Genomic DNA, 57,671 nt, shown 5'->3' on the forward strand with positions numbered 1-57,671 from the left:
GCTATCATCGCACCAAGCTCGCGTTTTGCTTCTTGCTGTGTCATGCCGTGCATATCGAGGAACACGTCCGGTACATACACGCCACGACGTAGACGTTTGACTTCATAAGTGGAGACGTCGTCACGTGCATAACGAGTTGGGCCTTCATCGTTTAATAGAGGGACAAACTCGTCTGAAAAGTAAAATTCAGAGTCACTCGCTTCACGGTTGGAGCGCTTGATTTCTTTTTGCTTAGTATTTTTTTTTGGTTGCTGGATTATGGTATCCTGTCGCAACTTTTTTACGCCCTGTACTGCTTCCTGAAACAAGGCGAAATCGTCATCGTTCTCGGTGTCTTTTTTGCTCATTAGGTAAACAATTTCATTAATAAACTTTATTGGCAGTATTGTAGCGCTTTTCGGAGGCAATTTTGGATAAGATTTTTGTAGAAGAAGCGGTATCGGAGCTGCATACCCTTCAAGATATGATTCGTTGGACGGTAAGCCGCTTTAATGCAGCGAACCTGTTTTACGGTCATGGTACTGATAATGCGTGGGATGAAGCAGTTCAGCTTATCCTGCCAACCTTATACTTGCCGATTGATGTGCCTCCGCACGTATTGAACTCTCGCCTAACGACAAGCGAGCGTCTGCGTATTGTTGAGCGCGTAGTAAAACGCATCAACGAGCGTACGCCAACAGCATACCTAACCAACAAAGCATGGTTCTGCGGTCTTGAGTTCTTCGTTGATGAGCGTGTACTTGTGCCACGCTCTCCTATCGGCGAATTGATTCAAGCGGAATTCCAACCTTGGTTGGTGGAAGAGCCTACGCGCATCATGGACCTATGTACGGGTTCTGGTTGTATCGCGATTGCTTGTGCGCACGCTTTCCCTGAAGCAGAAGTGGATGCTATCGACATCTCTACAGATGCTCTACAAGTGGCTGAGCAAAACGTACAAGATCACGGCATGGAGCAGCAAGTGTTCCCAATTCGCTCTGATTTGTTCCGTGATCTTCCAAAAGAGAAATACAATCTAATCGTGTCCAACCCACCATATGTGGATGAAGAAGACATGAACAGCCTGCCAGATGAGTTCACGCATGAGCCTGAGCTTGGTTTAGCTGCGGGTACGGATGGTCTAAAACTTGTGCGTCGTATTCTAGCTAACGCGCCAGATTATCTAACAGATAACGGCATTCTTATTTGTGAAGTCGGAAACTCAATGATTCATATGATGGAACAGTACCCAGAGATTCCATTTACTTGGATTGAGTTCGAGAACGGCGGTCATGGCGTATTTATGCTAACGCGTGACCAGCTGGTTGAGTGTGCAGAAGAGTTTAAACTGTACAAAGACTAATAGAGTCTTGCACTAAACATCAAAACACCGAGCTTTATGCTCGGTGTTTTTTTTATGCATACCTCGCCGATATTAACTCTTTACATCAAAACGTAATAAAGCCACTATGAATCCACGAAGAATTGGAAAGCAGCTATGCTCTGTTTTGAGAGAGCGTGGCGATAAAAACTTGAGGAAGTAATGGCAGGAAACAGTATCGGACAACATTTCCGAGTGACGACATTCGGGGAAAGTCACGGTATCGCACTGGGATGTATCGTAGACGGATGTCCTCCGGGGTTGGAAATTACAGAAGCAGATCTACAAATCGATCTCGACCGCCGTCGTCCAGGCACATCACGTTACACCACACAACGTCGTGAACCGGATGAAGTTAAAATTCTTTCTGGCGTTTTTGAAGGCAAAACCACGGGCACATCGATCGGTTTGCTAATTGAAAACACCGATCAGCGCTCAAAAGACTACTCTGACATCAAAGATAAGTTCAGACCGGGTCATGCTGATTACACTTACCACCAAAAATATGGCATCCGCGACTATCGCGGTGGCGGCCGTTCTTCAGCTCGTGAAACCGCAATGCGTGTGGCTGCTGGTGCAATCGCGAAGAAATACTTAAAAGATGAGTTTGGTGTTGAGATTCGTGCTTACTTGTCACAAATGGGTGATGTATCTATCGACAAGGTAGATTGGAACGAAATCGAGAACAATGCATTCTTCTGCCCTGATGCTGACAAAGTAGAAGCGTTTGACCAACTTATCCGTGACCTGAAAAAAGAAGGCGACTCTATTGGCGCAAAAATCCAGGTTGTGGCAACTAACGTGCCTGTTGGTCTTGGGGAACCCGTATTTGACCGTTTGGATGCAGACATCGCGCACGCACTAATGAGCATCAACGCGGTGAAAGGCGTGGAAATCGGAGACGGTTTCGACGTGGTAAACCAAAAAGGCAGTCAGCACCGTGATACGCTTGCTCCTGAAGGTTTTGGTAGTAATCATGCGGGTGGCATTCTTGGCGGTATCTCGACTGGTCAAGACATTGTCGCTAACATTGCGCTTAAGCCAACATCAAGTATCACTGTGCCGGGTGAGACCATCACAAAAGAAGGTGAACCAACTCAGTTGATCACCAAAGGTCGTCATGACCCATGTGTGGGTATTCGTGCTGTGCCTATCGCAGAAGCGATGCTGGCAATTGTGGTGATGGATCATTTACTACGCCACCGTGGTCAAAACCATGGCGTAACAACTGAAACACCGAAGATTTAAGAGCTTTGTGTCATTCCAGCGAGCTATAGCGAGACTAGGAATCTAATTTCAGCGCGATGAAAAGAGAAAGAAACATCTCTGACAACAGAGTGCTCGGATAATAGATCCTGAATCATGCTCCTTCGTCGCTGTTCAGGATGACTGAATATAAAATTATGCCACTCACTGAATCGCGGGTGGCACAATTTTATCAGGCAACCTTTTTTGTTTAAGTAGTTTTTGCTTAATTAATCGAGCCTTCGGTTTCCAAATGAAAAGAAGGCAGACGCCACTTAAAGCGTACCGCAGCCATACGCAGCATGTAACCAGTAACCAGTGTAATGATCGTGGCAGTGACATCGGGAACATTAAATTCTAATAGCGCTAAGTACATTCCTGATGCGATAAGAGCGACAGAAGCGTAAAGCTCTTCATGCAGTACCAATGGTGTTTGGCGACAGATTAAGTCACGAAGTAGCCCACCGAATACACCAGTTACTAACGCTGAAACCATACAAATACCAGGGTGCAAGCCCATGCCCATCGCAATTTTTGTTCCGATGATACTAAACACGATTAAACCTAGTGCATCGAGGCGAATGAACAGACCTTTCAGCTTAATCACCCATTTCGCTAAACCTGTTGTTAGCACACCTGCAACACACGTAATTGCAAGGAACTCTGGGTTTTTTACCCAACCAAGAGGGTAGTGGCCTAATAGAATGTCACGTACGGTGCCACCACCAATGGCCGTTGCGCTGGCCACCAACATAACACCAAACCAGTCCATCTTTCTTCTACCAGCACTTAACGCACCTGTCATGGCTTCAGCCGTGATACCAATGATATACAACACACTTAGCAACATAGGGAAACACTCAACGTAAAAAGTCACTACGTTCTACGAGAATCAGCGTAGGCGAAGTAACAACACTTACAAACGGTTCTATCTCTCTTAAAAAGTGATTAAAACCAGCAACATGCTTGTAATCAAACGGCTTAAAAATAGCGGTTTGAACGGCATCAAAATAAGGCGAGAGTGTAGTGGTAAATAAGTACGCTGACGAATGAGAAATTGTATGGAGAAAGCGACCTTCAGATAAATTCAACTAATAACCAAAAATGTGGGGGTGCCTTTACCTCATAACTAAAAACAGCGACAATATGCAGCGCATGTCAAACTGAAGTACAAACTCGACGATGACCCACGAATACCAAGACTTAATCACCATTTTTAATGACACCTTTTTAGAACAATTTAATACGAAATTAGAGTTAGGTGGTGATGAGCCTATTTATCTTCCTGCTGATGATGAACACCCTCATCATCGGATTATTTTTGCTCGGGGTTTTTACGCCTCTGCTTTACACGAGATCTCGCATTGGTGTGTGGCTGGTCCAGAGCGTCGTTTGCTGGAAGATTTTGGTTATTGGTATGAACCTGATGGGCGAACGGCAGAAGTTCAAGCGGAGTTTGAGAAAGTTGAAGTGCGACCTCAAGCTTATGAATGGATTCTGGCACAAAGCGCTGGCTTCCCTTTTACGGTGAGTTGTGACAATCTACACGGCGATTTTGAACCAGATAGGCTCGGCTTTATGAAAAAAGTGCATAAAGAAGTGCTAGGTATTTTGGACGTTGGCTTGCCTTTGCGAGTGAAAATGCTTTCTGATGCCCTGCGCGCATTTTATCAAACTAAGCCACTGGAAGCGTCGGACTTTTGCGTTAAATAACCACTAATAACCTCAGAGATACACCATGATTATTGAATTTGAAGAAAAACTACTGGAACTGATTGATGCTCGAATTGAAACAGCATCTGACGATGAATTGTTTGCTGGTGGTTATTTACGTGGTCACATCTCTTTATCCGCGGCGTCTTGTGAAGAAGAAGGGATTAGCGATATTGCTGAGCTGAAGTCACGCATTGAGAGCAGCTTAGAAGATTCGCGTACCGAGTTAAGCCCGGCCGATCGCGTGATTGTCAGTGATTTGTGGCAAGAGCTCCAGGCTCAGGCTTAATCCCTAAGCAGCGTTCTCCCTTTATTTAATCCTAGTCATTTACTACTTCGAAAAATTCGAACCTCTCAATAAAATTTTTGTGGTTGTAGCGAAACAGTTCAACTTTTATTCTGATCAGCATAAAACGTGAACAAAGGATTACAACCATGAAAATTGTCGCATTTGGTGCATCTACCAGCTCTACCTCAATCAACAAACTACTTGCTACATACGCAGCAAACCAAGTCGAAGGCGCTCAAGTGAATGTTCTAGACTTAAACGATTATCAAGCGCCAATGTTTAGCGAGGACAAAGAGAAAGAAATTGGTCAAGCTGAAGGGGCTGTCGCGTTTTTACGTGACTTGGCGGAGGCTGACGCTCTCGTTGTTTCCTTCGCAGAGCATAACGGTTCGTACCCAGCGGCCTATAAAAACTTGTTCGATTGGGCGACGCGCATTGAGCGTAATGTATTTCAAAACAAACCTGTCGTTTATTTAGCAACTTCCCCAGGTCCCGGTGGTGCACAAAGTGTTCTTGCGGCGGCGACAGGTTCTGCTCAATTTTTTGGCGCGGATGTAAAGGCATCGTTATCTGTGCCGAGCTTCTACGAAAATTTTGACGTGGAATCGGGTAAGGTTGTAAACCCAGAAGTGGCAGAGCAAGTGAAACAGGCAGTTGCACTGCTGAAGTAATCTCAGTACGAGCAACTTAGTGAGTTAGCGATTCCCGACACGTATCTGTGTCGGGAGTTAAAACGAGAGAATACTCTTACAGCTCGGTAATGGCTTTGCCTTTTCTTAGTTTACGAACCCACATTCGACTTGGGTGAAGTTCGGTCAATACATCAACCGGTAATGGCAGCGGGTCCCCACAGATCTGGGAGGCCAACACTTCAGCTAATAATGGTGCAGAGCTCAGTCCACGAGATCCTAAACCTAAGAAGCAGAATAGGTTAGGGTACTGATGAATGGTTTCTACCTCTTCTGCTTTTTGATTTTGTAAGTTGGCGTATTGCGTTTTGATCGTCTCAAAGTCACCCACATTCCCGACAAATGGTAAGTGATCTCGGCTAACACAACGAATACCTTGGCGAGATTGATTATCAGTGATATCTACCTCTTTTGCCCATGTTTGATTCGGTACACATTTCACTAGCTTTTCCGCATTATCTTTTTGGGCGTTTTCATCAAATTCGTAGTCAAGGTGACTGCGGTCGTAGCTTGCACCGATACACAAGTGTTGATTACTTGGGTTAACAGGTGTCATGTAACCGTCGTAACACAACACCGTTTTCAGCTGACTCAGCGTTTCGGTTGCTGGCGCATGACTGACTTGTCCTTTCACTTGTCCCATTGGTAGGGAAGCGGTTTGACTCAATGTCTGGAACTCATGGCCGTTCGCAATTACAACCGTTGAGTGCTCAAATGTTTGACCACTCGCCGTTAGTAGCCAGAGCTGACGCTTTTCATCCCAATCTAATGCCTCAACATGGTGTTCAAACTTCGTTGAGAGTAACGACGTCTTCTCCAATTGTTTAATTAACCCGCGAGTTAACTCGGCAGGGCATAGCCACCCTCCCATTGGGTAGTGCACAGACGCCATATCAATAGGTAACCCGATAGTGTTCGCAGTTTCCTCGGCGGACAGCTTTTGAATGAGCTCTGGAGTGAAGTTACCCGCAAGCATTTTCTCCAGTTTGTCTGTGGATTTGTCATCCCACATCAACTGAGTTACGCCACACCAGTCATGATCAAAATCGATCTCTTGTGCTGCTTGTTCAACAAACTGACGTGCGAACAAAAATGCAGGAGCAAACACACGCGAAACGCCAGTATGGGGACCGTTCAACAATGGATACACGGCCCCTTGACGATTACCCGACGCTCCTTTGGCTGGTTGTTTGTCTTTACAGTAAAGGGTGACGTTTTGGCCACGACGAACTAACGTTTTCGCTAACGCCGCGCTGGCTATACCACCACCAATGATGGCAATCGAATCAAGATTGCTAGATGCTGTGCGATTGAACCAAGGGAGATGGTTCGACTGCTTTTCACGTTGCTCCATAGAGCCGGCGATCATTTCTCGCTTAGTGCCGAAACCTTTCACCTTTTTCATTGTAAAGCCAGCTTCGTTCAAACCACGACGTACAAAGCCTGCTGCGGTAAACGTGGCAACTGTACAATCTTGCTTGGCTAGCTTTGCCATGTTGTTGAACAGGCCTTGGTTCCACATCTCTGGGTTTTTGCTTGGCGCGAATCCATCTAAGAACCAAGCATCAATCAAACCTTTTTCGTTGTATGGGACTTGCGGCATGCAGTCTTTAATGTCACCAAACCAAAGGTCGAGTGTGATTGCGCCGTCTTCTAAAACAATGCGATGACACTCCGGCACAGCGGCAGGGTAGTGCTTTTGTAACTTTTCCGCGTATTCAGCTAGCTCAGGCCAAGCTTCATGCGCCTTCTTTAAATCGGCTTTGCTTAATGGGTATTTTTCAAAGCTAATAAAATGCAGCTCTTTCAATGTTGCGTCCGGATGCTGACGACGAAACTCACTAAACCACTGGCATACTGCTAAGAAGTTTAATCCCGTGCCAAATCCTGTTTCACCAATGACAAAACGTCTTTGGTCAAATTCCTGCCATCTTTCTGGGAGATGATTTTGTTTTAAGAAAACGTAGCGTGTCTCTTCAAGACCGTTTACGTTAGAGAAGTAAACATCATCAAATTGGTCTGAAACCGGAGTACCAGCTTCGTTCCAACCAAGTTCTGCGTTTTTTATTGAAGTCATAATGGTGCAAATTTGTGATTTGGCGCGGTAAGAATGGGGCGATTGTACGAATTTATGGGAAAGCTGACCACTTTTGTTGACTATCTTAGTTATCATCTAGCGGATTTTTGAATTATAGGAATGTCATAATGAAACGAGTCGTAATCACCGGTATGGGTATTGTTTCAAGTATCGGTAACAACGTCGAAGAAGTTCTAGCGTCTCTTAAAGCGGGCAAATCTGGCATCACTGCATCTGAGCAGTTCAAAGAACACGGTCTTCGTTCGCAAGTATGGGGTGACCTAAAAATCAACCCGGCGGAACACATCGACCGTAAGCAGATGCGCTTTATGGGTGATGCGGCTGCTTATGCATACCTATCAATGGAGCAGGCAATCGCAGACGCTGGTCTTACAGAAGAGCAGGTTTCAAACGATCGTACCGGTATCGTTGCAGGTTCTGGCGGTGCTTCTGCATACAATCAAACGGTAGCGACAGACACGATGCGCGCCAAAGGCGTAAAGCGAGTTGGTCCTTACATGGTTCCTCGTACTATGTCTTCTACTGTTTCTGCTTGTCTTGCTACGCCATTTAAGATTCGTGGCGTGAACTACTCAATGAGCTCTGCATGTGCAACATCTGCACACTGTATCGGCCATGCTATGGAGCTTATTCAACTAGGCAAACAAGATATTGTTTTTGCTGGTGGCGGCGAAGAGCTAGATTGGTCTCAAACTATGATGTTTGATGCGATGGGCGCACTGTCAACCAAATACAATGACACGCCAGACAAAGCATCTCGTACATACGATGCAGACCGTGACGGTTTTGTTATCTCGGGCGGCGGCGGCATGCTGGTTATTGAAGAACTAGAGCACGCACTGGCACGTGGTGCGAAAATCTACGGTGAAATCGTAGGTTACGGTGCGACATCAGATGGCTACGACATGGTAGCGCCATCAGGTGAAGGCGCAATTCGTTGTATGAAGATGGCGATGCAAGACGTTGATGGTGTGGATTACATCAACACGCACGGCACATCGACACCAGTTGGTGACGTGAAAGAGCTTGGTGCTATCCAACAATTGTTTGGTGAGAACAGCCCTGCAATCTCTGCAACAAAAGCAATGACTGGCCACGCACTCGGCGCAGCGGGCGTGCACGAAGCGATTTACTCAACACTTATGCTAGACAAAAACTTCATTGCTCCAAGCATCAATATTTCAAACTTGGACGAAGCAGCACAAGGTCTGGACATCGTGACAGAAGCACGTGATGCAGAGCTAACGACCGTAATGTCAAACAGCTTTGGCTTTGGCGGCACAAACGCAACTTTGGTTATTAAAAAGTACCAAGGTTAACTGAATTTGTTGGCGCCTTGCGAGAGTACTGTAAACGCCAACAATCCAGTTTCCAGAGCTTGATCAGTCACACTGATCGAACAGACGCAGACTCTATCCCATGGAGAGCGGGATAGGATCCTTTTGTTCTGGAACTTTGCCCGGCTATTTAGCCGGGCTTTTTCTTTTCTCTGTTTCTGCTTTTCTCTAGGCTTCCCGTCAATCGATTCTATAGGAGTTACCTCCTTGAGGTTTATTGGTGTTATATCTTGAGATTTTTCGGGAAAAGGGCACAATCGCTTTAGTTTCGCATCTTGCGAATAAACGAACTCTTACAAATGGATGTTAGAACGCTGGCGCTATGAAAATTATTGTTGATGAAAATATGCCGTATGCTGAAGAGCTATTCAGCCAACTCGGTAACGTAATTCTAAAACCAGGTCGTACACTGACCGCCGATGATTTAGTGGATGTTGATGCCCTAATGATTCGCTCAGTCACCAAAGTGAATGCTGACCTGATCAGCAAAGCAAACAAGCTGAAGTTTGTTGGTACGGCCACGGCAGGCATGGATCATGTTGACCAAGCACTCTTAAAAGAGAAAGGCATTTTCTTCACTGCTGCGCCAGGGTGTAACAAAGTGGGTGTAGCGGAATACGCGTTCAGCGTGATGATGGTGCTCGCTCAGCAACAAGGTTTCTCGGTATTTGACAAGACGGTAGGTATTATTGGTGCAGGCCAAGTAGGTAGCTACCTAGAGAAATGTTTGAAAGGCATGGGTATTAAAGTTCTCATCAATGACCCATTCAAACAAGAGGCTGGTGATCCTCGTAGCTTTACTCCGTTGACAGAACTGATTGAAAGCTCAGACATCATTACACTACATACGCCAATCACCAAAGATGGCCCATACCCAACGCATCATTTGATTGATGAGAAGGTATTAAATGGTCTCCGCAGCGATCAAATTTTGATTAACGCGGCTCGAGGTCCCATCGTTGACAACGCTGCTTTGAAGCAACGTCTTTTGAAAAATGATGGCTTTACAGCGGCACTCGACGTATTTGAATTTGAACCAGAGGTTGATATGGAGCTTCTGCCTCTGCTAGCATTCGCAACCCCTCACGTTGCAGGCTACGGCTTGGAAGGGAAAGCTCGCGGTACAACGATGATTTTCAACAGCTACTGTGAGTTCTTAAATAACGAATTACGTGCGCATGCCAGCGATTTACTGCCAACCGCGCCTGTTCCTACTATGGTATTGGACAGAGCTTGGGACGAAGCAACACTGCATAACATCACGCAGTTAATCTATGATGTGCGTAGAGATGACGCTCTTTTCCGCCGTGAAATCAGTAAGCCAGGCGCTTTTGACCTGATGCGTAAAAACTACTGGGATCGCCGTGAATACAGCGCTGTCACGCTAGTGGGTAACAAAACATGTAACCTTGCTCCATTAGCAGAACTAGGTTTTCAGATTGAGGTAAGTCAATGAGCCAGCAATATAATGTTGCCATTTTAGGTGCGACCGGTGCGGTCGGTGAAACAATTTTGGATGTGCTTCAAGAGCGCAAATTCCCAGTAGGCGAAATCTTCCTACTCGCGAGTGAGCGCAGCGAAGGCAAGACTTACCGCTTCAATGGTAAAACGGTACGCGTTCAAAACGTAGAAGAGTTCGATTGGTCTCAAGCGCATATCGCACTGTTTTCTGCTGGTGGTGAGCTATCAGCCAAGTGGGCTCCAATTGCCGCTGATGAAGGCGTGATTGTTATCGACAATACATCACACTTCCGTTACGAGTACGACATTCCTCTTGTTGTGCCAGAAGTAAACCCAGAAGCGATTGCAGAGTTTCGTAACCGTAACATTATCGCGAACCCGAACTGTTCAACCATCCAAATGCTGGTGGCACTAAAACCAATTCACGATGCGGTGGGCATTGAGCGTATTAACGTATCAACTTACCAATCGGTGTCTGGTGCAGGCAAAGCGGGTATCGATGAGCTAGCAGGTCAAACGGCGAAGCTGCTAAACGGTCTGCCTGCAGACAAGAAGCAATTCTCTCAACAGATCGCGTTTAACTGCATTCCACAAATCGATCAGATGATGGAAAACGGCTACACCAAAGAAGAAATGAAAATGGTGTGGGAAACACAGAAGATCTTTAACGATCCATCAATCACAGTCAATCCAACGTGTGTACGTGTTCCTGTATTCTACGGTCACGCAGAAGCACTTCACATTGAGACTCGTTCACCTATCGATGCACAAGAAGTCGTTAACTTGCTTGAACAAACTGACGGTATCGAAGTGTTCCACGGTGAAGACTTCCCTACACAAGTTCGCGATGCGGGCGGTAAAGACCATGTAATGGTTGGCCGTATCCGTAACGATATCAGCCATCATAGCGGCGTAAACCTGTGGGTTGTTGCTGATAACGTGCGTAAAGGCGCGGCAACTAACGCGGTGCAAATCGCAGAAGTTCTGATCCGCGATTACTACTAAGTCGCTTACAGTTCATTTCAAAGCCTCGCACAGTGCGAGGCTTTTTTGTACGAACGAAACAAAATAGTGTGAGATTAGTACGAATATGGCGAGAGCCACACATTTTTTATTCTCAACGCTATAGTTTTGCATGCGATATCCGATATATTTAACCGATCACCATTTCAAATTGTATCTAGCACAAAACTGAGCCTTCTATGCGTCAAAATTATAAGCGTTTGTTAGCAGCCCTTGTGTTGATGAGCGCGACTCAGACATCATCAGTGGTTCAAGCCGAAGGAATTCGTCTTGTTGGACCGTCTGGTGAAGTGCAATCATCTCCGAGCTATGCTGAAGATATTGAGCGAGCATTACCTGCTCCTCCTGCGAATACTCAACCGTCACGTTTCTTTGGTCCGACTGGTGAAAATCAAACACTATGGTCGATCGCTTCAGAATTACGACCTTCACGCGGTGTTACCGTTCAACAAACGCTTCTTGCCATTTACCGAATTAACCCTCAAGCGTTTGAGAACCAAAACATTCATGAATTGATCCCAGGGAGTCGGCTACGAGTACCTTCTCTAGAGCAAGTGCAAAGCGCGACCACAGCGCAAGCTGTTGCGATTATGAAGGCGCATGAAGCTAAGTTAAAACAGCCGAAGCCGACAAATAGAGCGACGCCAGCACAACGAGTCACCGAGCAACCAAAGCCACAAATTAAAGTAGAACCCAAGCCTGCGGCTAAGCCAGAGACAGTGGCAGCAACGGAGCCAAAACCAACTCCGAAAACAATACCCGTCATCCCTGCGCCACCAGTAACTACCTCTCCGCAGGGTGAAAAGCAGGTCAGTGCGCTAAAGGACAAACTTCAAGGCTCACAAAGTGAATTAGACTCATTAGAAGAGAAGAACCATCGTCTTCGATTGATGCTGTCAGAAGTGCAAAGCGAAGTCGAAACTTTGAAAAGCGAGCTGAATGACGAAGAACGCATTCGCTCAGAAGTCGAGAAGCTGCTTGCTGAAGAACGCCAGCGCCTTGCTGAACAACAACGCATGCAACCAAGCACCATGGACAAAATTTTGTCGAATGGTTGGCTTGTTGGTCTTGCGGCATTAATTCCTGGTGCTTTGATTGCGTTGCTAGTTGTTATGCTTCTTGGTCGACGCTCTAAAGCGAAAGAGGAAGATGCGGCTGCACAGGAACAGCAAAACGTTGATCCTCTTGCGGCGCCAATCGGTTTAGCGGCGGCGGATGAGCTGGATGAAGAGCTCACGCTTGATGATGAATTGTTTGCAGATGAAGATATCAACGCACAGTCTTTAGAAAAAGAGAAGTCAGATTTAGAAGAAGACGTCTTTGCTAACCTCGACGATGAAGAACTTGATTTCAATCTGGAAGGGGACGATGACCCATTTGCAGATATTGGCGATGACGGCGACCTAGATGTTGGTCTGGATGAGTTTGAATCATCGAACAATGGTATCCAAGTCAACGGCGAAGAAAAAGCGCTTGGTTTAGAAGAAATGGAGCGAGCCTTAGATGAGGTTGCTCCAGAACTAGAAGTGCTCGATGACGATGAGTCTGGCTTCGATCTTTCGGATGATACGAATGAGAAATCAGACTTGCTTTCAGACGACGCATTTGCCGAGTTACTTGCAGCCGATGAGCCGTCAGAAGAGTTACCAAGTGACACTGTCGACCAGGATATGCTTGATGACTTGTTTGCTGAACTTGGCAACGATGACTTCGATTTAGATACTGATGAGCCTGAGTTAAAACAGCCCGTTTCGGATGATGACTTTAGTGTAGGAGAGGCATCTGACGACGATATCGATAAGCTATTGGCCCAGTATGAACAACCGGCTAGTGAATCGGAAGTTCGAGAAGCTGACGCCAATGAAGGTCCTGTTCTAGATGAAAACAGTACAGAGCTACTCGATGAACTCATTGATTTTGATGAAGATGACGCAGACGAGTTTGATCCACTAAACGAGCTAGAAGCAATCTCTGGTTTTGAAGGTGATGACTCGATCGAAGAGTTAGACGCAGATAGCACAGACTTACTGGATGAACTCATTGATGATGTTACCTCTGAACTTGATGAAGAGACTGAAGCTGATTTAGATCCGTTTGATGATCTGATTCGAGAGGACGAGAGCCCAGAGCAGAATAAATCGGAAGAGGAAGAGTTACTGAAATCACTTGGTTTTGGTGAATCAGACGCCGACGAAAAGCCATCTCCCGTAGTTGAGTCAGAACAAACTCATGAAGATCAGGACATTGAGTCTGGGTTGGACATCGACGCTTTATTAAGTGAAAACCAGCCAGACACGCAACAAGCTGTAGAAGATCAACCATTAACCGAGCCAGAAGCTACTTCAGAGCCATTTAGCAGCGATGAATTTCTTGGTGATTTAGAGGACCTCTCACCAGAGAATGATCCTTTAATGAGCGAGCTAGACGACCTATTTGAGTCAGACAGTGAAGAGCTTCTGCCAACAGAACAAGAAAAAGCGGATTTTTCTGCTGAACTTGACGCTCTATTTGATAGTGAAGACGATTTACCGCAGCAAGTTGAAAAAACACAAACGGAGATAGAGGAAGCTTCATCACTACAACAAGAGGCTACCGATACTGATTCAACACAAGAACCATCCGTGGAGTCCGATGCTGAGGTACAGCCTCACGTTGAGCGAGAGGAAGACATTCCAGCCTTCACGCCGACACCAAATACAATAGAAAATGAATTCGGTGTTCCACAAGAAGAAGATTGGCTACTGGATGAGCCTGAATTGGAGCCGGAAACTGAGTCGACCAACGATTCAGAAGATGAATTCAATTTTGATGAGCTAGATTTGCCAGAATTCAGTGAAGAAGATGCTCTAGCATCTATGGCTGGCGAACCTGCGTTAGAAACGTCCGAGTCCGTTGAACCAGAACAAATTGAAGCCGACTTGCCAGCTGAGTCCGAAGAAGAGTTCAATTTTGACGAGCTGGATCTTCCAGAATTCAGTGAAGAAGATGCCCTGGCGTCCATGGCTGGCGAACCTGCGTTAGAAACGTCCGAGTCCGTTAAACCAGAGCAAGTCGAAGCTGACTTACCAACCGAGTCCGAAAAAGAGTTCAATTTTGATGAGCTGGATCTTCCTGAGTTTAGTGAAGAAGACGCATTGGCGTCTATGACGGATGAGCCGGAGTTAGAAACGTCCGAGTCTGTTGAGCCAGAACAGGTTGAAGCGGACTTGCCAGCTGAATCAGAAGATGAATTCAATTTTGATGAGCTCGATTTGCCAGAGTTCAGTGAAGAAGATGCACTGGCGTCTATGGCTGGCGAACCTACGTTAGAAACGTCCGAGTCCGTTAAGCCAGAACAAGTTGAAGCCGACTTGTCAGCTGAGTCCGAAGAAGAGTTCAATTTTGACGAGCTGGATCTTCCTGAGTTTAGTGAAGACGACGCATTGGCGTCTATGGCTGGCGAACCTGCGTTAGAAACGCCAGAGTCCGTTAAACCAGAGCAAGCTGAAGCAGATTTGCCAACTGAGTCCGAAGAAGAGTTCAATTTTGATGAGCTCGATTTGCCAGACTTCAGTGAAGAAGATGCACTGGCGTCTATGGCTGGCGAACCTGCGTTAGAAACGTCCGAGTCCGTTGAACTAGAACAAGTTGAAGCCGACTTGTCAGCTGAGTCCGAAGAAGAGTTCAATTTTGATGAGCTCGATTTGCCAGAGTTCAGCGAAGAAGATGCCTTGGCGTCGATGGAAGAAGAGCCAGAATTACCGAGCTCTGAGACTGCAGATATAGAACCAATCTCCGGTGAGGATGAAGAGTTAAGTTTTGACGACCAAGATCTTCCAGAGTTCAATGAGGAAGATGTTCTCGCGTCAATGAACGAGGGTGCGCCAGAGAGCCCTAAGGTTGAAGCAGAGACATCGAGACCAGCTATTCAAGCCGATAACGATCATGATGCTTTGTTTGAAGTATTTGCGCAGCAAAACGGCTTTGATACTGACCCAGAAGTGCAGCCAACAGCGACAGAGGGTGAGCCGCTCAGTAATTTGGATGATGAATCATCAATGGCTAACCTTCTTACGGAAGACGCAAACTCAGAAGTATTTGAAGGTAAACTAGACAGTGACACCATCGCAAGTGCAGGTATGGATTTTGAAACCATGCTTGATGTTGGAGATGATTGGGATGGCTTTAAACCCGCTGCTGATAACGTAAGTTCTACTGAAGAAGTGCCTGAGGACCAGCGTGATGTTTGGAATTCGAGTGATGCACTAAGTCAGCCAGAGATCGCGCAAGAAAACTGGGCAGAGCAAAGCGACTTGGATGACTTCGACCCGAAGAAAAATCAATTTATGACGATTGATGAATTGATGGCTCAGGTCGACAGAGAAGGTGGTGAGTTCGAAGAAGAAGACCTTAAGCTCGATGTCGGATTGAACGAGTTTCCAGATGTTATCGGCGAGATCGGCGATATTGACGTAGATAACAATGCTGAAGCGGCTGGGAAACTGGATTTGGCTAAAATCTATCTCGAGATGAACGATTCTCAAGGGGCGATTAAACTACTAGAAGAGGCGATTGTTTACGGTGAGGATGATATTCGCCGCGAAGCAAAAAGCCTGATTGACGCCATTAATGGCCGATAAACCGAAACAAAAGGGTAGCGTTTGCTACCCTTTTTGTGTCCCGTTAGTAGGATGCTACCTTTATGTCATCCTTGGTGAAACTGGCAACTTGAGGTGACTTGAGTATATACTTCCCGCCCCATTTTAGAGTTCGAAGGTTAAGATGAGAATCGCATTAGGTATCGAGTACAACGGTACAAACTACTTTGGTTGGCAGCGCCAAAGAGAAGTGAAAAGTGTCCAAGAAGAGCTAGAGAAAGCATTGTCCGTCGTCGCTAATCACCCAGTTGAAGTTCAGTGTGCTGGTCGGACAGACGCAGGCGTGCATGGCACGGGACAAGTTGTGCACTTTGATACCAACGTTACTCGAAAAATGGTAGCTTGGACCATGGGCGCAAACGCGAACATGCCAAGCGATATAGCGGTTCGTTGGGCTAAGGAAGTTTCAGATGATTTCCATGCAAGATTCTCAGCGACAGCGCGCCGTTATCGTTACATTATTTTCAATCATGCTTTACGTCCAGGCATCTTAAACTCGGGGGTTAGTCACTATCATGGTGAGCTCGACGAGAAAAAAATGCATGAAGCAGGGCAGTTCCTACTTGGCGAAAATGATTTTACGTCGTTTCGCGCGGCGCATTGTCAGTCTCGCAGCCCATTTCGAAACTTGATGCATCTGAACGTTACGCGCCATGGGAACTATGTGGTTATTGATATTAAAGCTAATGCGTTCGTGCATCATATGGTTCGTAATATCACGGGTAGCTTGATAAAAGTTGGACGTGGCGAAGAGAGTCCTGAATGGATCAAGTGGTTATTAGAAGCCAAAGATCGCAAACTAGCGGGTGCGACAGCGAAAGCGGAAGGTCTGTACCTGGTAGATGTAGACTACCCAGAAGAGTTTGGGTTACCTGAAGTGCCGATCGGTCCACTGTTTTTACCAGATAATTTGAACTAATTTTACAAACTTATTTCAAAATATCGGTAGTGTTTACATTGAATGTGAACGGAAAACATACGCTATTTACGATATCAAAAATAGGTACAACCAGTTTTTTATCTACAGTAGCTGCAAGATATGGTTTAATCCGTCGGTATTATGTCGAATTTATATCTTTCGCAATGAAGCGGAAGAGTTGAGAGAAAAGGTCTTCCATGAGTTGGCTTGAAAAGATTTTAGAGAAAAGCAATCTAGTAAGTTCACGCAAAGCTTCTATCCCAGAAGGTGTGTGGACTAAATGTACCTCTTGTGAACAGGTTTTATACCATGCTGAACTAGAGCGTAACTTAGAAGTTTGTCCAAAGTGTAACCATCACATGCGTATGAAAGCGCGTCGTCGTTTGGAAACATTTTTAGATGAAGGTAATCGAGTTGAATTAGGTTCTGAACTTGAGCCACAGGATAAACTGAAATTTAAAGATTCTAAGCGATACAAAGAGCGTATCTCTGCTGCACAAAAAAATAGCGGTGAGAAAGATGCGCTAGTTGTGATGCAGGGTGAATTGCTTGGTCTGCCGCTTGTGGCGTGTGCGTTTGAATTCTCCTTTATGGGTGGTTCAATGGGTTCAGTCGTTGGTGCTCGCTTTGTGAAAGCAGTGGATGCAGCCATTGAAAATAACTGTGCGCTTGTTTGTTTCTCAGCAAGTGGTGGTGCTCGTATGCAAGAGGCTTTAATGTCTCTTATGCAAATGGCAAAAACCAGTGCTGCGCTTGAGCGTTTATCAGAAAAAGGTCTGCCGTTTATTTCTGTTCTAACTGACCCTACAATGGGTGGTGTATCAGCAAGTTTGGCTATGTTGGGTGATATCAACATCGGTGAACCTAAGGCCCTCATTGGCTTTGCTGGTCGTCGTGTAATCGAGCAAACTGTACGTGAAGATCTTCCTGAAGGTTTCCAGCGTAGTGAGTTCCTACTTGATCACGGTGCTATTGATATGATCGTTGACCGTCGTGAAATGCGTCAGCGTGTGGGTGGTCTTATCGCTAAGATGACTAACCACAAGTCTCCTTTGGTGGTTTCGGTTAACGAATCTCCAAATGAAGAGCCATATTCTGTACCAGAAGCGGACGAAAAAGGGTAAAGTATCAACTAACATAAAAACCAAAGAATTTAATGGTTAAAGTTAGATGACCCAAAACCCAACTCCTCAAGCCACATCTTCATTAGAGATGTGGCTTGATTATTTAGCAAATATTCATTCCTCAGCAATTGATCTAGGCTTAGACCGTGTCCAAGCGGTAGCAAACAAAGCCAATCTTACCAAACCAGCTCCAACCGTAATCACCGTTGCCGGAACCAATGGCAAAGGCTCAACGTGTGCGTTAATGGAAGCCATTTTACTTGATGCTGGCTATTCAGTCGGTGTTTACAGTTCTCCGCACCTGATTCGTTACAACGAGCGTGTACGCATTAATGGCGTCGATGTTGTAGATGCAAAGCACTGTGAAGCATTCGATTATGTAGAAAAGCAGCGTGGTGATATTAGCCTTAGCCTCTTTGAATTCGGTACACTTGCTGCGCTACGTATTTTCCAAGTAGAGAAAGTTGACGTTGTCTTACTTGAAGTAGGACTTGGCGGTCGTCTAGACGCCACTAACGTTGTTGACCATGATGTTTCTGTTATTACGAGCTTAGCGATCGATCATGTGGATTGGCTTGGTGATGACATCAATGTTATTGGCTTTGAAAAAGCGGGCATTTACCGTTCAGGGAAGCCAGCAATTTGTGGTCAACCAACGCCACCAGCGACCGTGGCGGCTCATGCTGACGATATTGGTTCTGAGTTCTTCCAAGTAGGTATTCAGTACGATTACCAACTAACTGATAATGGTTGGAAATGGAGCAGTGGGGCATTTGAGTTAGAGGATTTACCAATCCCATCGCTACCATTACAAAATGCAGCCACTGCACTGATGGCACTAGGGGCTTCGGAATTGCAAATCACTGACATAAATATTGTCAATGGCTTGAATAATGCTCGTTTGGCGGGGCGTATGCAGGTACTGCATCACGAACCTGAAATAGTCCTTGATGTCGCTCATAACCCGCACTCTGCTGAGTATTTGGTAGAGAGAGTGAAGCAACAATATCTGGGTAAGAATATCCATATTGTGGTTGCAATGCTGCATGACAAGGACATTAAAGCAACCATTGAAGCTCTAACTCCAGTTGCAACACAATGGTATCCAGCGTCGCTTACTGGACCGAGAGCGGCGACCGCTGATGAATTGTGCCAATACTTACCTGATGGGCAAGTTCATTTTGAAAACCCTGTTGACGCCTTCGAGAGTGCGAGAAGCCACGCAAAGACAGGAGACGTTATTCTGGTGGTTGGCTCATTCCATACCGTCGGAGAGGTATTGGAACATTGGCAATCAAATAATAAATAAGTAAAGGTATTTTGATGGCAAGTAAATTCCAAAGTCGTTTAGTCGGCACCATCATTCTAGTCGCAGTCGGAGTCATTGTTCTTCCCGATGTGCTAGATGGTAAGAAACTGCACTACAAAGAAGAATTTGCCAGTATTCCTATCAAACCAGAACTTGATAGTGATGTGGAAAACTTCGAAATATTAGAGCCAGTGGAAGACGACATTACGTTACCGGATTCTCCGGTTGAAGCTGTAGTGCAAGAACGTGAGGATGCTCAAGTAGCCGTTTCTGAGCCCGAGCCAGCGCCAACATCTAAACCTGAGGTCATCAAACAACCAGAGCAAGTTGAGGTCGTCACTCGTCCTGTTCAAGAGAAAAATCAATATGAAGATTCAGCTTGGATCATTCAGTTGATGGCACTTAAGAATCACGAAAATGCTGTCGCGCTTGTCGCGGATTTGCAAAAGCGTGGTTATCAAGCTCACACAAAGAAAGAAAACGAGTTTACGAGAGTGATTGTTGGCCCTGATGTGTCAAAAAGTAAACTTGAACGACAAGTTCAAGAATTACAAAAAATTACAGGTTCAAAAGGTCAATTGCTTAAATTTAAGCCATTAAATCCATAAGAAAACGTTTGCGTCAGCATTTTTTCTGTTAAAATGCGCGCCAACTTAAGATGAAGAAAAGATGAATTGGATAGATTTTATCATTTTAGGTGTGATCGGATTTTCAGCTCTGATCAGTTTAGTTCGCGGTTTTGCTAAAGAAGCTTTGTCTTTGGTGATTTGGTTCGGAGCGTTTTTTATCTCCAGTAATTACTATGCCAAATTGGCGGTGTACTTCACCAACATCGAAGATGATATGTTTCGTAACGGAGCGGCGATTGCGGCGTTATTTGTCGCAACCTTGGTAGTTGGTGCAGTGGTGAATTACGTCATTGGTCAACTGGTACAAAAAACAGGGCTATCAGGTACGGACCGAATTCTCGGGATTGTATTTGGTGGTCTACGCGGAGTCTTAATTGTTTCTGCGGTGCTGTTTTTTATGGATGCGTTTACTGCATTCCCAAGCTCGGATTGGTGGAAAGATTCACAGTTGATCCCTGAGTTCAGCCGTATCATCGCCCCATTCTTCGAGCATTTACAAGCAACATCAAGTTTTCTGTCTGGCACTATCTAGTAGTGCCAGCTACTGTCGCAAATCGAGGATTAGGACATGTGTGGTATTGTTGGAATCGTGGGCACAACGCCTGTAAACCAGTCTATTTATGACGCGTTAACGGTGTTACAGCATCGTGGCCAAGATGCCGCTGGTATTTGTACCATAGAAAGCAATCGTTTTCGTCTACGTAAGGCGAACGGTTTAGTCAAGGATGTATTTGAAGCAAGACACATGCAACGCCTGCAAGGCGAGGTCGGAATTGGTCATGTTCGTTACCCTACAGCAGGCAGTTCAAGCGCTTCAGAAGCTCAACCTTTCTACGTAAACTCTCCTTTCGGTATTACACTTGCCCACAACGGTAATTTGACTAACGCTAACGAAGTTCGTCAGAAGCTGTTTGAAAAAGATCGCCGTCATATCAATACCACTTCAGACTCTGAAGTATTACTAAATGTACTGGCGCACGAAATTGACTCAGTAAAAGGAAATGTCACGACCGAAGACGTATTCCGCGCAGTCACCAATGTTCATCGCACAATTCGCGGTGCTTATGCTGTGACCGCCATGATCATTGGTCATGGTATGATTGCATTTCGTGACCCACACGGTATTCGCCCGCTCTGTTTAGGTAAGCGTGAAGTTAACGGCAGAGCAGAGTACATGGTTGCGTCTGAATCGGTGGCATTGGATGCGGTCGGTTTTGATTTCGTCCGTGATGTTGCACCTGGTGAAGCGATTTACGCAACGTTTGACGGTGAGCTTTACACGAAGCAGTGTGCAGATAATCCTAAGCTGAACCCTTGTATTTTCGAGTTCGTGTACTTTGCTCGTCCAGATTCGTTCATCGATAAAATTTCGGTATACAGTGCTCGCGTTGAAATGGGTAAAAAGCTGGGCGAACGTATTCGTGAAGATTACGCAAACCTTGATATCGATGTTGTCATTCCTATCCCTGAAACGTCTTGCGACATTGCACTGCAAATCGCTCAAGCGATCGATATCCCTTATCGCCAGGGTTTCGTGAAAAACCGTTATGTTGGACGTACGTTTATCATGCCTGGCCAGCAACAACGTAAGAAATCAGTACGCCGCAAGTTGAATGCTATTCGTTCGGAATTCAAAGGTAAGAATGTGTTGCTGGTGGATGACTCTATTGTTCGAGGTACAACGTCAGAGCAGATTATTGAGATGGCTCGTGATTCTGGTGCCAAGAAAGTGTACATGGTCTCAGCGGCTCCTGAAGTTCGTTTCCCGAACGTATACGGCATTGATATGCCAAGTGCTACAGAGCTTATTGCCCATGGCCGTGACAACGATACAATTTGTAAGCAGATTGGTGCCGATGCGCTTATTTATCAACGTCTAGAAGATTTGGTAGAGGCGGTAGGTCTTGGAAACCAAGATATTACTCAGTTCGATACATCCGTGTTTAACGGCGAATACGTAACGGGTGATATTGACCAACAATACCTAGATTTTTTAGATGGTCTTCGTAATGATGATGCGAAAACACAACTTGAAATCCAACAGGATTTAGCAAATCTAGAGCTTCATAACGAAGGCGCATAGGATGCGCTTTCTTAAGTCGTAAAAAAACCAGAGCTTTGGCTCTGGTTTTTTGTTTTCGCTATCTAGTTAGTGAATGTTATAAGCGATCACAAAGTCAATAAAGAGGCGAACTTTCTCTGGCAGGTGGTCTTTGTGGTTGTAAAGCATATAAATGTCGCGCGGGTTTGCACTCCAATCTGGCAGTATGCGTACCAAATCGCCGCTCTCGATGTACTCTTTGATCATGACATCTGGCATTAGTGTGATGCCTAAACCTTCGGAACAAGCACTGCGCACCACATTGAGCGCGTTTGCTTGAAAACGACCACGATCAACATTCACCACAGACTCGCCTTTGCTATTAATTAAGGTCCACTTAATAAGCGGGTACCCTTTTAGCAATGAATGGTTAGAGAGCTCTTCTGCATGATGTGGCGCAGGATTCGAGGTTAGATAGTCAGGGCTTGCAACGAGAATATCCTTCACTTCGCCAATCTTACGCGCGATGAGGCTAGAGTCGCGTTGAGGTCCCACTCGAAAAATTACATCCCATTCAGTAGGGTCAAGCTTGTCCGCATTATTCTCTGTCGTTAGCTCAATGTTGATGTCCGGGTACTGCTTCATAAAGCTGTTGAACATCGGCATCATCATTCGTTTAGTTAAGTTGTAAGGCGCGGATATCTTAATCTTGCCGGATGCTCCTCGGCAGTCGTCAGTGATTTCCTCTGCTGCGGTTGTTAGCCTTTGTAGTAAAGGAGAGCACTCATGGTAAAAACGTTCCCCTGCTTCAGTGAGCGAAAGTTTGCGAGCATGACGGTTCAATAGTCGAAGATTGACAGAGTCTTCTAGCGCTTGAATGCGTCGGGTGATGGTCGCAACCGGGATCATGGTTTTTCGCGAAGTTGCGGTGTAGCTCCCATTTTCGACAACCAGTCGAAACAGGTTTAAGTCATCTAATTTCATATTTCCAGACACATTAAATTACCGATTACGGTTAATTTATAATTAACTTTGTGATCAAAGCTTGCTTTAAGTCAACATGTTGCATCATTTGAACACAGCAACCCTGTTTGAGTAAATACTGTTATACGCCGTAATATTTGTATTAATGCAGTTTCCGAGCTAAGTTTTATAACAAGGCAAAGCGGCCTCAGGTCTTGCTGTGACACGTTTTGCTGGAAGTAAACACAACAAAAATAATGACTTAATAATAAATCTGTTTTTTTGACTGAGCTTTGTGAGGGATAAAGGTATGTTTAAGACTCACAGTCAAACGGCAATGGTCTCGGCACAGGAAGTGATTAATCAAAAACTAATAATGTTGGTGGACGATGATCCAATATTTCGTAAAGTAACCAATGCCTATTTAGAAAGTCAGGGTTTTAAAGTAGTAGAAGCAGAAAACGGCCTAGAAGCGCTTCAACAACTCAGGGAATGCCAACCCGATCTTATCTTATGTGATTTATCGATGCCGGTCTTAGATGGTATCGAGTTCGTCGAAGAAGTTAGTCTCGAATACCCATATATGCCGCTTATCGTGGTATCAGGCACGGATGAAATGTCCGATGTCGCGAAAGCGTTGCGATTTGGTATTAAAGATTTTCTTCCTAAACCGATAGGTAATTATGAGCACCTATCTCAGGCGATAGAGAATACGCTAGAAGATACCGATAGCCACTTCTCAGAACAACGTGACTTTTCAAGTCAGTGGTTCAGGGTTGATGATGGTGGTGAAATCCCAGATGAACAAGAGCTGTATTGGCATCTGGAATATTTACAACAGAATCCGAGTGCGGCAAGAGATTTACTGCAAGCGCTATTGCCAGAGAAGGATGCTGCTCAGGGAGATTGGCGCTGCTCGTACCGTTTATTGCAATCGACGGATGTGATGCCCTTGGTTTTCGATTATCGTTGGTTAATGAATGGTCAATTTGCGTTTTATCTCGTTGATTCTGCTTCCCAAGCTAATGATGGAGTTGCGACGACATTGCTCGTTAGGGCATTGTTTGACGACTATCTCCGTAACTTGAAAAGTTTCAGTGCTGATCTTAAGGACATGGTAGGGATCATTGAAAAAGGAATTGAGTGTTCGGAGTGTGCGGGTGCAGTCAATGCTGTGTTTGGTGTCGCCGACCTCGCTTCATCCTCGGTCTCTATATTGCCTGCGGGTTTAGATAGCCATTGGTCTGACGGAAATATGAATCAACACATCGCAGCAGGTAACCGTTTAGGGGGAGGAAGTATGAAAAACTTCATCACCCGCGATTTACCGCTTAGTGTTGCAGGACAGTTGTCTATCGGGTGTTTAGGTTCTTCAAGTTTTAGTTTAAGTATTACCCGGAAATCCCGACTAGTATAATTATGACTTGCAAACCAATAAGCAGCGTCCTTACGCTGCTTATTATCTTTTTAGAACCACCAAAACAACATACGTTTAGTTTAATAACCTTACTTTTTACTGGTGTTTAGATTTGGCTGTTTAATGTATAGTCAGCGCTTAAAACAATAATGACCCATTTGTGCAACGATAATTTAACGCTGTGCCTTGGGAGAAGCAAAGTCAACTAGTGAGAAGACACATCATGGCAGACAAAGATTTTAAAGAGCCTTATAATATTTTTTACTTTTTAGGTTTTATTGCAGTTCTTTTGATCCCAACACTTCCTGCAACGCTAACCTGGCTTCGTGTAATGAATGGTTACGCAGGCTTTTAATCTAGCTATTTTGTACCGGAGTTCACCATTCGTATTAAGCGTTACTTTTTCAATACTGTTGGTGGACTCTGTATTGTGCTCGGCATAGCCGGCATAGCCCTTCCACTTTTACCCACCACACCTTTTATTTTGCTTGCTAGCGCATGTTTTATGCGTGGTAGCCCCGCATTTCATCAATGGTTACATAACCACAAAACGTTTGGACCCATTCTCGACAATTGGCATAAGCATCGGGCTGTTACTTCAAAAGTAAAAAAGCGTGGTGCGATTTTTATTGCGCTTAGTTTCATGGTTTCAATCGTTGTTGTCCCCCTCGTTTGGGCAAAAATTGGTCTTTTAGTGATGCTAATCGTTTTACTCAGCTGGTTTATGCGTCTGCCTGTGATTGAGTTGGTTGCTGACCGAGAAGAAAATCACTAAGATTGTAGAGAATAGTGTGCCCGCTCTTCGAGTGGGCGTTTGTATTTTCAGCGCCTGTGACTTTTACGAAAATAAGCACATAGTGGTGAAAACCTATTGTTCGTTGCCCTCGTGATACTGCGATTAGAGAGGGCGATGAGCCAATCTAAGTAAATCGGTATTATGACTACAGAAACAATTTCACTGATCAAATCTAGCATCAAAAGCATCCAAGACTACCCAAAGCCAGGCATTCTATTTCGTGATGTGACGAGCCTTCTTGAAGACGCGAAAGCATACCAAGCGACGATCAACTTACTTGTTGAACGTTACAAAGATATGGGCTTTACCAAGGTTGTGGGTACGGAAGCTCGTGGCTTTCTATTTGGCGCGCCTTTAGCGCTTGAGCTAGGTGTTGGTTTTGTACCAGTGCGTAAACCAGGCAAGCTACCACGCCCTACTGTTGCTCAATCTTATGAGCTTGAATACGGCGTTGATACACTAGAAATCCATACAGATGCCATCGTTGAAGGCGACAAAGTACTGGTTGTCGACGATTTATTGGCAACGGGCGGTACTATTGAAGCGACGACTAAGCTGATTCGCCAACTGGGTGGTGAAGTTGAGCACGCTGCGTTCGTTATCAACCTACCAGAAATCGGTGGCGATAAACGTTTAGAAGCACTAGGTCTAAACGTGTACAGCATCTGCGATTTTGAAGGACATTAATACATTCAATGAGTTATTTAGCTTTAGCGCGAAAATGGCGTCCTAATCAGTTTGACCAAGTTGTCGGACAAAAACATGTCCTGACGGCGTTGGAAAACGCACTGGCGCAAAACCGTTTACACCATGCTTATCTGTTCAGCGGGACTCGTGGTGTGGGTAAAACGAGTATCGGTAGGCTGTTTGCCAAAGGCTTGAACTGCGAAACCGGCATTACCGCGACACCTTGTGGTAAGTGTGATACTTGTCGTGAAATTGATGAAGGTCGCTTTGTCGATCTTCTTGAAATCGACGCAGCATCACGTACTAAAGTTGAAGACACTCGTGAACTGTTAGACAACGTTCAATACAAACCTGCTCGTGGACGTTTTAAAGTGTACCTCATCGATGAGGTGCACATGCTATCGCGTCACTCTTTCAATGCGTTGTTGAAAACCCTGGAAGAGCCGCCAGAGTATGTGAAGTTCTTACTCGCAACAACTGATCCACAAAAGCTGCCTGTCACTATATTGTCGCGTTGTCTTCAGTTTCATCTGAAACCAATCAGCGTTGATGAGATTCACCAGCAACTTGATTACATCCTAGGTCAAGAGCAAGTTTCAGCAGAGCCAAAAGCGTTGGGTATGATCTCACATGCTGCAGATGGCAGTATGCGTGATGCTCTTAGCTTGACTGATCAAGCAATTGCTTTAGGTAACGGTGCGGTGCAAGCCGATATTGTCAGCCACATGTTGGGGACGATTGATACCGACCAAGCGATTCACTTACTAGAGTCAATCAGCAGCAAGCAACCTCAACAAGCCATGGATAAAATCCAGCAATTAGCAGCAAATGGTGTTGAGTGGGATGGTTTGTTGCAGCAAGTCGCAACACAGCTTCATCGAATTGCGATGTATCAAGCGCTGCCAGCGTCGCTAGACCGAGCGCAGCCAGATGCAGAAAGAATCGAGTTGTTGAGTAAAGCACTAAGTCCGCAAGACGTTCAGCTTTACTACCAAATTGCATTGAAAGGTCGTGAAGATTTGACTCTCTCGCCAAATGGGCGAGTCGGTCTGGAAATGATTGTGCTGCGTATGATGGCGTTCCGCCCATCAAGTAACAGTGGGGCAAATGTTGTTTCCAGTAACTGCGAATCAGCTTCAGCCCCAGTTCAAAGTGCCAGTCAATCAAAGACTGCACCAGCTCGGACAGTAGCAGCTCCTCGAGCTCAGCAGCCGAGTCCAGCACAAAGCTCACCACAAGTGGCGCCTCAACCTTCATCCAATTCACAACCTGAATATCACGCGAGTGGATATGAGACGGTTCCGCCACAGTATGATATGGCGCCGCCGATGAGCGAAAACCCTGCACCGCAACATGAAACGCCACCTCAACAAGTGCAAGAGAGCGTTTCAACACCGGCGCGCGGTGGTCTAAGCGGTTTACGTCACCAATTACGTTCTCAGCGTCAAGGCCTACAACAGAACACTCCTCAAAATGGTGGCTCAAAAAAGCCTAAAGCGGCATCTGCACAACCAGAATCGGTTATCGACCGAGTAGCGCAATTGCATGGCAATTCCGCGCAGGTGTCGCCAAACTCAGCTCCGAAGTCGACGGAGCCACAAGTTGAGGAAGCGTATCGCTGGCGTCCAAGCAAGCCTGTTGAGACAAAAGTAAATACAAAACTGACACCTACGCAGCTCAAGCAGGCACTTGAGCATGAGAAAACGCCTGAAATGGCACAAAAGCTCATCGATGAGTCATTAGAACATAATGAATGGGCGAAGCTAATCAGCTTAATGGAGATCCCTAAGCTGGTAGAGCAACTTGCGCTAAACTCTCATTATAGTAAGGAAGGAACAACCGTTTCGTTACTATTGAGAAGCAGCCAAGCTCATTTGAATACTGATAGAGCTCAAGCCGAATTGCTTAAAGCACTTAATACCGTGTTGGGTGAAGAGTGCCACATGAGCATCGAAATAGGGGAGAGTGGAGAAACACCACTTGAACTGAGAGATAGGCTCTACCAAGAGAAATTACAGCAAGCGCTGAACAGTTTAGAAAACGATCCAAATGTTCAATTTATTGAACGTCGTTTTGCTGCAGAGCTTGATAAAGATAGTGTGCGCCCTATCTAATAATCGAATGGAATGGGGTTGAAAACCCAAAGGTATAACCCCATTAATTGATGCAACACCTCATTAAACCAGAGAGATAAACATGTTTGGTAAAGGCGGTATGGGCAACCTAATGAAGCAAGCCCAGCAAATGCAAGATCGCATGCAAAAGCTTCAAGAAGAAATCGCGAATATGGAAGTAACTGGCGAGTCTGGTGCTGGCCTAGTTAAAGTTACTATCACTGGTAGTCACAGCGTACGTCGTGTTGACATCGATGAAAGTTTGATGGAAGACGACAAAGAAATGCTTGAAGATCTGATCGCTGCGGCGTTCAACGATGCAGCCCGTCGTGTTGAAGAAACTCAAAAAGAGAAAATGGCTTCTGTAACTGGCGGTATGCAACTACCACCAGGCATGAAAATGCCATTCTAATCTGCTGATATTTAATTAAGCGGACTTTTAATGCGTACCAGTCATATGCTGGAGCAATTGATGGAGGCCTTACGTTGTCTACCTGGGGTTGGCCCTAAGTCAGCGCAGCGTATGGCCTTTCATTTGTTACAGCGCGATAGAAAAGGCGGTTTGCAGCTTGCAGATGCGCTTAGTCAGGCAATGACAGAAATAGGTCATTGTACTGAGTGTCGAACCTTCACCGAAGAAGAAGTCTGTCACATTTGCACCAACCCAAAACGCCAAGAAAATGGTCAAATTTGTGTGGTAGAAAGCCCGGCAGACATCGCAGCCGTTGAAGCAACAGGCCAATATTCTGGTCGGTATTTTGTTCTTATGGGGCATTTGTCGCCATTAGATGGTATTGGTCCAAGTGATATTGGATTGGATGTCCTTGATTACCGCTTACGTCGCGGTGATATTACCGAAGTGATTTTGGCGACAAACCCAACAGTTGAAGGTGAAGCCACTGCCCATTACATCGCAGAGCTATGTAAAGAGCACCAAGTTGATGCCAGCCGCATCGCGCATGGTGTGCCTGTCGGTGGGGAGCTAGAGCTTGTTGATGGCACGACGTTGTCACATTCGCTATTAGGTCGACACAGAATTTAATAAAAAGCCGCTGAACTCAGCGGCTTTTTTGATCTTGGGAGTTGGGAACGATTAATCGTTCGATTCTTCACTAAGAAGGTTTTTGTAGATAACCGCACCAAGCACGCCACCCACAATAGGCGCAACCCAGAACAGCCATAGCTGAGAAACCGCCCAGTCACCCACATATACTGCGACTGCCGTGCTACGAGCAGGGTTTACTGACGTATTGGTGACAGGAATGCTGATCAGGTGAATGAGAGTCAAACACAGGCCAATTGCGATAGGTGCAAAGCCTTGTGGCGCACGTTTGTCTGTTGCACCCATAATGACAATCAGGAACATCATCGTCATGACAACTTCAGTCACAAGTGCAGCGATCATCGAGTATTGGCCTGGAGAGTGTTCACCATAACCATTGGCGGCAAAGCCAGAACCCACAACATCGAATCCTGCTTGTCCAGATGCAATAACGTAAAGCACGCCACCTGCGATAAGCCCGCCGATCACCTGTGAGATGATGTAGGGAGCAACGTCTTTTGTCTCAAAACGACCGCCAGCCCAAAGGCCAACTGTCACTGCAGGGTTCAAGTGACAACCTGAAATATGACCGATAGCAAATGCCATCGTCAGAACGGTTAAACCGAATGCCAAAGAAACGCCCAACAGACCAATACCCACTTCAGGGAAACCCGCAGCCAACACCGCGCTACCACAGCCGCCTAACACTAGCCAGAACGTGCCAAAAGCTTCAGCCAAATACTTATTCATGTTCTTTCCTGATCTTTAATTAAATGACCCGCTGAACATAGTCGAGAATTGTCAATAAATTGTGAGGGAGATCGCGCAAAAACCGCAAATGGAACGCTATGTGGCAAGAGTTCTCAAGGGTGAGATAAAAGGCTGAGGGGGGAGTGCTAAATCTTGAGTTTGCTTTGATTACTGCCTCGGAGAGAAACAACCGAGGTACTAACTTTAAACGTGTGGTCTAGAGTCGCATTACGTCAATTGTTCTAATTCAGTGATGTTGTCGAGTGCTTCTTGATTGGTGTTGCCGCATACAATCGGACACGGTTTAAAATCGTGACAGACTTTAGGGCGTTCAGGCTTACCAAATAGCTTGCACAAATTGTCGTCGTTGAGTTGCACACAACGAACACCTGCAGGTTTGCCCTTGGGCATTCCAGGTATTGGTGAAGAGATACTTGGCGCAATACAGCACGCTCCACATCCTAATCGACAATCCATAATGTAAACCTCTTAAAAATTAAGGGGGCAATTATGGTCATTTTGACGTGGATTGGAAGAGTGAAGAAAGAAAAAAATAAAAGGGCGCGCTTAACATTACGCTCCCTTTTTGGTTTTTTGCTTTTAAATCATCGTGATTATTTTAAGAAACGGTTATAAACAAACAACAGAATAAATGCGCCTAGTGTTGCGGTAATGATACTACCAATGTTGACGCCAGTGGCTCCGCCGAAACCGAGAATGCCGCCAAGGAAGCCACCTACAAATGCCCCTGCAATACCAAGTAACATTGTTGCAATCCAACCGCCCCCATCTTTTCCTGGCATGAGCCATTTAGCAAGTGCGCCGGCGATTAAGCCCAAAATAATCCAAGAAATAATACCCATGAAAACTCCTTAATGCCTTCTTGATCAATTGAGTAATGGAAACTTGTTTAAGGATAGAACAGTAAAACGAAAGTAGTTGAATATCTCCACCGTTATGTGGGAAGGATGCAAGATCTTCTCAAAACTTGAACTTTTGCGTTGAGAAGAGTATAAATCGCCCCCTAAATTCCCTTGGTGAGACCTGAAGTATGAGCACTCCATTTTGGCAAAGTAAATCGTTAGAGCAGATGACAGAAGAGGAATGGGAATCTCTCTGTGATGGTTGTGGCAAATGTTGTTTGCATAAGCTGATGGATGAAGATACCGATGAAATCTACTATACCAATGTGGCTTGTAGCTGGCTGAACAGTAAAACGTGTTCATGTAAGGATTACCCAAACCGTTTCACTTCGGGTGAAGAGTGCACCAAGCTGACCCGAGAAGACATCGACGATTTTACTTGGCTGCCACACACGTGCGCTTACCGTCTGTTGGCTGAAAAGCAGCCTTTACCAGAATGGCATCCGTTGATTACCGGCTCTAAGTCCGCAATGCATGCGGCAGGGGAAAGTGTCCGTAACAAAGTTGTTTACGAGATTGATGTGGTGGATTGGGAAGACCACATTCAAAACTTACCTGATAGACTAAAACCTCATAATTAACTTTCAAAGTTGAGAATGCTGTATATGCTGATTGTATGTACAGTATGAGGTTTAGTATGTCAGATAACGATACAAATCAGAAAAAGGTCATACGAAAAGAGATAGAAATTTCGACTATCCTTAACTTCGTTTACAAGAAACCATTGGTGTCCATTGATGAGAATGGTGAACCTCAGGTTATATACTGTGCCAATGGCAATAAGATCCCCATCAAGAAACTCCCCTTACTCCATATTGTTGGATATGACGACAAAAACAACCTAGTCAGCTACCAACCATTAGATATGGTGAATGAGTTCTTATTGTCGAAAGCAATCGATGATGGTGTGCTTGAGCTTGGCACCGATGCGCAGGGGCTTGCTCATTACTTCTGTTTTGTATTGGACAAGCAGGCAGAGTGGGATGCTGAATACGATAAAGAGGACTTTGACCCTCTCTATGATGACCCTCGTCCAGAATGGAGTAGCTTTCCTCGCAACAAGCAAGAACGGTTAACCTACCAGTATCGGGATGGCATAAAGCAGCTCGCTATTGATGGTGTATTGGCTAAAACTACAGCTAGGCAATACATGAGCAGTATTGTTGGTTTCTATAAACACTGTCTTCGCCAAGGCATCCGCTTTAATAACCCTCCCTTCCAGTTTGAGACAGTTAATATACATTTCGAGGCGTCTGCATCTAGTATGAAAGCTTACCTACGTAAGCAGGTGCATACGACGGATATGCGAATTAAATTCTCTAAATCATCTCGCAGTGGTGGCACAAACCTCAGCAACCTACGCCGAGACCTAAAACCGTTTACCAATAATGAATGGAAAATTCTGCAAAACATATTAGTAAAGTCCCGCAGAGTGGTTCGTCATGGTGATAACAGTAAATTGCACTCACTTCCGATTGAATTTTGCCTGCACCCAATGATTTGCCGTAATACTGGATTGCGGCGTGAGGAAGCAGCAAGCCTTCATTTGGGACAGATTGTTAACCCCGAAACCATGATTCAGGACGGCAAAGAGGTGTTTAAAAAGCCTGTGCTGGATTTGGGTGTCGGTGATATGTACCAATCACTCACAAAAACCGCAGATGGCTCCGCAGAGAAGAATAAAAGCCGTGAAACCATAATCCCCGCCCCATTGATGAAGATGCTTTACGATTACTCGCAGTCCGACAGGTATCAAAAGCGCCTTGAGAAATTCAAAGCATGGTGCAAGGAGCAGTCTGAGGCAGGTAACACGCACCTTTTTGAGGGTGACGATGCGATTAACCCTGAACTTGAGTACCTATTTATTACCCAGTCTGGGAAACCCATGTTTACGCGGCTACAAGACTTCACTGGCCGCTGGGTGGAAATACGTAATACTGCGAATCTAACCCAAGGTCTTGACCACCCTATTGTCGGCTCCATACATAATTTACGCTCAACGTTTGCCGTGAATATCTTCCGCCACCTTTTAAATAAAAAGGATGAGTATGGTAACCCGTCAATCACACCCGATGAGGCATTGGATAGGGTGTCAGCGTTGCTAGGACATGAAGATAGGGCGACGACGATAGAGTACCTGAAAATAGCACAAGATATACCCTCTGCCGATGAAATTTACGAGGACGTACTGGACTATATTGGCGCTTTTGATGACTTGGAGACGACAGTATGATCCAAGGACGTAAGCGTACCAAAATTACAACAAAGAAGACCAGCGCACCTATCATCCTACTTCGTTTTGAAGATATGGTTTTAGATTCTGGTAATGGATATAAAGCCTACACTCACCGCCTGCGTTATCTGAATGTCCCAACAGTAAATCAAATAAAATCAGGGAATGAGGTATTGGCGAATCGGGATGATATCGTCAGGGAGATTCACCAAAAGCTAAATCCTTTACCAAAAAACCGGTCAAAGCAGACTCACTTTTCTGGTCTTGTTAGCTACTTCCAATTTCTTGACGGTATTGGTTATCAAGGTGACCTTTTCAGTAACGCTGCTATGATTGATTGCATTAAGCACTTCAATAAATTACGCGAAAGAGGTGAGCTGGTATCGTTAGCGGGGAATATTAAAAACAGCTTATCTTTCCTATTAAGGCTGTGGAATCGAGAATCTGACCTGAAGATGCTGCCAGAAGTTGCAGCAAACCTTTTGGCTGCAAATAAGGCGTTTCATGTGGAAACAGAGCTGAAACCATTATCCAAGATATTGATTAAAGGCGCACTGGCCTTTCAGGAAGCGATTGAGAGAAATGAGTTGCTAGAGATTCATCCGTTCTTTGATGAACAGCTGTTTGATGAGCAAGCAAGGCGCAATGACTGGACACCACGTCAAATTAGTATTAAGAAAAGCGGTTTTAAGAAGTGCATGAAACCTCAACCAGGAACAATAGAGAATAGCCCGCTTCCACTTGAGCAACTTAATCGGCAAGTATTTTATAATCAGGCATCACGCAATTGTTTTTTCGTGTTTTCAATGCTGACAGGAATGAATACATCGGTGCTTGCTAATGTGCGCTACAAGGACGTTTCATTTAAAAGTATTGGCAGTGGGCGGTTTGTTTTTGACGGTGAAAAGTTTAGGGCAGGCTATAAAAGTTTGGATAATAGCGCTGGCTTTAGCCAGCGAACTAAAGGGTTGATTAACCGATGGCTAAAAACCTCTAAAGTGATGTACCAATCACTGGGTATTCCGTTGTCAAATGAGCTACCGCTTTGTCCTTATTTTAGTTCCAGAGGTGAGGTCTGCACATTCAATACCAACGGTTCAAATATTGGCTACATTAATACACATCTTGAGAAGGTAACTGGGTTAAGGGTTAATGCGAGCCGATTCCGAGCAACAAAATCTAATGTTCTGATGCGAGTGACTGAAGATATCTTCCTTGTGTCACAGGGTCTGAATAATACAGTGAATGTTGTCGCCCAACGCTACTCTAGTGGTGTTCAGGCAGACCATGATAACAACCTTAATGCCACGATGGGTGCACAATACGCTATTGCCAAGGGAGAGGAAGTTGGTAAAGCCATCGAGGGTGCAAAGGCGATGCACAGCGATATTTTGTCAGATTATGATTATAAGACATTGCGCAACCGTGAAAGCAAAGAGCAGCCATTAATGACAACGCCTACTGGCATCAAGTGCGCTGGAGCAACACCAGAGAAGCTCGTTGCTGAGGCGCGGCGAATGAAGCAGTTAGGCATTGACTTTTCGAAAGACACGGGGCGGTGCACAGATTTTCTTGGTTGCTTTGATTGTGACAGCCATAAATTGGTTGCGTCAGAAAATGATATCTGGTTGATGCTGTCATTTTTAGAACAAATCGAAGACCTCAAAGAGATGGTGGCAAGTAATTCCGCACCTAAGGATGAGTATTTTGTTGTGGAGAGGATGTTGAAAAAAGTCCTTCTCAGGCTGAAACAAAAAGCACCAAAAAATTACGCTCAAGCAAAACAAAAAGTGGAAGATGGTGATTACCACCTGCTTTACCAAGACCGAGCCAGCGCCAGCCAATTTTTTAAGGGGTAATTTATGTCTAAACAGCTTATACAACCTCGCCAAGAGCTCGCTGAAAACCCGTATGTGACGTTTGACTCTGACAATAACGGTGTGTCACGTGTCTTTGATCTCGTGTGGGATTTCCACGCTCTTAACCAGAACAAAAAAATCATTTCTTTTGGATGGATTAATGAAAAGTACCGCCACGATATTCAGTCTTACCTTTATGCACTGATCCAGTACCAAAAGGAAACCTCAAGCTCTGATTCGCATGCAGCGGTTAGCTCGTTGATAACCATTAGAAGTAAGTTAAACGCCCTCGCCACACGTTGGGGTAAAAGTGACTTCAGCTTACTTACGAGCGAGCGAGAGTGGAAAAAGTGCACTAAAGCATTATATGGGGGGGGGGGCGGTCAAGGCCCGTGCCGACGCATTGCGTCTACGATTAATTCATTGAATAAAGCGGGCCTTGTAAAGCGTTATGTTCATAAGCGAGAGTATGTACGGTGGATTCAACCTGATTCAGGTGAAGGTCAGGCAATTGCGTTTCCTGAAGCGATTCATGTCAGTATATTAAAAACAGTTGTTGAGTTTGTTGAAACCTATCACCCCTATCGTCACCAAATTTCAACGGCAATGGAAAAACTTTACATCTATCAGGATGAAATGTTCAACACTAAGCTTAAAGCGTTAGGCGTGAGTGCCCTAAGCGATGGGCAAATGAAGACACTCTATACAAGGATGTCTCTCATAACAAGCAAGTGGCCTGAACGAAAAGCTATTCCTAATTTCTCATTTGACAGGAAAGGAGGTTGGTTGGGTAAATTACTCAGGATGTGCTTTATCTGTGTGGGTTTATTCTCTGCCGCCCGCAAGGAAGAGCTGCTTTCCATGAACAAAGAGAGCTATGACGATTCACTGATTGCTGTACCCAAGGTTTCAGGATTTTCTACAAAAGGAAACAAGGGCGAAAAGATTTATACAACGTGGAATACTGCCCCTATCGCAAAACTGGCACTGGAGCTAGCTTTTGATGCCACGCAAGCCGCAAGGAAATATTCGTTAGAGCGACTGGATGACGGCTATCAAAAAGCTCAGTTAACCCAAGACCAATATAGTGCAAGGAAACAAGACCTTGAGAGTGCTTTCATTTCTTCTTGTATCCCTTACGACAGTGAAGCACTCATAAATAAAACGTCGCTAAAATACACGATTGAAGGGGCTGGTGATGCATTGAACATGAATGAGTTCAACATTACTGCGACCGCTGAAGACGTTGACGAATTCGACCTGTTAAATCCAGACCGTGCAGGAAGCTTAAAGGTCGGAGGTGCCTTACCAAGGCTTAGCCCTCATGATTTACGACGGAGTTTTGTGGTCTTTATGGTGAAAAACCGATTGGGCAATGCACTCACAGTAAAATACCAGCTAAAGCACCGCAATATTAATATGTCCAACTGGTATGCAAATTATTCCGAACTCGCGCGCACCAACCAATTGCTGATGGATACAAAGTTAATTAGTGAGTTTGATAAAGCAATTGAAGCATCTGCTGTGGACGCATGGGATGAGATTTACAATGTATCCGAAACCTTGAGTGGTGCTGAGGGCGAGCGTATAGCTCAGAATAAAGCAGAGCGGCTAGCACAGGGTGAAGAAATCGTGATGTCTCGGAGTGAACTGGAGGCATTGGTAAGGTCTGGTGACAAATCTATTGTATTACTTCCTACAGGTGGCTACTGCACCAACCGTAATTGTGAACGACTTTGCTCCCTGATGGATATTGTTGAAGCATCCTGTAAGCATAAGGTAATCACTGATAAAGCGGCGAAAAGGCTATCGAGGGAGCGGGATAACCTCATTGCTTCATTCAGGTCAATAAATGAAATGGGTGACTATGTCAATGAATTAATTCTCGATGCTAGAAAAAAGAAGATTCAGTCTATTGAACCAACTCTAGTCAAACACAGCATTCCTTTTGATAACTTCAATGATGATATTAAGGCGGTATGGTCATGAAAGTAGAATATAAGGCAACCTGCAAGACCGAGGGGTTACTGGTAAATGCATTTCAACGTTTATTAGATGGTAAGCCGCTTCACGTTAAGGCGACGGGCAAACTGACGTTGAACCGAATCAATAATGAAGCTCGGCTTGGCAATAGCTATGTCCATAAGTTCAAAGAGTTCGTTGCCTACGCCAAACCTGTTATCGATGAATACAACCTCAACCGCGATAAAGCGATGACAACAGGTTTAGATATTGAGTTAGATGTCCCTTTGTCTGAGCTTGATAGGCTAAAACACGAATTAAAAAAAGCCAATGAGCTTAAAGATAAATACAGGGTGCAACGAAACAATGCAGTCGAAGCCCGAAAGCAGTTAGAAGCTGAAAATGCGAGGCTCCGCTTTAGGGTGTTTGACTTGCAGCAAGAATTATTAGATGAAAATTGTGTTGTGACCTCTATCAAGTAGCGTGCTCTTACGCTCAAAGTGTAAAGGGGCTGAGGATCGTAACGCGTTTTGTCGAGTAGACGACACCTGTTACCAAGTGGCGTCCGGAGCGACTAAGAAGCTTCTGCCCAGCAATGATTTAACGTAATTGCTGTGATTACCAAGGGAGCCTGACGGGATAAATCCCAAGCGACTTTGTCGTTCACCTTTAAGTCTAGCCCACAGGCTAGACTTCTTTATTTAATGCCGCTGAGCGTTGTATTCTCAGCGCTCTGGTATTCAGTGCCTCGCGCTTCCAGATATTTCGTATCGTGCAACTGCTGACGGTGATGTTGTACTCCTTCTTTAGCATGGTTCTCAACTGTACTGAGGTTTGATACGGATTGTTTAAGGTCAGCTCGATAATTTTGTGTTCGGTTTCTTCAGGTATGCTGTTTTTGCTGCGGTGCAGCGGTTTGTTAATGCGCTTAAGGCCAAGGGGGCCTTCCTCGGCTAATACCTTTTGATAGTTATAGATACTTCGGCGCGAGCAACCAGTTAGCCGAGCGGCTTCCGTCGCATTACCCAGGCGGTCGGCAAGCTCGATGACATCCAACTTGCGCTGGACTTCCATCCCATACTCATTCGCTCTTGGTGGCTCTTCTAACTCGGTAATATGCAGTTTTCGGTGACCAAAATAGGCTGAGAATGCACCATCAAACTGACAGCGTATTTCCAGTTTCTGATTGACGATGGAGTGCCTTATGGGCGAGTCGATGAGATACATTTTATTGTTATAACTGAAGGTATGATCTCGGCGAACCTTGCGATATTCCTTGTGAACACAGACCGTATCAAGGTTGATGTGTTCAGGTACAACCTTGAACGCCGACCTTGGGTTCTTCGCCTGCACCGCGATTTTCTGTTGCCAGTACAGTGGAATGAATTGGTTTTGAAGATACTCGTTGGCGCTTTGAATATCGGTAATATGGTGCAGCCGAAGCTCTGGAACCAGCCTGTCTTGGAACGTGTCGAATGCTCGTTCGACACGTCCTTTGCCTTGGGGCGAATTCGCAAAGATGATTTCGATCCCTAGCTCTTCACAAGCGCGTTGCATCTGAGAGAAGTTACTGCGTTTTGGACCACCGAATATACCCGCTCTATCGACGTAGAGCGTCTTAAACAGACCTCGTTTTTCGATATATGCCTTCATGACTTTCATACAGCCTTCCGTGGTTTCGGAAGGGAAGAACTCGGCATGGATATCACTGGTCGCATCGTCGATGATGGCAATTAAGCATGAGCGATGTTCACCAAACCATTGATGCGGACTGCCGTCCATTTGCAGCATCAGTCCAGGCTGCTCCATCCGTTCTCTGTGTTTTCTTACACGGCTACGACGACGCTTTGCTCGCTTCACATGGTGGATAGCGTGCGCCCACTTTCGCAAGGTTTCCCGCTTGATGGTCAAGCCTTCATTGACCGTGAGCAACTCGGCCAGATGCTGCAAATTGAAATCGAAGTACTTAGTTTGGATCAGTTGCTGAACCTGTCTTTTCAGTGAATCAGGGGTTTTATTGACAGGCTCACGACCTTTATTGCCATGGACAACAAAGCGTATGCCTTCACGACGATAGCGGTGGAGATAACGCTCTATGGTACGACGGGATTTATTGAGGAGTATGGCAGCACTGTGAATGCTGATCTTACCTTGAGTGACTTTAGCGATCACATCAACAGTAAGCTGGGAGCGAGAGTCCATGATGATCATCCTTACTAACCCCTGAATGGTGAGTTGACCTATTCAAAGGGTTAGGTATAGAAACGGATCCGTCATTTTCCCTTGGTAATTAGGGCGTGTTGATCTTTGCTGTACATTTCGTGTTCAACAATACATCGGTAGCCACATTAACATGAATGCCAGCGATAACATGCTGGCATAATTTCTTTCTAGCTTGTCATATCTACTTGAAATAGCTCGATAATGCTTAATTCTCCCAAAGGCATTTTCGACCAAGTGACGATACTTGTATAGACACCAATCCATGCTGTCTTTGTCTATATCTTGTCCGTAATTGCGTTTAGCAATTACCGTTTCTCCGCCACGTTCCTTAACAAAAGTACGGAAAGGTTCGCTGTCATATCCTTTATCACAAACGATGGTATTAACTTCATCGAGTTGCTCAACTAAGCTTTCGGCATGCACTATATCGTGGCGTTGTCCTTCTGATAAATCAAAGCAAATCGGCAGGCCGCCACTATCCACGGCTAAGTGAATTTTGGTTGAGTTGCCCCCGCGACTTTTTCCTATTTGCTCTGAGCTTTCAGTCGCGGCACCTGTACTATGCTGATGCGCTCGAACTATAGAGCCATCAAGAAAGACCCATTCAAAATCAGCCATGCTAGATAAGCTTTTGAAAAGTTTATCTAAAACCCCTTTCTTTGACCAAAGATTAAATCGTCTGTAAACAGTACTCCACTCTCCGAACTCAGAGGGGAGATCTCGCCAAGGAACACCTGTTCTCATTCGATAAAGTATTCCTTCAAATGTCATTCGATGTTCAGTTTTATCGTAAATACGACCTGTACTTTTCATAACTTGGAGTAGCAGTTCCCAGCGAATATCAGTTAACATTGTTCTTGGCATGGTATTGGTTATGGTTTTACTTTTGGTGAAGCAAATTATAACTCTTTACCATGCTGTTCAAAAAACACTCACGAAAGATCAACACGCCCTAGTCAACCGACAAAATCGGTTGGTAGTTAAGGTACGACAGAATCGCTTGGTGATCACAGATTTAACGTAATTGCTCTAAGCAGTTTATGCCCCATTCCTGCTTAGTGCGATTGCTCAGCAGCGGATTACTCTTCTGAGTTTGCCATACGTGAGGTTATCGCAGATACCAGAACGGCGCTGAACGGAATCTCCCAATTTCTGTCAAAACGGTGTGTCCAGCCAGAAATCATCACCTGCATTATTATGCACTTAAATTGAAAGGTGTAACTTGGAGGTGGGCATGAAATGAGCTAGGCTCTTCATACTATTTAGACCTTGGGATTACACAAGATATAGGGTCAGCACTCCATGCACGATATAGTTCAGGACCGAGTTAACAACGTCAGCTAGTTTTGTTAGCTTTCCTAGTCCCCTGTTTATCAATTTAGACAGGTTACCTCGTCAGGCAATGGACCAGGTGCTGAAGACTTGAGCCACTGATAGAGTAAATCGATGTATTGTCTTTTAACTGAACCTTTAGGCCAGACAAGATAATAGCTATCACCAGTCACCACCGCTTGCTTAAATGGCAACGCAAGTAACTCGGTGTCAATCGCTTTCAGACTAAGTAACAAATCTCCAACAGAGATACCATGGCGGCTGATGGCCGCTTGGTTGCCTTGCTCAAGAGTATCGAACACCTTGCCCTTATTAATGTTCAAAGACTTATAATAACCAGTGCGGTCTATCCAACGCCGCCAGTCACGGCGGTCCGAAGTTGGGTGAATTAGCTCACAAGCGCTTAAATCATATTGAGCCTCACTCAGTAACGCTGGTGAACAGACGGGAATCAGCAGCTCTTCAAACAGCGGAAGGCATTCGGTATCTGTACCAAAATTACCCTGTCCCAGCAAGATGGCGCAATCGTAGGGTTCTCGGACAAAATCCACGCTGTCAATATCCATCCATACACTTACAATTTCAATAATTGGTACGGTGTGCTCATCTCGAAAACTCCTCAATGCGTCCAGTAACCAGCTCATGGTCAGTGTGGATGGCGCTTTTAAGCGCAGTTGCCGATTGTTGCGACCAAAGTAGTAACAGGCATTTTCCAGGCTCTGGAAACTTTCCGTCAGTTGACTGGCCAGAGAGTTACCAGCGGGAGTAATTAATACTTTCGGGCCATGTCGTTCAAACAGCTTGCATTCAAACCATTCTTCCAGCGTTCGCACATGGCGACTTACCGCACCAGGTGTAACGTTAAGTATTTCAGCAGCTTTAGAAAAAGATCCTAAGCGGGCAGCTGCTTCAAATGCCCGTAACGCATACAGTGGAGGCAATGTCATGTCTGTATTCCATTGTGAGTATTACTCATAATAATATACAGTTTTTTCCGTTTTTCAGCATTGATTAAGCCTTACATAATAGGATTATTTCGTTAAGTTAAATCGAACTAATGAAATTCGAAAGAATGAGTTTCACTCATCTATAGGCAATCAAGTATCTCCACAGGAAGAAACACACCATGAATCTATCATTACTCGCCACCTACAGCCTCGCTGTTCTACTGCTAATTATCACTCCCGGTCCAGTCGTTGCTCTGCTTATTTCTACAGCAACCCGCGAAGGACAGCGCAAAGCATTTATGACTTTGCTAGGCACCAATGGAGCGTCCCTGCTGTTAATGACGATTGCAGTATTGACTTTAGCTGGTGTAGTACACTTGTCTCCCGTTTATCTATATTTATTGGGCATTGCTGGTTCTTTCTATATTGGCTTCGGCGCGATATCGGAACTACTCACAATAAGGAAGTTACCAAATGTCAATATAGATAATGAATCAACATCAACTCTCAACGAAACCACCAAAAATAGTGGGTTAGTCAGAGGTTTTATTATTGGGGTAGTCAACCCGAAAGATATCTTATTCTTTGTCGCTTTTTTTCCGCAGTTTATTGCAGTGACACACAATTTTTCTACCAGCGTAATAACATTGTCATCTATCTGGGTGCTATTTGATGCAAGCATTCTCTCTCTTTACATTTTGTGCGCTAAATGGTGGTCAAAAGCATTTAACTCGCGCTGGATTGAAGGATTATGTGAGGGGTTCTTATTGGCTGTAGCTGTGGGTGGAGTGTTTTATAATTCTCAACAATTGCTTCTGTTATCGGTACCTAGCTAGCTCAAGTTTGGAAAAAGTTAGTTGTACATGATCGAGTTAATGCATGTTTTTTTTTGTGAATTCTGCATTAAATTAACCTAGAACCTCAGTTCGAGGATGCACGATTCTGTCCATTTTCTTCCATCTCAGGCACTGCGTTCAGTGGTGCCTGATTGCGTTTTGGGATATCTAAAGTTATTCGATGATAGCTAAATCAGAAGAACCACTGACACGCCTTTGTCCAAAAGCATCTCGGATTGAATTTTTACCTGTGGCACTTTCTAACTCGAAAGTGCCCCATTATCATTTACGGCTAAAATATTCGCGGCCACGAACTACTGAAATTTGCCCAAATACAGCTCATGTAACGATAATAATATTTATGCAAAAATAGTGAGTTTCTATGTTTGCAAAGTCGCTTCGGGACAAAACCGCCTCCACTCTTTCTCACCAATTTAATCAACCGGTGGGGTTAGAACCTGCAGTCGTGCTTCATTACAAGCCGCTTCGAGCTTATGAGGTAAGGCATCATCAGAGATCAAATAGTGGAAATTTAGCAAGTTACCGATTTTGTATGTGGCGGTTTGATTGATAGTTTTCTTTTCTACTATCAGATACTTTTTCATGCTCCTTTCCATAACCAGATTCGCAATGTTTGCTACCAACATATCCGAAGCTGTCACGCCAAACCTATCGTGAACACCTGCGGACGAAATAAACACTTTCTGAAATATCATAGGTGTTAGCACATCATTAGAGGTGGAGACGAAGATATCATGTACAGCGTTATAATCGCCGCCTTGCAAGATAGACTTACAGTTAGGTTTATTCTTTAATGCCAAAAAGACATTCATAGAAGCAGTAACACCTGTAAATTTCACATGATCGGGTATTGAACCAATAATGTCAGCGTTAAGTACTCCGTTGTCGAAATACACTACATCATTCATCTCTATAAAGTCAGAAACGATAGCCGAGATATAGTTGTTCACTTTGACTGGAGGGAAAACTGTTGTATTGCGCGCTTTCTGAAGTGGAATCGCCTGAGAAGATACTTTCGAAGACATCTGTTCAAGATCTTCCGTAACTTCATCATGAACGATTGGATCACCACGACGGATATATCCGCCGTAGTATTCAAGAGGAAAAGAATGAGCAGCATTGGAGCTTAAATCACGACGAACTGTCATTTCTGACACTTCTAAAAGGCGGGCGATTTCTTTCAAATGAATTTTGTCGCTGTGTTTTAGGCATGCTTCAATTCGTCGAAGTCTTTCTAACTGCTTTGTAACCATGTTTCTCCATTTTCGGCCTTTTACAGCCGAAGGCTTCTTACTCTTAGTAACTATTCGTCGTTGGAGCTTCACCCGTGACAATGCTCACACTCGCACTAGCGCCAACTCGAGACGCCCCAGCGTCAATCATTGCTTGTGCTGTTTCTTTGGTGCGAACGCCGCCAGATGCCTTTACTCCCATTTGTTTGCCAACAGTATCACGCATTAACTTAATATGCTCAACAGTTGCACCACCTGTTGAGAAACCTGTTGATGTTTTCACAAAATCAGCACCAGCACGCTTGCTAATGTTACACAGTTCAACAATTTGTTTGTTGGTGAGTAGGCAGGTTTCGAAGATGACTTTGAGCAATTTCGGCCCACATGCCTCTTTTATAGCGGCAATCTCTCTTTCAATAGCATCCCACTCACCGTCTAAGACATCGCTGATGTTCACTACCATGTCAATTTCATCAGCGCCTAACGAGATTGCATTTTGAGTTTCAAACACTTTAACAGCAGTGGTGTTTGCCCCTAAAGGAAAACCGATAACTGTGCAGATCTTAACATTTGATGTCTTTAGGCGTTCGGCGCAATGCTCAACAAAATCAGGATTGATACAAACAGAGAAGAACTGGTGTTCGTGGGCTTCATCACAGAGTGTGTTGATTTGGTTAGTTGTGGCGTTAGCCAATAATAGTGTGTGGTCAATATAGTGATTCATGTTGTTACCCTATGCGTTAATCTTGGATTAGAGTGTATGTTACTTTAATAACATTTCAAAGTTTTAATGTTATCATATTAACCTATAAGTGTGATTTAGTGCTGGTTTTTTCATTGCTTAATAGGCGTTAACATCATTTAAGTGATCCTAATCTCAGTAAATACTCATAAAGATCGATTAATGTTAGTTTTATAACATTAGTAAGGGAAGTTAAACATGAAAACAATTGCAGTTATCGGCTCAAATATGGTCGATCTCATTTCATACACAGACCGTATGCCAAAAGAAGGTGAAACATTAGAAGCTCCATTATTCAAAATGGGATGTGGTGGTAAAGGTGCTAACCAAGCCGTAGCCGCCGCGAAAATGGGAGCAGATGTTGTAATGGTAAGTAAAGTGGGTGACGACATGTTTGCCGACAATACAATTCGAAACTTTCAATCTTACGGCATCAATACTCAATATGTGAGCAAAGTACCTCAGACTTCAAGCGGTGTGGCGCCAATATTTGTTAGTTCCACATCTCAGAACTCTATTTTGATCATTAAAGGAGCGAATGAGTTTTTAAAACCAGCTGACATTGATAAAGCGGAAAGTACCTTGGTGGAGTGCAGTTTGATTGTACTTCAGCTAGAAGTACCACTAGAAACTGTCTATGCTGCCATCGAATTTGGTAATAAGCATAGTATTCCAGTATTGCTAAATCCTGCGCCTGCAGTACCTGAGCTTGATATTGAATATGCTTGTCGTTGTGACTTCTTTGTGCCTAACGAAACTGAACTAGAAATTCTAGTGAACAAGCCTGTTGAAACGGTTGAACAGATTAAAGAAGCCGCCACCATTCTTCTAAATAAAGGTTTGAACAACATCATCGTTACCATGGGTTCGAAAGGTGCACTTTGGTTAAGCAAAGATGGTAAAGACGTATTCATTGAGCCAACCAAAGTAAACGCAGTGGATACCAGTGGTGCGGGTGATGCATTCATTGGCTGCTTCTCTCACTACTTCATGCAAACTGGTGATGTACAGACGTCCTTAGAAAAAGCTTCACTGTTTGCTGCATTCAGTGTGACGGAAAAAGGAACACAGTTCTCTTATCCGAGCATTGAACAATTCGAAGAGTTTGAAACAAAGCACTCTAAATAATACTAACGGTCTGAACTAACAATTAAAACTGGCTCATTATTTCTAATGAGCTACAGATAACCTGTTCTTTAAGGAACCCTACAATGATAAAAAATAATACCATCCAAGGCTCTGATGGCTATTTGGATAGAACACCAGTATTTCAATTTATACTATTATCTTGCCTTTTTCCTTTATGGGGGTGTGCGGCTGCATTAAACGATATTCTAATTACTCAATTTAAATCTGTTTTTGAATTATCTAACTTTGCAAGTGCCTTAGTACAAAGTGCTTTTTATGGCGGTTATTTTTTAATTGCGATCCCTGCTTCTTTAGTCATTAAAAAGTCGTCGTATAAAGTGGCTATTATGATTGGTTTGTCGCTTTATATCTTTGGCTGCGCTGCATTTTTCCCTGCTTCTCATATGGCAACTTATACTATGTTCCTAGCAGCGATTTTCTCTATTGCAGTGGGTTTGTCTTTTCTGGAGACAGCGGCGAACACATATTCTTCAATGTTGGGGCCAAAATCGCATGCAACACTGCGCTTGAACATCAGCCAAACTTTCTATCCAATAGGCGCTATTGCGGGTATCTTGCTTGGTAAGTACCTTATTTTCCAAGACGGTGCGAGCTTAGAATCACAAATGGCGGCGATGTCTCCAGATCAGATTCATGCGTTCCGTCTAGAGATGCTAGAACATACGCTGAAGCCTTATAAGTACATCATTTTCATTCTTATCGGTGTGTTAGCGTTGTTTATGTTCACTCAATACCCGAAATGTAAAGTGGCTCAACAAAGTGGTAAAAAAGCCCCTTCTATTGGTAAAACGCTTAAGTATTTATCGACTAATAATCGCTTCAAAAAAGGCATCATTGCACAGTTCTTATATGTAGGTATGCAGGTCGCGGTGTGGTCGTTCACGATACGTTTAGCACTAGAAATGGCTGATATCAACGAACGCGCAGCATCAAACTATATGGTGTACTCATTCGTGTGTTTCTTTATAGGTAAATTTATTGCCAACATCCTGATGACAAAATTCTCTGCTGAGAAAGTACTCATTGCTTATTCTGTGATTGGTATGGCGTTTCTTGCTTATGTATCTCTAGTTCACGATTTTAGCGCGGTATACGTAGCTGTTGGTGTGAGTGTTTTGTTCGGTCCTTGTTGGGCAACTATCTACGCTGGTACATTAGATACGGTAGATAACGAATACACGGAAACAGCGGGAGCTGTCATTGTTATGGCGATCGTAGGCGCAGCAGTGGTACCTGCTATTCAAGGTTTGGTGGCTGACGCTATTGGCATGCAGCTTTCGTTTTTGGTCAACTTTATTTGCTTTGGATACGTTGGTTATTATTTCTTAGGTGAAATGAAAAATAAGAACCAAAGCGAAAAACAGACTCAATTAGCAGAACAAACAAATTAATGTAGCAAAAAGCCACTTTATAAGTGGCTTTTCTGTTCCGGAGAAGATTTATGTATATCATTCCACTAAACAAAGCACAGTTTAATCAGCAAGAAACAATTTTAATTCAATCTGAGGATTTTAAAGTATCAGCGTTCCAATATAACTCTGGGGTCGAAGGGTTAAAAATCGAAAATGCGAAAGGTTATTTAACAATTCTGCCTTACATGGGGCAAATGATTTGGGATGCGAAATTTCTAGGTGAAGACATTTGTATGGAGAACATGTTTTCGGAGCCGAAACCAAACAATGAGATTGTAGCCACATACGGATGTTTCGCTTTCCATTCTGGCATGATTAGAAATGGCTGTCCAAGTCCTGAAGATGATCACCCGCTGCACGGTGAAATGCCGTGTGCTAATATGGATAAAGCATGGTTAGAAGTCGATGAATATCAAATTACTCTAAAGGGTGAATATGAGTATGTAATGGGTTTTGGAGACCACTACTTAGCGACTCCGTCAGTTTCTATTGAGAAGGGGGCGTCTATGTTTGAGATTAAAATGAAAGTGCAAAACTTAGCTTCGGTCCCAATGCCACTACAGTATATGTGTCACATGAATACGGCATACTTCCCAGAGGCGAAGATGACGCAAAACATTCCGGATAGTGCGGTTAAGTTGCGTAAATCGATTCCCGGCCATGTTAAGCCAACACAACAATGGCTCGATTTTAACGACACACTCAAAGCGCAATCAGCACCCATTCAACAGCTTTCTTCACCAGACATGTATGATCCTGAAATCGTCTATTTTATGGATGACTTGTCCCAGCATACTGACAATGCTGAGTTTGAAATGACAATACCGAATGGCAAGACGTTAATTACTCGATTTGATACGACAGAATTCAACTATGCGACGCGTTGGATCTTGTACAACGGAGACCAAAAAGTCGGAGCCTATGTCCTGCCTGCAACTTGTCGACCAGAAGGTTACTTAGCCGCTGAGAAAAACGGTACGTTGATTCAATTGCAACCAAAGGAAGTGAGAGAGTTTACAGTGAAAACAGGCATTGTTGAAAAATAAAACTTTGCGGTGTGATGTAAAAAAACAGCCATTTGTTTGGCTGTTTTTTTAGTTTGAAAGCCATTTTGTAGACAAAAAAGTAAGAATCTATGAATCTACTTATTTGCATATAAACGATGTAGTTCACTTAGACCGCATTCTGACAACGCTGAACAAATGCCACAACCTCAGCATCGAAACCGCTCTGGTCATCGAAGAACTGATTCCAGTGGACAAAAGAGATGCATGAAGATAAAGAGCTACTTGATAAGCTAAATCTTTCAGTGTATGAGATGGTGTTCTACCGGGCCTTGGTTGAAAACGAGGCCTCAGTACATGAACTTGGCGATCATGCTTTGCGAAACCTCGCTATAGAGTTAACAGTTCAGCTTCGTAATTCAGCAACGCTTGACTGGCAGAAGCGTGAAAGTGTCCGTGCTCGTATGCGTAACTTAGTTTGTCGACTGTTACGCGGCTGGACGTATCCGCCAGATGCCGCAGAGGAGACTATCAAACTTGTACTTGAGCAAGCAGAGGTTCTCGCTGACGCGTGTTACAAATAATGACAAAAGTAAGCTATCAACCTTGCCTTTTGAATATCTATGCATAACTTGTTTGATAGCCGTCCAGATGATTACATCTTTTGGTCAAAAAAAAGTAATCTAATCAGAACGAATTAGAGTTTTATAACCAAGCAATAAATGTCCAACGGCTTGCTGACGGGGTAGATCATCGTAACGCAGAACTGCCCCTTTCCTTGTTTCAGAGCTAATTTCTAGCTGCTCACTATGCTATAAATTATCTAATGTCATTTTTGAATCGAGAAGTAAGTTATGAGTAAAAAACTGCTGTCAGAAAAAGACCTTTTAGAAGGATTAACAAGTCATACTGCGCACACCGATGAATTCGTGACTACAAGTGAAAAAGATTGGGGGGCTTATTCGGAAGGTGCGGATAAGGCGGATATTGACTTTCTAGTTGAACGACGTGATGTTTTTGACTCTTCACGAATTGAATTTGAGGAAGATGAACAAGACCGAGAACTAGTTAAGCAAAGAGAAAACTCCCCAGAAATTGACGTTGATATTGATGAGTTGTGAACCAGTATGTTTGTGTTTCGGAGTTAATCACCAGAATCAAAAATGCCCCAAGTGTATCAACTTCTCATTTGTTTGAATTGCCACCCGACCGAAAAATAACAAAAGTTAGATTTAGCGATGATATGAGCGTAAAAGCTACGCTTTAGTCACTTAAATTGGATCATTTAGGGCTGGGTCTATACGAACTAGCTAAAGCGCAGAGTAAATATTTAATAGTAACTAAGAATAAGCCTAACTGTTCTTTGAGAGATCCAGAGCTATGGTAGATTGATAAAACGGAGCTGAGTAATCCTGAAAGATATGGTTGAATTGCTCACGGCTATCAAGCACAAAAGCAACTCGAACGTGGTCTAGGTTGTATGTCGTCAAAACAGAGCGTAACCAACCCGCCAACGAACTCTCCAAAAGCGCTCTACAGCCTACGAACCACACCCATGTTTGCTGATCACTTCGAATGACATCTAAGATTTCTGACTTGTATCGATAACCATCTCCCATTGAAGTTAGGTCGATGTACACAACACTAGCTCCCAGTCCATGGTTAATGCGATTGTACGTATCTTGAAGTTCTTTACCGCATTCACTATCAAATGTGTGAAGCCTCATTACGCCCAACTCCCAATAGCCGTGTATTAAGCGTTCTGGTGTACCTACAGGCCAGCTATCAAAGGTGTATAAGTTATCTTTACGCATCTACGAAACTTATTTTTATGAACGGATTAGAGAAGTGAAGCCCAATGGCTGGACACATAAGCCAATATCTTAAGTGATTGACCAGCTTATGCAGCGTAGCTCTGTCTGTCAAAGTAGACTTAATCAGGGTGAGGTCATTGAGTACCTGGTGTTTACGCTCCTCATTATAAAACACCATGTAGTGCCCGATTTCAAGCTCTGCTTCACGGGGTGTGCTGTAATCTTTTAAGCAAATCTCCTCGTATTACAGACTTCTCAATAGTCGCTCAATAAAAAGATTGTCAATCCAGCGACCTTTTCCGTCCATGTTGATCCATATCCCCCTGATTGAGCAACCTCTGTGTGAACTCAGTGCTAGTAAACTCGCAGCCCTGATCGGATAAAGATATCGGGTGGTCCGTAGTATTGGAGCACCTCTTCGAGAGCCACGATACATAAAACTTGTACCCATGGTGTTCGATAACCGCGAGGACAACACCTTACAGTTATACCAGTCGATAATGACAACCAAGAACAGGAACCCTTTTGTTGATAGTTCGTTCATTTACAAGAAAGTTTGTCACTTTTTTCTCTGTCGGTTTAAGTTGACAGAGGTGATATGAACTGCCTATAGCAAACACGCCTTTGCCCCAAATAAGATACGAACGCTAGATTATCAGCTCCCCAAAGCACAATTTGAGTTACTTTTAGTTATTCTAAAAATGTGGAAATAGAGTCAGACAATACCGCTACCAAAACGGCCTACACTTTGTAATTGTTTGAATTGAAGAGATTTATTCATCTTTCTGCAAATAATGTTAACTTTGTCTTGTTTTTTCAATGCATTAGCATGTAATAGTTTCTGTACGTTAAATTTTGGATAGTAGCTAATTTAGCAGATGTCCAAAAATTGTTTGCGGAACAGAACCAATGACTTTTCCGTCTATTCCAGAAATCAACGATAATTTGGATAAAGCCATCAATCGTTCTAAAGCAGATTTGAATTAAGTCAACGACGCATGGAGTAGCAACACACTCTGCTCTCCGCAGGGGTCGCGCTAAGCATCCTTGTGAACAATGAGAAGCACAAAGGAATACCAACTCACATGAATCCTCCAATCAAAAGCACTCAGTTAACCCGTCTTGGGTATGAATATCAGGACCTAGTATGTATAAGGATATTGGTTAACTGGTATCACGATAGGGATATATATCAGTGGGTAAAAGTAGAAAGTACCTCATTACCTGACGCAAAGGTATCCAGCTTAGATGATGTTATTGCCCTTCGAGCAGACGGAAAATACGAGCTAACCCAGGTTAAGTTCACAATTGATGCGAACAGAGAAGATCTTACACTTAGTTTTGATTGGCTAACGTATCGTACAGGGAATGGCACTTCTCTAATTCAAAAGTGGTTCAAAGACTTAACTGAAGCGGTTAAGAATAGTCAACTGGGAAAAGCCGAGCTAATAACAAATAGAAGGCCGGACACTGAAGTTTCTGCATGCTTGAAAAATGGAATGATCGACCTTTGCAGTATTCCAAATGAGCACCTGAAGATTATTGAATCCCAGTTAGGTGGAAAGGCCGAGGCTGAGGAGTTCTTCAACAATTTCAACTTTATACATAGCCAACCAACGATTGATAATCTAGAGAATCAGCTTCATGACTCTTTAGTTCCAGACCACACTAACGAAGAGGGCTGGCACAGATTTTTATCCAAAGTAAAGAGATGGGCTACTAGAAAAGGAGAGCCTTCGGCTGATGGATGCATAAGGTTTGAGGACCTACACAGCTTATTGAGTCTAGGAGTCAGCCGGGATCTCTCTCAGTATTTTGATATACCTGAAAAATACCTCCCCCCAACAATGAATTTTCATCAAGATGTTACTAATAAGCTAGAGACGGGGGGAGCTTGGGTTGTGTCGGGCGCTCCTGGTATGGGAAAAAGCACCTACCTCTCCTATTTGTATGAAAATCTACAGGCTAAGAATGTTGCTGCAGTGCGACATCATTATTCACTGGGCCTTCAAAGTCTGGACGATAGGATTTCTTTCTTTAACGCCGCATCATCAATTATTAAGCAAATCAAAAACTCCCCAATGATTTCGTGGGTTGGGCTAGATGAATCACCAGAGAATATAGATAAGTGGCTAGTTCGTGTAGGAGAGGAGGCAAGCAAAAAAGGGAAAAAATTTATACTAATTGTGGATGGATTGGACCATGTATGGAGAGAGAGGTCTGATATATCTCAATTAGAACATTTAATAAATAGAATTCTACCAGTTCCAGAAGGCGTAACAATTGTCTTTGGAACTCAGCCGGTCAGTAGCTCTAAGTTGCCTAACAGGTTGCTAAGCAATTGCCCTGTCGAAGGTGATCGGTGGGTGGATATCCCTTATATGGATTTGTCTGCAATTGGATCATGGCTTGAAGGCTTACGTGATTCCGGTGTCGCCAATATTGGAGGAAGCACATCTGTAAGCTCTATTCCTGAAATAGCTCTAGCATTACAACAGATTTCAAGCGGATATCCTTTGCATGTAATTTATTCGTTGCGTACATTGTTAGCTAAAGAAAAGAATGTGTCCGTTTATGATATCGAGAAGCTGGATAAGTGTCCGGATGGTGATATTAACACTTACTACTGGAATATTTGGGCAAACCTCTCGGAACTAGCTAAGGAAATTCTATACTTAATGGCTGTGACAGAATTTCCATGGCCAGGTAAAAATAGCTTTGCAAAATGTTTTGAAGGGACACAAACATTTTTAGAGGCGTATAAAGAAATTGAGCATTTGGTGGAACACCGCCGGAGCGGTGTGTTTCCGTTTCACGGAAGCCTATTAGTAAATATCCAGAAGCGGAAAGAATTTGAAGGCGCTAAAAGAAGGCTATATCCGGTTGTAAGTAATTGGCTTAGCAACGACGCTCCATCATTTTGGAGGTGGGCCTGGGATTGGATTGTACAATCGGAAATGAAAAACATTGATCCGCTGCTTAAAGGTGTTACTAAAGAGTGGGTTATAAATTCGTTATGCGATGGGTATCCGTTGGGGCATATCGAACATATTATCTCTAGTGCTGAAAAAGTAGCTTTTTCTAATAAAAATTATACTCGCCTAGTTGATTTGCGTCTGATGAAAACTAGGTTTATCAATGGTCCTGAATATCAGGTTCAGGATTTTTCAGAATTTTCTCGCTCGGCTATGAAGCATTCTGATGATGAATATGGATTGCTTTGGAAATCGGACAATATAAGAACATTAGATATCGAGGATATCGTCGCTGTTGCATCACTATGTAGGGAAAAGTATCCAGAAGTTGCAGAGAACTGCTATCAAGAACTATACAAAAGGGCAGTATTTTACGCGAATATATATGAAGGAACTGAAAATAAATTTAGCTTAATAGTTGATTCGTTAATTCAAGTTTTGTGTGATTGTGATGACCCAGATGTGGGCAGAGTTACTGATTTAATTGACCGGATTACCCCTAAAGATGGTTTGTATGAAAAGCTATTTTCATCCTTGTTAAGAAGCGATAATTCAGAATATATTTTTGATATTGACTACTTTAATCTCCCTGAAGAAAGTAAACCGAAGTTTTTAGAATACTCTATAACTGCCGCTTGTATTTCAGGTATTGATCTATCTAGCAGAGATTATCGAGGTGAGGTATTATCTTCTTCGTTTGGTGTGTCGTATTATTTATTAAAAGATCAGATACTAGTACATAAGAATTTTATTGGTCCGGTATATTTTAGGCATAAAGATGTGTCAGAAAGTGAGTTGCTTGATTTCTTCTTTCATACATTGAATGATCATTTGGCTTTTGATGTATTAACTTTAGATAAAGAAATTTTAAAACTCCAAATTGATGATAATTATGACTTTTCGATTTGGTTTGGCTTTTATATTGCAGCTGTGAATACAGCGAAGTTAATCCGTAACGGCGAAAAGTTAAACCCTTTAGATATCTACAAGTATATAGAAAGTTCGGGTTGCAAAAAGCATATTGGGTACGATTATGAACTTCATTCTAAAACATTATCTGTAATACATGCCATTCCTAATGCATGCATCAAAATTGCTTTATTGCTGAAAGAAAAAAATCTTTTTGAAAATATTGATAAGAAATATCTTGATGAGGTTCAAGACTATTCGTGGTGGAGTCCAGTCGTTTTCTTTCAAAAGTCAGTAAAACAGTCTTTCGTTCCTGTCGACCATGATAGTGCTAATAATTACTGGTGTGATTCTTTAAATGACCTTAACAATAGGGAAGGTAATACAGCTGAACTAGGTGATGAGTGTATTGATATTGTATCAATTTCATCTTCACTCGGTTTAAAGGATGCCGTGAAAACTGGTTTAGAGCAGGCTTGTAAGTACATGCTTGGCTACGGGTATAGAAAAGATATTACATTTCATGAGGTGTTTGAATCAATTCAGGCATGTTCTGATGCTGATATTGGGGATGTTGCTGATTATTTGAAGAGGGTTTCATGTTTTACAGTAGACATGTTCTCATTCACGGAGAGGGAAATAAGGCATATACCATTCTGGTATATGCAACTGTTGAGCAAGCATTTGCCTAGCAGAATATACGATGAGTTTTCCTTTCACCTTGAAGAGCAGAATTGGTATGTACTTGAAGATATTTTAATTGCTTATATAAAGAACGGTGACATCAGTTTGCCTGGTGTACTAGATTTGATTGGCTGCTTTTATTCTTATGGTTTGGTTGAGGCTATTAAAGAACGATCAAATGAAGATTCTTCTCTTGACCCAGTACTCCAAGAAATTGTTGAATATTATGGTACAGAGCCACCTAAGCCAAGAGATAGAGATTCTAGTAGCAATATAGATAAAGAAGAAATAAAAATTCCTTTTGGTTCTTATGTGCCAGAGTATTTAGGTGATTTAATAGAGAGAATAAGAAAAGAGTATAGATACTCAGATTCTAGTTATCTTTCACAATGGATAGAACATTGGGTTGATCTTGGAGAAGGTCTGCGAGTCATAGCTGAATATGAAAACTTCTTCAAGGACGATGAAGACCTCCCTTATTTATCTGGGCTTAAGGAAAGTATCGATGCTATTTATCAAGCGAGCAAGAAGCTTCAAGGTAAAAGGAGGGCGTATGTTTGGGCACTTAGAAGTATTAGAGCTAATAGTTATTGGAGTAGATATTCTGGCTCAAAATCTGAAGAAATGATTTGCTATTATGCCCGAGAGTATAGAGACCGATGGGAGGAACTGTTCGCTGATTCAACTCATGGTGAGCACCTTCAATTGCGTGGCGATGAGTGGTCAATTGTACCAACCAGTAAGCTAGTAATGTTTTTAATAGCTGTTGGTCAGAATGATTTAGCGACGGATGTCACTGACGTAATCGTCCGTGGTTTGGAAAGGGATATAGAGCACTTGCCAATTCGAGAGTCCTATTGGTTGCACGATACAAAATCTAAAGAGGTATGGGCCTTTAGTTTTCTCTTAAAATTTTATCAATGGCCAGATAAAGCTGTAAAGAAAAAAACAGCTATGAAGATAGCCCATATTATTGATAATGACGATAGTGGCTTGTGCAGAAAAGAGTTTATAGAATGTATTAAATCACTCCCTAATGAAATGTCTGTCGTTGAATATTTATCAATACTTCAGCTTGTTGAAAAAAAACATTTTGATGCAGACGAACTTATAGAGGCGGTCCCATTTCACTCCTTGTCTTTGAAATATCTATTTGAAGATTTGGGGTTTTACTACGACGAGAAAAATCTAGCTAATTCATATTTGGATAAATCTATATATATTGGAATTAGTGAAAGGTTGAAAAAATCTTTAAACGGAGTGCCTGGCTATATCTCAACATCTATAAGTACTTTGGGCAACAATGTTGGTGCTGACCTTCTTGGCCATATGTCCTCAGAGCTGGAATACATTAATAGTAGGGAGAATTATTCTTACTTTGATCCATACAGCTTCACCGGCGGCATGTTTTGGTTGCGGGATCATCTGATGTGTAGTTTATCTTCAGCTACAGAGTCGGCGGTGATGTCGGCTTATGTACGAACTATTTTATATGCGGCTAATAATTACTCTATTGATCAATCTGAAGTATTTCACTTGGTGCAACAGGCCAATCCTTTCTCTGAGTTGCTTCATTCTGTTGGTCCAATATCTAGACCTGCTTTTTGGCCAGATACGTCAGAAATCATACAGAATGAACAGTTACCCGCTGAGAGGAAACTGAAAAGGATTTTGGACAAGCTTGCATGTAATGATGATGTGGTGCTGGGTGGTTCGGGGCCTGTTGTGCATCAAGTTAATGGTATCAATGTTGATCTAGAGGTATTCGCCGTGAGCATTGCTGAAGGCTGCGAACTAAATGCTTCAGAAAAATTTAGCGCAATTGAAAATAATCAAAACCCAATTTTTACAGGTGTTTACCCTTTATCAATATGTTTGCATGAAAAAATCGCTAGTAGATTTGAAGTTGATAAAGCTGTAAGAGGATTATATGCGCCGCATTTATCTCTGGGAACGGGTACTCCATATATTGAAAGCAATACTGATGGAATCAGTTTTAAGGAAGGTGATATAAATATAGCTAAGTGGGAATTCTGGTATCAAGACTGGTACCCGGCTCGTTATTATGGCTTAGGTCCTTCTTTGGGGGTAGCGACTATAGCAAGTCCTAATCTAAGGTTTATTCTTAAGTCTTCGGATGAGCAATTCTATTTAATTGGGCGATTTAGTGTGGTTAATAAAAGTGGATTTTCTACGGATAATGCGAATACAGAGCATTTCTACTTTGAGTCTAAGCTGAAACCTGGTCAATTAGAAGCATTGGATACCAGTTATGTTTCACCAGTAGTATCTGAGTATATGAAAACTTACATTGCAGGCAATCGGCTACCCAGAGGGAAAATGTTTCGAAATATTCACATTAAGTAGTAGGTAGTTGATATGGGTTTATTAGGTGGTTGAATTTGCTCTCTGAGTTAGATGTTTTGCAATATCCTATTTAATCCGTTAAATGCTAATTTAGTAAACTCACTGACTCATTTTGTCCAAAAGTTTCTTACGCGGAGTTGTGGTTGTATGTGGTTGTATGATGCAAAGGAGGATTGCTTGTATCGCAGAGCGCTGGTTAGCAACGAAATGTCGAGAATTGCTTTGATCGACTTGATGGGATAGTTGAGAATTTTAGGGTGATTTTCTCAGGTTTTGGTTAGAGAAAGTGCTTTTTGTTGAGAAAGTTGTGATTCCATTGGTACTACTGGCTTCTCTCATGATTCATAAAAACAAAAAATAATTCTTGCATAACTTAAATCATCCCAACCGTCCTTAGTCGAATAAAAACAAGCCTTTCATTTAATCAATGAAAGGCTTGTTTGCTATTGGGGCTCCCAACTTTGACGTCTCGCTAACGAAATGCTGCTCAGTTTATTATTTAGTGTTGTAAACTTAGGAGTATGATTTCAACGCTTTACACTTCTATTCCTGATTGTTTTGATCAGGATTGTTTCCTATGAGGTAAACATGACGTTTCATTTCCCCCAGAAACTGCGCCTGACATCTTGGGTGACATTATTCGCACTTGCCGTCATTATGTTCTCCCCAATGGCTGTTCATGCGACTGCTACTGACGATATCCAAGAGCCTTCTGCTGCCGAAATCTCGATTGACAACTTGAACCGAGAGATTGTGGATTTATCCCAAAGCCTCTCGCAAGCGAGTGGCGACGAGCGTGATGCCCTTCAACTGCAACTATTCCAAAAGAATGAAGAATTAAGAAGCCAGTTAGCGTCAGCGATTGAACGTGAAACTATCTCTCGCGACAAGCTGATCTTGCTAGTTAAAAAACAAGAACAATACTCTGAGGATGCGACGAACTATCTATCGGAAAAAATAAAGAAAGTCGTCGAGGATTTAAATAAGGCTAAGGATGAAGAGAAGCTTGCTCTTGTTAATGATTATCGAGAGCTACAGCGTTATCTTGATGTTAGCTTCGATTCGAGCTGGCAAAATCTCGCTTGGTTGAAGGAGCTAGGGGCCCAAAACGAGCGCGCAGAAGCGGAACTAAAAGATAAAATTGATAAACGTATGCGCTTACTGTCTGCTTCAATTGAGTACTTGAGTCAGCAAAGTGAGATCATTGGCTCCCAACTTTCGTCTAGCCCAGAGTCGGAAAAAGCGTCGTTGCAACTTAGTCAGCTCATTACTAAACAAAGGCTAAATATTGCGACAGAAAGCTTACGCAACCTGATTTCAATTGGTGATAAAGTCGGTTTAGAAACGTCTGAATACAAACGCCAAATTTTTGAAGTGACGGGTAATATCACCCATGATTTACTG

The 57,671-nt window shown here is 43.6% G+C and carries 47 protein-coding genes and 2 pseudogenes (2 of these 49 cut by a window edge); 35 read left to right on the plus strand and 14 right to left on the minus strand.

The window, feature by feature from the left end:
* On the minus strand, window positions 1-347 hold the 5' portion of the coding sequence (gene smrB, locus R7Q46_RS18325; RefSeq protein WP_005380539.1) for an endonuclease SmrB. The gene continues 184 nt to the left of window position 1, outside the view; the window shows 347 of its 531 coding nt (coding positions 1-347); its start codon is at window positions 345-347; its stop codon lies beyond the left edge, outside the window.
* 62 nt (window positions 348-409) lie between these two features.
* On the opposite strand from smrB, the gene prmB reads away from it, so the two are divergent.
* Window positions 410-1,342, plus strand: a complete 933-nt coding sequence (prmB, locus tag R7Q46_RS18330; protein WP_005380541.1) for a 50S ribosomal protein L3 N(5)-glutamine methyltransferase — start codon at window positions 410-412, stop codon at window positions 1,340-1,342.
* A gap of 180 nt (window positions 1,343-1,522) precedes the next feature.
* The gene (gene aroC, locus R7Q46_RS18335; protein ID WP_017820803.1) at window positions 1,523-2,608 is read left to right on the plus strand and encodes a chorismate synthase; all 1,086 of its coding nucleotides are present in this window, start codon (window positions 1,523-1,525) and stop codon (window positions 2,606-2,608) included.
* 223 nt (window positions 2,609-2,831) lie between these two features.
* Here the strand turns inward: aroC and R7Q46_RS18340 are convergent, their stop codons facing one another.
* A complete protein-coding gene (locus R7Q46_RS18340) occupies window positions 2,832-3,455 on the minus strand; it encodes a trimeric intracellular cation channel family protein (RefSeq protein WP_318077690.1) in 624 nt (207 codons plus the stop codon).
* Window positions 3,456-3,787: 332 nt separating this feature from the next.
* Between R7Q46_RS18340 and R7Q46_RS18345 the strand changes: the two genes are divergently transcribed.
* From R7Q46_RS18345 to R7Q46_RS18355, 3 genes are all read left to right on the plus strand, one after another.
* The gene (locus R7Q46_RS18345; RefSeq protein WP_005380546.1) at window positions 3,788-4,318 is read left to right on the plus strand and encodes an elongation factor P hydroxylase; all 531 of its coding nucleotides are present in this window, start codon (window positions 3,788-3,790) and stop codon (window positions 4,316-4,318) included.
* Window positions 4,319-4,343: 25 nt separating this feature from the next.
* Window positions 4,344-4,607 (plus strand): YfcL family protein, encoded by a 264-nt coding sequence (locus R7Q46_RS18350; protein WP_033907374.1) that lies wholly within the window; start codon window positions 4,344-4,346, stop codon window positions 4,605-4,607.
* 146 nt (window positions 4,608-4,753) lie between these two features.
* Window positions 4,754-5,278, plus strand: coding sequence for an NADPH-dependent FMN reductase (locus R7Q46_RS18355; protein ID WP_005380552.1), 525 nt, complete (start codon window positions 4,754-4,756; stop codon window positions 5,276-5,278).
* Window positions 5,279-5,354: 76 nt separating this feature from the next.
* Here the strand turns inward: R7Q46_RS18355 and mnmC are convergent, their stop codons facing one another.
* Entirely contained in the window at window positions 5,355-7,373 is a 2,019-nt protein-coding gene (gene mnmC / locus R7Q46_RS18360; protein ID WP_318077679.1) for a bifunctional tRNA (5-methylaminomethyl-2-thiouridine)(34)-methyltransferase MnmD/FAD-dependent 5-carboxymethylaminomethyl-2-thiouridine(34) oxidoreductase MnmC, read from the minus strand.
* A 128-nt stretch (window positions 7,374-7,501) separates the two neighbouring features.
* Between mnmC and fabB the strand changes: the two genes are divergently transcribed.
* The 10 genes from fabB to purF all read left to right on the plus strand — a co-directional run bounded on the left by fabB (window position 7,502) and on the right by purF (window position 21,916).
* Complete coding sequence (gene fabB / locus R7Q46_RS18365) at window positions 7,502-8,713, plus strand: beta-ketoacyl-ACP synthase I (RefSeq protein WP_005380557.1); 1,212 nt, start codon at window positions 7,502-7,504, stop codon at window positions 8,711-8,713.
* A 340-nt stretch (window positions 8,714-9,053) separates the two neighbouring features.
* On the plus strand, window positions 9,054-10,187 hold the full coding sequence (locus tag R7Q46_RS18370) for a 4-phosphoerythronate dehydrogenase (protein ID WP_005380560.1): 1,134 nt from the start codon (window positions 9,054-9,056) through the stop codon (window positions 10,185-10,187).
* Window positions 10,184-11,197 (plus strand): aspartate-semialdehyde dehydrogenase, encoded by a 1,014-nt coding sequence (locus R7Q46_RS18375; RefSeq protein ID WP_005380562.1) that lies wholly within the window; start codon window positions 10,184-10,186, stop codon window positions 11,195-11,197. The genes R7Q46_RS18370 and R7Q46_RS18375 overlap by 4 nt, the downstream gene beginning before the upstream one ends.
* Before the next feature lie 197 nt (window positions 11,198-11,394).
* On the plus strand, window positions 11,395-15,834 hold the full coding sequence (locus R7Q46_RS18380) for a FimV/HubP family polar landmark protein (protein ID WP_318077680.1): 4,440 nt from the start codon (window positions 11,395-11,397) through the stop codon (window positions 15,832-15,834).
* A gap of 142 nt (window positions 15,835-15,976) precedes the next feature.
* Complete coding sequence (truA, locus tag R7Q46_RS18385) at window positions 15,977-16,771, plus strand: tRNA pseudouridine(38-40) synthase TruA (protein ID WP_005380566.1); 795 nt, start codon at window positions 15,977-15,979, stop codon at window positions 16,769-16,771.
* A gap of 197 nt (window positions 16,772-16,968) precedes the next feature.
* Window positions 16,969-17,895: an acetyl-CoA carboxylase, carboxyltransferase subunit beta gene (gene accD / locus R7Q46_RS18390; protein WP_005380583.1), complete on the plus strand. Its 927-nt coding sequence runs from the start codon at window positions 16,969-16,971 to the stop codon at window positions 17,893-17,895.
* 46 nt (window positions 17,896-17,941) lie between these two features.
* A complete protein-coding gene (gene folC / locus R7Q46_RS18395) occupies window positions 17,942-19,204 on the plus strand; it encodes a bifunctional tetrahydrofolate synthase/dihydrofolate synthase (protein WP_053349561.1) in 1,263 nt (420 codons plus the stop codon).
* Between the two features lie 14 nt (window positions 19,205-19,218).
* Window positions 19,219-19,812, plus strand: coding sequence for an SPOR domain-containing protein (locus R7Q46_RS18400; RefSeq protein ID WP_017820797.1), 594 nt, complete (start codon window positions 19,219-19,221; stop codon window positions 19,810-19,812).
* 61 nt (window positions 19,813-19,873) lie between these two features.
* Window positions 19,874-20,365, plus strand: coding sequence for a CvpA family protein (locus R7Q46_RS18405; protein WP_005380590.1), 492 nt, complete (start codon window positions 19,874-19,876; stop codon window positions 20,363-20,365).
* Window positions 20,366-20,401: 36 nt separating this feature from the next.
* Window positions 20,402-21,916 carry an amidophosphoribosyltransferase gene (purF, locus tag R7Q46_RS18410; RefSeq protein ID WP_005380592.1) on the plus strand — a complete coding sequence of 505 codons (1,515 nt, stop codon included), beginning with the start codon at window positions 20,402-20,404 and terminating at the stop codon, window positions 21,914-21,916.
* A 66-nt stretch (window positions 21,917-21,982) separates the two neighbouring features.
* Here the strand turns inward: purF and R7Q46_RS18415 are convergent, their stop codons facing one another.
* The gene (locus tag R7Q46_RS18415) at window positions 21,983-22,858 is read right to left on the minus strand and encodes a LysR family transcriptional regulator (protein ID WP_005380599.1); all 876 of its coding nucleotides are present in this window, start codon (window positions 22,856-22,858) and stop codon (window positions 21,983-21,985) included.
* Between the two features lie 289 nt (window positions 22,859-23,147).
* Here R7Q46_RS18415 and R7Q46_RS18420 point away from each other — a divergent pair, with 289 nt between their 5' ends.
* From R7Q46_RS18420 to recR, 7 genes are all read left to right on the plus strand, one after another.
* Window positions 23,148-24,254 (plus strand): response regulator, encoded by a 1,107-nt coding sequence (locus tag R7Q46_RS18420; protein ID WP_203345859.1) that lies wholly within the window; start codon window positions 23,148-23,150, stop codon window positions 24,252-24,254.
* Between the two features lie 223 nt (window positions 24,255-24,477).
* The gene (locus R7Q46_RS18425) at window positions 24,478-24,609 is read left to right on the plus strand and encodes a hypothetical protein (RefSeq protein ID WP_005380608.1); all 132 of its coding nucleotides are present in this window, start codon (window positions 24,478-24,480) and stop codon (window positions 24,607-24,609) included.
* A 33-nt stretch (window positions 24,610-24,642) separates the two neighbouring features.
* Window positions 24,643-25,029: a YbaN family protein gene (locus tag R7Q46_RS18430; RefSeq protein WP_372584779.1), complete on the plus strand. Its 387-nt coding sequence runs from the start codon at window positions 24,643-24,645 to the stop codon at window positions 25,027-25,029.
* Between the two features lie 162 nt (window positions 25,030-25,191).
* A complete protein-coding gene (gene apt, locus R7Q46_RS18435) occupies window positions 25,192-25,737 on the plus strand; it encodes an adenine phosphoribosyltransferase (RefSeq protein ID WP_005380615.1) in 546 nt (181 codons plus the stop codon).
* Between the two features lie 8 nt (window positions 25,738-25,745).
* Window positions 25,746-27,851, plus strand: coding sequence for a DNA polymerase III subunit gamma/tau (gene dnaX / locus R7Q46_RS18440; RefSeq protein WP_213871950.1), 2,106 nt, complete (start codon window positions 25,746-25,748; stop codon window positions 27,849-27,851).
* 82 nt (window positions 27,852-27,933) lie between these two features.
* Window positions 27,934-28,263 (plus strand): YbaB/EbfC family nucleoid-associated protein, encoded by a 330-nt coding sequence (locus tag R7Q46_RS18445; RefSeq protein WP_005380618.1) that lies wholly within the window; start codon window positions 27,934-27,936, stop codon window positions 28,261-28,263.
* 30 nt (window positions 28,264-28,293) lie between these two features.
* Entirely contained in the window at window positions 28,294-28,893 is a 600-nt protein-coding gene (gene recR, locus R7Q46_RS18450) for a recombination mediator RecR (RefSeq protein ID WP_005380619.1), read from the plus strand.
* Between the two features lie 51 nt (window positions 28,894-28,944).
* Here recR and aqpZ read toward each other — a convergent pair whose 3' ends face one another.
* From aqpZ to R7Q46_RS18465, 3 genes are all read right to left on the minus strand, one after another.
* Entirely contained in the window at window positions 28,945-29,643 is a 699-nt protein-coding gene (gene aqpZ / locus R7Q46_RS18455; RefSeq protein WP_053349564.1) for an aquaporin Z, read from the minus strand.
* Between the two features lie 228 nt (window positions 29,644-29,871).
* Entirely contained in the window at window positions 29,872-30,120 is a 249-nt protein-coding gene (locus R7Q46_RS18460; RefSeq protein ID WP_017820793.1) for a YkgJ family cysteine cluster protein, read from the minus strand.
* A 137-nt stretch (window positions 30,121-30,257) separates the two neighbouring features.
* A complete protein-coding gene (locus tag R7Q46_RS18465; RefSeq protein ID WP_005380625.1) occupies window positions 30,258-30,506 on the minus strand; it encodes a GlsB/YeaQ/YmgE family stress response membrane protein in 249 nt (82 codons plus the stop codon).
* Window positions 30,507-30,694: 188 nt separating this feature from the next.
* Between R7Q46_RS18465 and R7Q46_RS18470 the strand changes: the two genes are divergently transcribed.
* From R7Q46_RS18470 to R7Q46_RS18490, 5 genes are read left to right on the plus strand one after another with little or no spacing between them, the layout of a single operon-like run.
* Window positions 30,695-31,147 (plus strand): YcgN family cysteine cluster protein, encoded by a 453-nt coding sequence (locus tag R7Q46_RS18470; RefSeq protein WP_017635991.1) that lies wholly within the window; start codon window positions 30,695-30,697, stop codon window positions 31,145-31,147.
* Between the two features lie 56 nt (window positions 31,148-31,203).
* Window positions 31,204-32,799: a site-specific integrase gene (locus tag R7Q46_RS18475; protein ID WP_262656787.1), complete on the plus strand. Its 1,596-nt coding sequence runs from the start codon at window positions 31,204-31,206 to the stop codon at window positions 32,797-32,799.
* On the plus strand, window positions 32,796-34,658 hold the full coding sequence (locus R7Q46_RS18480; protein WP_213969689.1) for a hypothetical protein: 1,863 nt from the start codon (window positions 32,796-32,798) through the stop codon (window positions 34,656-34,658). The genes R7Q46_RS18475 and R7Q46_RS18480 overlap by 4 nt, the downstream gene beginning before the upstream one ends.
* A gap of 3 nt (window positions 34,659-34,661) precedes the next feature.
* Complete coding sequence (locus R7Q46_RS18485) at window positions 34,662-36,647, plus strand: hypothetical protein (protein WP_285385553.1); 1,986 nt, start codon at window positions 34,662-34,664, stop codon at window positions 36,645-36,647.
* The gene (locus R7Q46_RS18490; RefSeq protein WP_213900135.1) at window positions 36,644-37,102 is read left to right on the plus strand and encodes a hypothetical protein; all 459 of its coding nucleotides are present in this window, start codon (window positions 36,644-36,646) and stop codon (window positions 37,100-37,102) included. Before R7Q46_RS18485 ends, R7Q46_RS18490 begins: the two co-directional genes overlap by 4 nt.
* Before the next feature lie 205 nt (window positions 37,103-37,307).
* On the opposite strand, the gene R7Q46_RS18495 is transcribed toward R7Q46_RS18490, so the two are convergent.
* The 3 genes from R7Q46_RS18495 to R7Q46_RS18505 form a co-directional block, all read right to left on the minus strand.
* Entirely contained in the window at window positions 37,308-38,831 is a 1,524-nt protein-coding gene (locus R7Q46_RS18495) for an ISNCY family transposase (RefSeq protein ID WP_318077683.1), read from the minus strand.
* 114 nt (window positions 38,832-38,945) lie between these two features.
* The gene (locus R7Q46_RS18500) at window positions 38,946-39,707 is read right to left on the minus strand and encodes an IS5 family transposase (RefSeq protein ID WP_060532469.1); all 762 of its coding nucleotides are present in this window, start codon (window positions 39,705-39,707) and stop codon (window positions 38,946-38,948) included.
* A gap of 509 nt (window positions 39,708-40,216) precedes the next feature.
* Window positions 40,217-41,122 (minus strand): LysR family transcriptional regulator, encoded by a 906-nt coding sequence (locus R7Q46_RS18505; protein WP_014204414.1) that lies wholly within the window; start codon window positions 41,120-41,122, stop codon window positions 40,217-40,219.
* Between the two features lie 179 nt (window positions 41,123-41,301).
* On the opposite strand from R7Q46_RS18505, the gene R7Q46_RS18510 reads away from it, so the two are divergent.
* The gene (locus R7Q46_RS18510; protein ID WP_169644330.1) at window positions 41,302-41,958 is read left to right on the plus strand and encodes a LysE family translocator; all 657 of its coding nucleotides are present in this window, start codon (window positions 41,302-41,304) and stop codon (window positions 41,956-41,958) included.
* Window positions 41,959-42,392: 434 nt separating this feature from the next.
* Here the strand turns inward: R7Q46_RS18510 and R7Q46_RS18515 are convergent, their stop codons facing one another.
* Window positions 42,393-43,232 carry a DeoR family transcriptional regulator gene (locus R7Q46_RS18515; RefSeq protein ID WP_250155025.1) on the minus strand — a complete coding sequence of 280 codons (840 nt, stop codon included), beginning with the start codon at window positions 43,230-43,232 and terminating at the stop codon, window positions 42,393-42,395.
* A gap of 43 nt (window positions 43,233-43,275) precedes the next feature.
* Window positions 43,276-43,935: a deoxyribose-phosphate aldolase gene (gene deoC, locus R7Q46_RS18520; RefSeq protein ID WP_285385555.1), complete on the minus strand. Its 660-nt coding sequence runs from the start codon at window positions 43,933-43,935 to the stop codon at window positions 43,276-43,278.
* A gap of 216 nt (window positions 43,936-44,151) precedes the next feature.
* Between deoC and rbsK the strand changes: the two genes are divergently transcribed.
* From rbsK to R7Q46_RS18545, 5 genes and pseudogenes are all read left to right on the plus strand, one after another.
* Window positions 44,152-45,081 (plus strand): ribokinase, encoded by a 930-nt coding sequence (gene rbsK / locus R7Q46_RS18525; RefSeq protein WP_213900132.1) that lies wholly within the window; start codon window positions 44,152-44,154, stop codon window positions 45,079-45,081.
* Window positions 45,082-45,164: 83 nt separating this feature from the next.
* Window positions 45,165-46,493 (plus strand): L-fucose:H+ symporter permease, encoded by a 1,329-nt coding sequence (gene fucP, locus R7Q46_RS18530; protein WP_213900131.1) that lies wholly within the window; start codon window positions 45,165-45,167, stop codon window positions 46,491-46,493.
* A gap of 50 nt (window positions 46,494-46,543) precedes the next feature.
* Window positions 46,544-47,560, plus strand: coding sequence for an aldose 1-epimerase family protein (locus R7Q46_RS18535; RefSeq protein WP_174208768.1), 1,017 nt, complete (start codon window positions 46,544-46,546; stop codon window positions 47,558-47,560).
* Between the two features lie 112 nt (window positions 47,561-47,672).
* Window positions 47,673-48,102, plus strand: a pseudogene (locus R7Q46_RS18540) (type I restriction enzyme endonuclease domain-containing protein); the annotation flags it as partial.
* A 270-nt stretch (window positions 48,103-48,372) separates the two neighbouring features.
* Window positions 48,373-48,639 carry a hypothetical protein gene (locus R7Q46_RS18545; RefSeq protein WP_005379032.1) on the plus strand — a complete coding sequence of 89 codons (267 nt, stop codon included), beginning with the start codon at window positions 48,373-48,375 and terminating at the stop codon, window positions 48,637-48,639.
* A gap of 231 nt (window positions 48,640-48,870) precedes the next feature.
* On the opposite strand, the gene R7Q46_RS18550 is transcribed toward R7Q46_RS18545, so the two are convergent.
* Entirely contained in the window at window positions 48,871-49,332 is a 462-nt protein-coding gene (locus R7Q46_RS18550; RefSeq protein ID WP_213899713.1) for a hypothetical protein, read from the minus strand.
* A gap of 86 nt (window positions 49,333-49,418) precedes the next feature.
* A pseudogene (locus tag R7Q46_RS18555) lies at window positions 49,419-49,858 on the minus strand (transposase); the annotation flags it as partial.
* Between the two features lie 559 nt (window positions 49,859-50,417).
* Between R7Q46_RS18555 and R7Q46_RS18560 the strand changes: the two are divergent.
* A complete protein-coding gene (locus R7Q46_RS18560; protein ID WP_258500736.1) occupies window positions 50,418-56,267 on the plus strand; it encodes an ATP-binding protein in 5,850 nt (1,949 codons plus the stop codon).
* Window positions 56,268-56,855: 588 nt separating this feature from the next.
* Window positions 56,856-57,671, plus strand: partial view of a mechanosensitive ion channel family protein gene (locus R7Q46_RS18565; protein WP_005380681.1) — the start only. Its footprint extends 864 nt past the window's final position; 816 of the gene's 1,680 nt are visible here — the first part of the coding sequence; its start codon is at window positions 56,856-56,858; its stop codon lies off the right edge, out of view.

The organism is Vibrio sp. 811, assembly GCF_033339195.1.

Coding starts and splice junctions, on each gene's coding strand:
- R7Q46_RS18350 (WP_033907374.1), top strand. CDS start 4,344: ATGATTATTGAATTTGAAGAAAAACTACTGGAACTGATTGATGCTCGA.
- mnmC (WP_318077679.1), bottom strand. CDS start 7,373: ATGACTTCAATAAAAAACGCAGAACTTGGTTGGAACGAAGCTGGTACT.
- apt (WP_005380615.1), top strand. CDS start 25,192: ATGACTACAGAAACAATTTCACTGATCAAATCTAGCATCAAAAGCATC.
- dnaX (WP_213871950.1), top strand. CDS start 25,746: ATGAGTTATTTAGCTTTAGCGCGAAAATGGCGTCCTAATCAGTTTGAC.
- aqpZ (WP_053349564.1), bottom strand. CDS start 29,643: ATGAATAAGTATTTGGCTGAAGCTTTTGGCACGTTCTGGCTAGTGTTA.
- R7Q46_RS18560 (WP_258500736.1), top strand. CDS start 50,418: ATGAATCCTCCAATCAAAAGCACTCAGTTAACCCGTCTTGGGTATGAA.
- folC (WP_053349561.1), top strand. CDS start 17,942: ATGACCCAAAACCCAACTCCTCAAGCCACATCTTCATTAGAGATGTGG.
- deoC (WP_285385555.1), bottom strand. CDS start 43,935: ATGAATCACTATATTGACCACACACTATTATTGGCTAACGCCACAACT.
- R7Q46_RS18345 (WP_005380546.1), top strand. CDS start 3,788: ATGACCCACGAATACCAAGACTTAATCACCATTTTTAATGACACCTTT.
- R7Q46_RS18550 (WP_213899713.1), bottom strand. CDS start 49,332: ATGCGTAAAGATAACTTATACACCTTTGATAGCTGGCCTGTAGGTACA.
- R7Q46_RS18480 (WP_213969689.1), top strand. CDS start 32,796: ATGATCCAAGGACGTAAGCGTACCAAAATTACAACAAAGAAGACCAGC.
- R7Q46_RS18370 (WP_005380560.1), top strand. CDS start 9,054: ATGAAAATTATTGTTGATGAAAATATGCCGTATGCTGAAGAGCTATTC.
- R7Q46_RS18545 (WP_005379032.1), top strand. CDS start 48,373: ATGAGTAAAAAACTGCTGTCAGAAAAAGACCTTTTAGAAGGATTAACA.
- accD (WP_005380583.1), top strand. CDS start 16,969: ATGAGTTGGCTTGAAAAGATTTTAGAGAAAAGCAATCTAGTAAGTTCA.
- R7Q46_RS18460 (WP_017820793.1), bottom strand. CDS start 30,120: ATGGATTGTCGATTAGGATGTGGAGCGTGCTGTATTGCGCCAAGTATC.
- R7Q46_RS18515 (WP_250155025.1), bottom strand. CDS start 43,232: ATGGTTACAAAGCAGTTAGAAAGACTTCGACGAATTGAAGCATGCCTA.
- R7Q46_RS18375 (WP_005380562.1), top strand. CDS start 10,184: ATGAGCCAGCAATATAATGTTGCCATTTTAGGTGCGACCGGTGCGGTC.
- R7Q46_RS18485 (WP_285385553.1), top strand. CDS start 34,662: ATGTCTAAACAGCTTATACAACCTCGCCAAGAGCTCGCTGAAAACCCG.
- R7Q46_RS18505 (WP_014204414.1), bottom strand. CDS start 41,122: ATGACATTGCCTCCACTGTATGCGTTACGGGCATTTGAAGCAGCTGCC.
- R7Q46_RS18495 (WP_318077683.1), bottom strand. CDS start 38,831: ATGATCATCATGGACTCTCGCTCCCAGCTTACTGTTGATGTGATCGCT.
- R7Q46_RS18470 (WP_017635991.1), top strand. CDS start 30,695: ATGAGCACTCCATTTTGGCAAAGTAAATCGTTAGAGCAGATGACAGAA.
- R7Q46_RS18465 (WP_005380625.1), bottom strand. CDS start 30,506: ATGGGTATTATTTCTTGGATTATTTTGGGCTTAATCGCCGGCGCACTT.
- R7Q46_RS18400 (WP_017820797.1), top strand. CDS start 19,219: ATGGCAAGTAAATTCCAAAGTCGTTTAGTCGGCACCATCATTCTAGTC.
- R7Q46_RS18535 (WP_174208768.1), top strand. CDS start 46,544: ATGTATATCATTCCACTAAACAAAGCACAGTTTAATCAGCAAGAAACA.
- aroC (WP_017820803.1), top strand. CDS start 1,523: ATGGCAGGAAACAGTATCGGACAACATTTCCGAGTGACGACATTCGGG.
- R7Q46_RS18340 (WP_318077690.1), bottom strand. CDS start 3,455: ATGTTGCTAAGTGTGTTGTATATCATTGGTATCACGGCTGAAGCCATG.
- fucP (WP_213900131.1), top strand. CDS start 45,165: ATGATAAAAAATAATACCATCCAAGGCTCTGATGGCTATTTGGATAGA.
- truA (WP_005380566.1), top strand. CDS start 15,977: ATGAGAATCGCATTAGGTATCGAGTACAACGGTACAAACTACTTTGGT.
- R7Q46_RS18445 (WP_005380618.1), top strand. CDS start 27,934: ATGTTTGGTAAAGGCGGTATGGGCAACCTAATGAAGCAAGCCCAGCAA.
- fabB (WP_005380557.1), top strand. CDS start 7,502: ATGAAACGAGTCGTAATCACCGGTATGGGTATTGTTTCAAGTATCGGT.
- R7Q46_RS18420 (WP_203345859.1), top strand. CDS start 23,148: ATGTTTAAGACTCACAGTCAAACGGCAATGGTCTCGGCACAGGAAGTG.
- R7Q46_RS18510 (WP_169644330.1), top strand. CDS start 41,302: ATGAATCTATCATTACTCGCCACCTACAGCCTCGCTGTTCTACTGCTA.
- R7Q46_RS18425 (WP_005380608.1), top strand. CDS start 24,478: ATGGCAGACAAAGATTTTAAAGAGCCTTATAATATTTTTTACTTTTTA.
- R7Q46_RS18490 (WP_213900135.1), top strand. CDS start 36,644: ATGAAAGTAGAATATAAGGCAACCTGCAAGACCGAGGGGTTACTGGTA.
- R7Q46_RS18415 (WP_005380599.1), bottom strand. CDS start 22,858: ATGAAATTAGATGACTTAAACCTGTTTCGACTGGTTGTCGAAAATGGG.
- R7Q46_RS18405 (WP_005380590.1), top strand. CDS start 19,874: ATGAATTGGATAGATTTTATCATTTTAGGTGTGATCGGATTTTCAGCT.
- rbsK (WP_213900132.1), top strand. CDS start 44,152: ATGAAAACAATTGCAGTTATCGGCTCAAATATGGTCGATCTCATTTCA.
- R7Q46_RS18355 (WP_005380552.1), top strand. CDS start 4,754: ATGAAAATTGTCGCATTTGGTGCATCTACCAGCTCTACCTCAATCAAC.
- R7Q46_RS18380 (WP_318077680.1), top strand. CDS start 11,395: ATGCGTCAAAATTATAAGCGTTTGTTAGCAGCCCTTGTGTTGATGAGC.
- R7Q46_RS18500 (WP_060532469.1), bottom strand. CDS start 39,707: ATGCCAAGAACAATGTTAACTGATATTCGCTGGGAACTGCTACTCCAA.
- R7Q46_RS18475 (WP_262656787.1), top strand. CDS start 31,204: ATGTCAGATAACGATACAAATCAGAAAAAGGTCATACGAAAAGAGATA.
- recR (WP_005380619.1), top strand. CDS start 28,294: ATGCGTACCAGTCATATGCTGGAGCAATTGATGGAGGCCTTACGTTGT.
- purF (WP_005380592.1), top strand. CDS start 20,402: ATGTGTGGTATTGTTGGAATCGTGGGCACAACGCCTGTAAACCAGTCT.